Source organism: Paenibacillus sp. FSL R7-0312 (assembly GCF_038004445.1).
Classification (GTDB): Bacteria; Bacillota; Bacilli; order Paenibacillales; family Paenibacillaceae; genus Paenibacillus_AQ.
In genome coordinates, this window is the sequence record NZ_JBBORE010000001.1 from 4,551,339 (window position 1) to 4,609,009 (window position 57,671).

The window sequence follows — 57,671 nt, forward strand, 5'->3', positions numbered from 1 at the left end:
CGTGATATTCAGCGGATCGAGCATACACGGCGGCATCTCTATCAGGTGAACATGGGGGCGACGGCGGTAGGCACCGGACTGAATGCGGAGCCGCGTTATATTGCGCGGGTGGTAGAACTTCTGGCCGAGATCAGCGGATTGCCGCTGGTGAGTGCTGAGCATCTGGTCGATGCTACGCAGAATACAGATGCCTACTGCGAGGTCTCGGCAGCGCTGAAGGTCTGCATGATGAACATGTCCAAAATCGCCAATGATCTGCGGCTGATGGCCTCCGGTCCGCGCTCCGGCTTGGGTGAAATTACGCTTCCGGCCCGCCAGCCCGGATCTTCCATCATGCCCGGCAAGGTGAATCCGGTGATGGCCGAGGTGATCAATCAGGTCGCTTTTCAGGTCATCGGAAATGATCATACGATCTGTCTCGCCTCCCAGGCGGGCCAACTCGAGCTTAACGTTATGGAGCCGGTGCTGGTATTCAATCTGATCCAGTCGATCAGCATTATGAACAATTCCTTCAAGGTGTTCACGGACTACTGCCTGGCGGGCATTGTGGCCAATAAGGAGAAGCTGCAGCGTGAAGTCGAGCAGAGCGTAGGCATCATTACTGCGGTGAACCCGCATCTGGGCTATGAAGTGGTGTCGCGTATTGCCAGAGAAGCGATTCTGACCGGCGAATCCGTGCGCGCTCTATGCCTGAAATACAATGTGCTCAGTGAGGAAGAGCTTAATCTGATCCTCGATCCCTATGAAATGACCCATCCCGGGATCGCGGGGGCGGCGCTTTTGAATAAGGAATAAAGGGCAGAATCCGGGGGATAGCGAAAATTGGCTGCAGAGACCGGTATTATTTTGTAAACCCGGGGTAAAGGTCGTGTTATAATATACGGGAGCATTTACACCCGGAAGTATCATAAATTTGTAATGGCTTACTGGAGGCATAGTGTGGCGAAGGCAAAAGTAGCAAAACGTCCAACCCGCGACGAATTCGTGCTGGAAGAGCTGGGCAATCAGCTGGTCGAGGCGAAACAGGAGGATTCCGAGATTCTGCTGACGGTCTGGGGGAAGGAAGAACAGGTTCGCGGAGTGATTGTGGAGATGGATTCGCGTACCGGCAAGGTACACCTGCGATATAACGAAGAAATTATCAAGGTTCCGTTCATGGATATTATGCAGGTGAATTACCCGCGGGATTAGCCGCTGGAGGCAGGTCTTGTAAGGTAGAGTATAGCAGGGCAGAAGAAAGCTCCGGCGCGCCGGAGAGTGGTTGGAGGTAGCAGGGACATGCAAGTGAACAAAACCAATGCCATGCGTATGCTTGATGCAAAAAAGGCCGGATACACCCTTCATACTTATGATAATGAGGATGGCCAGATTCACGGGAGTGCTGTTGCTGAGAAGATTGGCCTCCCGCCTGAGACAGTGTTTAAGACACTGGTCTCACACAGCGGGCCGCAGCCCTATGTATTTGTTATTCCAGTGGCTGAAGAGCTTGATCTTAAGAAAGCGGCCAAAGCCGCCGGAGCGAAGAAGATCGAGATGCTCCCGCTGAAGGAACTGCTGAAGTGGACAGGTTATGTGCGCGGGGGATGTTCGCCCGTTGGCATGAAGAAGCTGTATCCTACGTTCATACACAGCAGCGCGGAGGGGTTGCAGACCATCGCCGTCAGTGCAGGGCGCATCGGCATGCAGATGGAGCTTGAGCCTAAGCTGCTGGCAGATGTGGTATCTGCTGTATTTACGGATCTCATTAAAGAATAGCTGTAGAGCAAGAAGCCGGAATTCCTAGAGGTCTAGGGATTCCGGCTTCTTTGGCGGTTTTGGCTAACTCCATTCTGTGTAGTGACCGGCTATAAACCGGATCTCGCGCTCATAGTGTGCCAGATGCCCCTCATCAACCATTTTCATAAAAGCAGGATTGCCATCGGCAGCTCCCTGCTTCAAGGTATCGCACATTGCTGTCAGGCGCTCGACCACCCACTTGTTCAGCTCCTTAGGGGCGGGGACGGGAATCCCATAAGCCTCAAAAAATAACTGTATCCGCTGGCACCGGTCTGACGCATGTAAATGGGTTTGGTAAGCTGCGGTGGACCCTGATGTGTAGTCAGGTGCGAAGCTGGCCAGCGGAACTGATGTGTAGATGGAATATGCAATGTCCCACATCCGCGGACCGGGTCCGGCCATGTCGAAATCAATCAATGCCGCAGGAGCATCATTCTGAAAAACCACATTGTACAGGGCAGCGTCATTATGGCAGATCACTTCATGTGCACTGTTATCGGCATAGCTGAGCTGCCAGCTTCCCTCTGATTGCGGATTGAATCCTTCAGTCGCATCGTGGTAATGACGTAACAGGCGTGCTACGCCTGCAAGTGTCTCACGAGACCACATATACGGCTTAAGTTCAGGGTAAGCATTGCCTGGAACTTCTCCGGGAATATAGATGAGTATTTCACGCCCGGGCTCATCCAATCCGAGAAAACGTGGCGCTCCCCCGAAGTTCTGCTTCTCCAGATGCTGCAGCAGTGCATGAACATTAGGACTCCAATCCCCTGTGGGACGGCGGACGGTATCCGCCTTACGGACAATGTGATTCACATTTCCGCCGGTCAGTATTTCTTCATGCTGAGTCACCAGGCTAGTCCTCTCTTTCACTTTGGATGTATGTAATATAGTGCAGGATACTACCCGGTAGCCCATCCGAAAAGTAAGGACCAACGAGGTGAATGGATGCGTTCGTTCAGGAGTATGCGGACTGAGATTCCGCTAAGTGAAGCAGAATGGCTCTTTTCAGAGCAAATGGGCAGCATTAACGGAATCTCAGGCCGCGGGAGTTCGGTTTGCTCCGCCCAGGACGAATCTCAGTCCGCGTGAGACCAGACTTGCTCCGTTACGGCCGAGCAGTGGTCAGCAAGGGCTTAATGTTACTCTAATACGAGCGGAAATTCATTCCGCAGGCATACAGTTTTCTCAATCTTGCCCATCTTGCCCGGTTTGCGGATTGAGCAGCTAAGGCAACAGCTTCGCTGCCACAAGCCCCAGATACTCCTTCAGCGCCAGTCCGGTGGTGGAGACGGACCCGGCGGAGGGAGTGAATTTGCTCACATAGAGTGACATGGGGCGGCTGGACAGGTAATCCACCGGGAAAGGCTGCGGCGTTAGTCCCGCGTGCTCAAATTGCACCATGCTGCGCGGCATATGGAAGGCTGAGGTGACCAGCACCGGATGGCTGAATCCGTGCTCCTGCATAAGTGCAGCGGTGTTGACCGCATTCTGCTCGGTATTAAGCGAGCGGTTCTCCGGCAGGATGTCTTCTGCCGGGATGCCGAGTCCGATCAGCTGCCGCCGGGCGATATCGGCTTCATTGCCGCTGTCTGCAAACACCTGGCCGCCGGAGAAAATAACCGGCAGTCCGGTCTGCCGGTACAGCCGGGCGGCAGCCAGCAGCCGGTTCGCCGCCGGACCGGACATATTGCCCTGTCCGTCCAAATCCGGCGTGCCGGAGGTAGCGCCTCCGCCGAGGATGACAATAACATCGCCTTCTACTGCAGAAGGCTGTGTATATTGCCGTTCCAGACTGCCGATCAGCAGGTCACTGACTACAGAGGTCATCGACAGATAGAGCAGCAGGCTCACCGCGAGCAGTACGACCGCCGGCCGGCGGCTGCTTTTCCACAGCCAGACCACCATCCCCAGCAGCAGGATCACAAAAATTCCCGGAGGCAGAACAAAGCTGTATACGAATTTAATGAGGTAGATCAAGCAGGTCACCAACTTTTTGAAGGATTATATAAGAGTCTTATGTTCACCTGCCCTGGCATAGCAGATCAATTCTGGTTGTATTGTACCATGAGTCCGGCTGCTGTTCCCAGCTTCGCCCATGTTCAGGTGCGGTACAGATGCTTCATGTAGGAGGAGGGGGATTCACCGAGCACTTTTTTGAACACGCGGCTGAAATAGTAAGGGTTGGGGTAGCCAAGCGCTTCACTGATCTCAGATACATTGAACGAACTTGTCCGCATCAGCTCGATAGCCTTGTTCATCCGGAGCTTGGTATGGGTCTCAATAATCGTCTGTCCGGTGGCCTGCCTGAACGCGGATGACAGGTAGCTGTAATTCATATTCAGCTGTGAAGCAAGCTGTTCCCCGGCGAATTCCTCCCCGCAGTGTTTGATCAGATAAGCTGTAACTCTCCGCACAGCATTCCCGCTTTTGCCGCTGACAGATGTACTGCTCTCCTGCTGCCCGGCCGCATGTATATCCATGAACAGCTCATATACACTGAGGCAGCTCCGTGTCATCCAGTGCGTTTGCGATTCGGTCCGCTGAACCTGCTCGAGAATTAGCCGCAGACGGCTCTCCAGTCCAAGCTGAACCGGTGCTCTGCCATATTTGGGTAACGGGAACCGGTACTTGTAATAATCGGGATAATAATACTCCAGCTCAGGCAGCGGAATATAATCCTTGTAGCTGCTCTTGTCCCGGTGCTCTGCAGCGGATGTGAAATGAACCCAGTACCAGGATGTTCCCGCTGCGGATCGGGGTTCGCCCCAGTGATGAAGTCCTCCCCTCAGGAAAAGAAATTCTCCCGCTTGTACTACGTATTCCGTACCTTCTTCTATCACCTGCATGCTGCCTTGGGTCACATAAATAAATACCTCATAATCCAGCAGGCGGTCCGGATGGGTGTACAGGCCTGAAGCCTGATTCCAGCCGATATCCCGGACAAGCGGAAACCCGTCTGCCGTCAAAAAGATCTGCTCTTCCAAGGTTTCACCTCCTGTCCTCTCTAATCTATCCGCATTATAAAATCACAAAAAAGGATATGCAATCTGTGGTTTGATGCATTTTCTCTTAATGGACAGTGACTATAATTATTGTTATAGCCAAAATAAAGAGAGGTTGTTGAATCATGCACAGCGCAATGTCAGCTTTACGGATTGGACAGATTAAGCTTTTCCCCGGACCGGTGCAAGCCCGGTTTGAGTTGAACAAAAAGTATATTATGAGTCTGACCCCGATGAATCTGCTGCGCAGTTTCTATCTGGAGGCGGGACTCTGGAGCTATAGCGGTAACGGCGGGACAACAGCGGCCTCCACAACAAGCATGGATGGACCGGAGCAATGGCACTGGGGCTGGGAGTCACCGACCTGTGAGCTGCGTGGGCATATTATGGGTCACTGGCTGTCTGCGGCTGCGCGTATTTATGCACAGACGGAAGATATGCTGGTGAAGGCCAAGGCAGATCATATTGTGGGTGAACTGGCCAAATGCCAGGAAGCGAACGGCGGGGAGTGGCTGGCTGCTTTTCCGCAGACTTATATGCACCGCATTGCGAACGGCAAGTATGTCTGGGCTCTGCATTATACAGTTAATAAGCTCCTGATGGGTTTACACGAGATGTATGCCATAGCCGGCAATCTGCAGGCACTGGAGATCATGAAGGGGATCGCAGCCTGGTTCTTCCGCTGGACCGGCCGGTTCAGCAGGGAGCAGCTGGATGAACTGCTTGATCTGGAGACAGGAGGGATGCTCGAAGCCTGGGCGGATCTGTACGGAATTACCGGATCGGAGGAGCATTTGGAGCTGATCCGCCGCTATGACCGACGCCGCTTCTTCGATGCCCTGCTGGACGGTCAGGATGTACTGACCAATAAACACGCCAACACACAGATTCCCGAGATACTGGGAGCGGCAAAAGTATACGAGGTCACAGGGGATGAACGTTACCGCAGCATTGTGGAGGCGTTCTGGAAATGTGCCGTTACTGGGCGCGGTTATCTGTGCAGCGGTGCGGGCGATGATGGAGAGCTGTGGATGCCCGCTGGAGAGATGTCGGCCCGGCTGGGCGCTGGTCAGGAGCACTGCGTCAACTACAATATGATGCGGCTCTCGCATACCCTGCTGCGCTGGACCGGAGATGCGGCTTACGGGGATTACTGGGAACGGCGCTTCTATAACGGTGTGCTGGCCCATCAGCATGGAGAGAACGGCCGGATTTCATATTTCCTGGGGCTCGGTGCGGGCAGCACCAAAACATGGGGCTCGGAAACAGGACATTTCTGGTGCTGCCATGGCACCTTGATGCAGGCCAACGCCTCCTATGAACCGATGATTTACATGCAGGAGGAGGGCGGCTTAGCAGTATGCCAATGGATTCCTTCCACAGTAAGCTTCAAGCAGGGCGGAGCCGAAATAGGTATCCGGCTGGAGCAGGATGGCCAGCATGGCGTCTACCCTATGAATAATTGGTCGGTAGCCGGCATGACGAATATTACCAGAGTAGATATTCCGCCTATCCCGGTGCACCGTCCGGATGCGCTGGTATATAAGCTTACCGTTGCGGCTAATGAGGACAGCCGGTTCAGCCTGCGGCTGAGAATGCCCTGGTGGCTGCGGGAGGGAGCTGTCATCAGGGTGAATGGAATACTGCAGCCGGGAATATGCAACCCGTCTGCCTTTTATGAAATAGAACGGATGTGGAGCAGCGGCGACACCGTGGATGTGGAACTCCCCAAGGGGGTAACTGCGGAGCCATTGCCGGGTGATCAGGATATCTTCGCATTCGTGGACGGTCCGGTGGTACTGGCCGGTCTGGTTGGAGAAGAGCGGAGGCTGATTGGTGATGCGGCAGATCCGGGCAGCATGCTCACCCCTGACCGCGAACGTAACCATGGCTGGTGGATGTTCGGCAGTTACCGGACGATCCGCCAGGAGCGGGGATTTCGTCTGATTCCTTTGTTTGAGGTTAAGGACGAGGAGTATACGGTATATTTTCCGGTGGAGCAGGCTGGGGGCCAGCAGACTGGAGTATAAACCCGATCCAGCCGTTACCAAATCCCTGATGATCAACAATGGGCGGGGAGATAACAATGGTTCCTCCGCAGTTCGTAACCGGTTCTATAGGCTGCTGCAGGAAATGGTTGTTAAGGACGGGGATGTACTAGAATATATGAAACGGGCCAATACTGAATACGACAGGCAGGTACAGGAATACTGGCGGTGACATTACACTATTGCCTACACAAGAAAACGGAGGTCTGCCGACCTTCGTTTTCTTGTGAATAATCCTCGAAGCAATTTTCTATCCGTCTGGATAATCCGGGATAAAATGAAGTCGGAGCTGAAGGCTGAAACTGATTTACCGGTTTCCTGATTGAAAAAGTATATCTTCATAATGTGCCTCCCAGCGTATTGGCGGATAACGCTTTGCCGTCTGTCTTCCCCGGTTCCTCCGTAAGCTGACGGTAGCCCATGGGAGGCAGGCCGGTCCAGCGCTTGAACTGCTTGCTGAAATGGGAGACATCACGGTAGCCGAGCCTGTAGGCGATACTCTCCACTGACAGGCTGTTATCCAGCAGCAGTAGCTTGGCATGGCGGATGATCAGATCAGAGAGATACTGCCTCGGCGGCAATCCGTAGATTTGCCGGAAGGCGCGGTTGCAGTGATTCGGGCTGTAGCCAAGTCTTGCAGCGATGTCTTCAATGCTTCCGGCCCGGCTGCCGGTTGCCGCAGCGGTGAATACGGATTCCTGCAGAAGCCCTTCAATGGCGTTCGCCAGGGCAACGGTTTTCTCCGTAACACCGGGCAGTGTGCTCCGGACAGGGGAGGGCAATGCAGCCAGCACCCAGCTGCTGAGTGCGGTGAACAGCTGCAGCGAAGCATTGAGCGTCACCAGCCGGCCCCGCTGGGCATCGCTGGCATCAGGGAGGATCGTCGAGCTGATAATTGCATCGAGTGAAGAACGGATCGCCTGCAGCTCCGGAGTGTCACCGCTTAGGCTGACGGTGTCCATCGTCATCAGGGAACGGCGCAGGACCAGATCATCAATGTCGAAATGCAGGCAATAATAGGTCATTTCATCCTCTGACACTGTACCCAGGCTGGAATGCAGGACACTTGGGCGGATGAACAGAATGTCGCCGCTGTGCTGGATGTAAGACTGTCCGCCTACATTCATTTGCTGCGAACCCTGCAGGACGATATTGATCTCGAACATCGGATGGGTGTGTGCCGGATATTGCCACTCCTTGTTCACCTTGCGCCAGTGGGCAGCGAATATATGAAAGGCAGCCTGTATATCCGGGGACATCCGGCCGTCCATGGAATGCTGTGTACCGGGATCTAATACGTTCATACTCAACCTCTTTTTCACTAAAAGTTGGCTCTATTATAGCATAAGCCGCCGCGTCCGATTGATTTGTCCAAATAATTGGCGGCTTTGCGCCTGTTGCATAAGCGGGGGCAACGCTAACATAGAGTTATAAGCCCGGTACTGCCGGGCCACAGCCTGGAGGGAGTGCATTACGTTATGCCGAAGAATCAATTCTTTAATGCCCATCATTCACCGATTGGATCTTTTTCAAGCTTTACCCTCGGATTTAAGGGAGCGTCCGGCGGCTTTGACCTGGAAGTGGGCAAACCGCCTAGACAGAATGTATATATTGGTCTGGAGCGCAAGGATGGTAGCGGCTTCGATACCTTGCCGTTCCATGAGCAGGGCAGCGACGATGAAAGTAAACGTTATGACATCGAGAACCCCGACCCGAACCCGGATAAGCCGCAGATTCTTTATCACTACGCAGACGAAGAGATCACCCGCGATTTCCGCCTGGCATCGGATAGCTGGCAGGCAGGTGACCTAACCTTCCGCATTCTGTCACCGGTCCGGCCGGTTCCGGACCCCGAAACGGCTACTGACGAAGAGCTTAAGGAAGTGCTGCTGCCCGCAGTGCTGGTAGAGCTGGAAGTCGATAACACTTCGGGCAATGCTATCCGCCGTGCCTTCTTCGGCTTCCAGGGGAATGATCCCTATAACGCCTTGAGAAGATTCGATGGCGGCCAGGCAGAGCTGACCGGTGTCGGACAAGGCCGGTTTCTGGCCATTGCTGCTGAACAGGGCAGCGTGAAAGCTGCCATGCACTTTACCCTGGAGGATATTCTCACAGCGGAGCTGGAGGAGAACTGGACCTTCGGACTCGGCCAGGTTGGAGCTCTGGTTATGGATGTGCCCGCAGGAGAGCGCAAGGTCTACCGGTTCGCAGTCTGCTTCCACCGGTCCGGCTATGTAACCTCGGGGATGGACGCCAGTTATTACTATAACCGCTATTACAGTAATGTAGAGGCGGTAGCGGAATATGCGTTGTCCCATTTCGATCAGCTGAAGCAGCAGGCAGAGCAGGCTAACACCATGCTGGAAGGAACCGGGCTCAGCGAAGACCAGACATTCATGCTGGCTCATGCCATCCGCAGTTATTATGGCTCAACCGAGCTGCTGGAGTACAAAGCCCAGCCGTTCTGGATTGTGAACGAAGGCGAATACCGGATGATGAACACATTCGATCTTACGGTGGACCAGCTATTCTATGAGCTGAAGATGAATCCGTGGACCGTTCGCAATGAGCTGGATATGTTCGTGGACCGGTACAGCTATGTGGATACTGTCCGTTTCCCGGGAGACATGACGGAATATCCGGGCGGGCTCAGCTTCACCCATGATATGGGGGTAGCCAATGCCGTCTCACGTCCGGGGTATTCCTCATATGAGCTGTACGGCATCGACGGCTGCTTCTCGCATATGACCCATGAGCAGCTGGTGAACTGGATTCTTACTGCGGCGGTATATCTGGAGCATACTGGTGACCTTAGCTGGATGGAACGCAACCTTACAGTACTGGAGAGCTGCCTGCAGAGTATGCTGAACCGGGATCATCCGGACCCGGCGAAACGAAACGGTGTGATGGCCCTCGACAGCTCGCGGACAATGGGCGGTGCGGAGATTACTACGTACGACAGTCTTGATGTGTCACTGGGCCAGGCGCGCAACAATATTTACCTGGCGGGTAAATGCTGGGCAGCGTATTTGGCGATGGAGAAGATCTTCCGCGATAACGGCAATACGGAGCTGTCACAGACTGCCGGCAGACAGGCAGAGCTCTGCGCAGCAACCATTGTGGGCAGTGTTACCGAGGGTGGCTATATCCCGGCTGTAATCGGTGAAGGCAATGACTCCAAGATTATTCCGGCGATTGAAGGCCTCGTCTTCCCTTACTTCACAGGCTGTAAGGAAGCATTGGAGCGCGAGGGGCGGTTCGGCGAATACATCGCGGCGCTAGACACGCATCTGCAGGCCGTGCTTGTTGAAGGGGTGTGCTTGTTCGAGGACGGCGGCTGGAAAATCTCCTCCACCAGCAACAACAGCTGGCTGAGCAAGATTTATCTGTGCCAATTCATCGCCAGACAAATTCTTGGTCTGGAGTGGGAGGACAAAGGCCATGCAGCCGATTCGGCACATGTAACCTGGCTTACGCATCCGCAGCTCTCGATCTGGAGCTGGAGCGACCAGATTATCTCCGGCGAGATCACCGGCAGCAAATATTATCCGCGCGGAGTGACGGCGGTCTTGTGGTTGGAGGAGCAGCGGGGGTAAGCATTTGCAAGCTGAAAGGGTTATCCGAACACGCGGAGCCGCAGTAGCATTTCGTATGTGTAGTTGTCAGAGCTTCGCCCAGCCGCGAACGGTTAGCGATAATCACCTATTAAGGTGAAAGTGTTGTACAGATTACAACTTTGAACCTTAAATACTGGGGTGTTCGGGAGGATTGTTGTAGCAAATACAGGAATATTCCCGCTAAGCTGTCTGGAAGAAGATGAATGATGTATTTTATACAACATTATTGGATTTGAGGCAATAAAGTGAAGGGAATGTTGTATTCCGTGCAGGATTTTGAACCGGAATCGAATCGCGATTCTGCAACACTTGAATAATCTTTTGAACCATAAGTTTAAACAACAAACAGCGGGTCCCCAGTATGTGGGGGCCCGCTGTTTGAGTTATCCAATAGCCAGATTAGAAAATACGGTGCTTCAACACTTCAGCTTGGCGACGGCTTCGACTTAGTAATAATCGCCCTAGATCAGCGATACATCGATGAAGGAGTCGCCGCTGCCTGTACCATGCAGCAGAATAGCTTCATGCTCCGGCTGGTCCCAGGTGGCATAGTTAGTTGGGACTGCTCGCCTGTTCCAAGGCAGCTGAGCAGCTGCAGAAGCGGCATCGTGATATCCTTAGGACCTTACTCTAAGGATTATCCGGCACAGGTTATAATTCTCGTAGATCCACTCCATGGTCTAGAAGCAGTCCTCGAGATCAAATCCGCAATATGAGGGCTTCATGGTTCTAATCCTTTTACCCCGGGATTGGATTGAGGGAGCTGTCAGCTGTGCAGTAATTCACTTTGAAAAGGTAACAATTATAATATAATCCTGAGTAATTAACTCGGACTGGAATATCGGCGAGAGGCGAAAGGCGGGATGCAGAGTGGGGAACAATCAGCTACAACGGAAATACAGTGTATTTCTGGGCGTCATATTGTCGGGGTATAATGTGGCTGATAAGCTCTATGGCGCGGTTTTTATCATTTTGATGAGCTTGCGCGGCGTGGATGCCTTTCAGATCAGTATCGTGTTTGCCGTTTCTTCACTGTCCATGGCTATCTTTGATTACCCCAGCGGGAATCTGTCCGATATCTATGGAAGAAAGCGCATGACGGCGGCCGGATTCATGGTGTGGGGAGCGGGGCTCGGGATTTTTGCCGCTGCTAACGGTCTTGCCTTATTCATCGCCGCCTCCATCGTGATGTCTCTGGGAGTTGCGATGATTTCGGGTTCTCCGCAGGCGTGGTACATTGATCAGCTGGAAGAGCTGGGAATGCCGGATTATAAAAAAATCGCCCTGCCCCGCATCAGCGGGTTTGTATCGGCGTTTGCCATCGTCGGTGCATTGATGGGTACGGTGAGCAGCCGCGTACATTATGTTCTTCCGGTGGCTATTGCCGGCGTGCTGGCGGTAGGACTCGGCGTATATACCTGGCTCAGCTTCAGCGACAACTACGGAAGCAGAACGCAGAGCAGCATCCGCCGGGAGATCTATGCCAGTTCGGCCGATTTCGCCCGCAGCACAGAGATGCGGTTTATTCTTCTGCGCAGCATCCTGACACATACCGCCTTGCTGGTCTTTCTGTTGTCCTGGCAGGTATATGGGGTGAATGAGCTGGAATTTCCGGTCAGTTCCCTCGGGGTGCTGCTGATTCTGTTCATGGGAGTAATTAGTGTATCGAGCTTCCTGGTCTCCTATCTGGCCAAAAAAGAGGTTGCTGCCGTCCGGATCATCGTCTGCGGAACTGTAATCTCTGCACTCGGACTGCTGCTGGTCGGATTGTTTCCGCATAAGGCTGTATTTATTGCCGGTCTGGTGCTGTTTGAATTCGGGCTCGGGATGGATATGTCTTCTACAGGTGTCTGGGTACAGGATTTCATTCCCGGGGCCAAGCGGGCGACCTTCACCTCCGGGCTGTCAGCGCTCAAATCACTCGCCGGTTTCCTGATTACGCTGATCCTGGGGATCATGGCCAAGAATCTCGGGTATGCCTTCATCTGGTGCTTTGCGGGCGCCTCGCTGCTGGGATCCAATATCGTGCTGCTCTATTTCAACACTAAGTATGTACGGGCAGGCAGCAGCGAAGCAGACGGAGAGAAGACCCTGGTGTCCTGATTCTGAAAGGCTTAATTTATACTATAAAAGCTAACAACAGCAGGTCTTCTTCCCGGAGGCCTGCTGTTTAGCGTGTTCAGGGCAGCGGCATTACAGCCACTTCATCGCCCATGCCTCGACGGGCAGGAGCGCCGTGCCCAGCTCCTGCCCCTTGGCAGTGAGCGAATATTCCGTCCTTACCGGACGGTCAGGAATGACCTCGCGGCTGATCAGGCCGCATTCTTCAAGCTCCTTCAGGCGCTCGTTGAGCATACGTTTGCTTAGATCAGGGATGACCGTGTGCAGCTCACTGAACCGTTTGGTCCCCTCCATTAACACATGGATGATCAGATTCACCCACTTCTTGCCGATAATATGATGAACATGCTCGACTTTGGCGAGCAAAGGCTTAAGCTCCTGTGTCATGCGGATTCCCCCTTGTGTAGTTATTATAAATACCCACCTTACTATAACATAGTAGAAAGTGCGTGAAAATAAGTACTTTTCGTAAATGTCGAAATGAGGTTGACGAATGGATTCTGCAGTCGTATGATGAGTGTTATAAAGTTTGTGAGTAATAATAAGTAACCACATAAACATTTGATAATTACGGGAGGAATGAAAGTGGAATCATCATCATTCGTACTATTTGGCGCAACCGGGGATTTGGCCAAACGAAAAATATACCCCGCCCTATATAACCTGTTCAAAGATGGCAAGCTTTCTGGTCCTCTCTCAGTCATAGGTCTCGGCAGAAGAGAGTTGTCGAATGAAACCTTCCAGCATCAGGTGCTGGATTCATTGCGCACCTTTTCGCGGCGTCCGGTTGAGGATTCAGCAGAGCTGCAGAATTTCCTGCTGGCTTTTGAATATAGCGTGCTGGATGTCGGACGCCCCGAAGATTATGTGAAGCTGCTGGGCCATGTGCAGCGCCGTGAGGAAGAGCTGGGCCTTCCGCAGAACCGGATGTTCTACTTATCCGTCGGTCCTGAATTCTTCGGTGAGATTGCCAGTAACATTAACGCCAGCGGACTTGGTGACACGAAGGGATGGAAGCGGCTGATTATCGAGAAACCGTTCGGACGGGATCTGCAGTCGGCACGGGTGCTTAATGACAGCCTGAACACTGCTTTTAAGGAGGAAGAGATCTTCCGGATTGACCACTTCCTCGGCAAACCGATGGTGCAGAACCTTGAGGTGCTGAAATACTCCAATCCGGTACTGCGGGCATTGTGGCAGAACCGGTATATCGAGAGCGTACAGATTACGGCTAGTGAAACGGTCGGTGTGGAAGAACGGGCTGGGTATTATGACAAGGCTGGCGCGCTGCGCGACATGTTCCAGAACCACATGCTGCAGCTGCTTATGATGATGGCTATGCAATTGCCCAAAGGCAGCACCCCGGAAGATGTCCGCAGCAAGAAGCGCCATGTGATCCGTTCGGTACGGCCATTGCTCCGTGAGGAAGTGACGCAGCATGTGGTACGCGGCCAGTATGCAGCGGGTGAGCTGCGCGGGCAGCAGGTTCCCGCTTATACGGCTGAACCCGGCATAGAAGCCTCTTCACAGAATGAGACCTACATCGCCGCCCGGCTGTGGATTGATGACCCGCTTTGGAAGGACGTGCCATTCTATATCCGCACCGGCAAACGCATGAAGGAGAAATCGACGCGGATTGTTATAGAATTCAAAGAGCCGTTTAATGATTTGCATAATAAGAACAGAAGCAAGCTTGCCCTGGACCCTAACCTGCTGGTGATTGATATTGGTCCGAACGAAGGGATCTCCCTTACCCTAAATACCAAAAATCCGCGCCAGCACGGACAGCTCGAGCCGGTCAGCATTAAGCATGAGTCGGGCAACCCCGATCTGCCGGAAGCCTATGAGAACCTGATTTATGATGCTTTACTCGGAGATGCCACCTTCTTTGCCCATTGGGATGAAGTTGAGTTGTCCTGGCAGTGGGTTCAGCCTATAATCGAAGCAACAGCAGAAGGGACGCTTCCGCTTCATCTGTATCCAGCCGGTTCCTTTGGACCCCGGGCTGCCGATGAACTGCTTGGAGAGCATCACTGGTGGCTTGATGAACCGGAGGCTGTGGAGCATTCCGGGGTCCGCCAGACACAGGAGCTGGACCCGGAAGCTATCCGGCCTGGTGCGTGAGTAGCGGCATAATCATCTAATCTATAACATTCGGAGGGATTTGCAATGAAAGTTGGTTTAATTGGATTAGGCAAAATGGGCTTCAATCTCGGCCAGAATCTATTGGAGCACGAACATGAAGTCGTGGCTTATGATGTGAACGCCGGTGCGGTGCAGGTGCTGGAAGCGAAAGGAGCCGCCGGTGCGGGAAGTCTGGCAGAACTTACAGGCAAGCTGGAATCCCCGCGTATCCTCTGGATCATGGTCCCGCACACCTTTGTGGATTCGGTCATCACAGAACTGACGCCGCTGTTGTCGGAGGGGGATATCATCATCGAAGCCGGGAATTCTCATTATAAGGAGTCAATCCGCCGTCACGATGAGCTTAGCGCCCACGGGATTTATTTCCTGGATGCCGGAACCTCCGGCGGGATGGAAGGCGCACGCAATGGCGCTTGTTATATGATCGGCGGAGATGAGGAAGCGTGGGCGGTCGTCGAGCCGATTTTCCGGGATACTGCGGTCGAGAACGGGTACCTGTATGCCGGCAAATCCGGCAGCGGACACTTCCTGAAGATGGTCCACAACGGGATTGAGTACGGCATGATGGCTGCCATCGGTGAGGGCTTTGAGGTGCTGGAGAAAAGCGGCTATGACTTCGACTTCGAGCAGGTGGCCCGCGTCTGGAATAACGGATCGGTCGTCCGCTCCTGGCTGATGGAGCTGATCGAACGCGCCTTCTCCAAGGATGCCAAGCTGGATGAGATCAAGGGAATCATGCATTCCTCCGGGGAAGGCAGATGGACGCTGGAGACCGCGTTTGATCTGCAGGCGGCTACGCCGGTTATCGCCATGGCGCTGCTGATGCGCTACCGGTCGCTGGAGACCGATACCTTCACCGGCAAAGTAGTTGCTGCGCTGCGTAATGAATTCGGCGGCCATGCTGTGGAGACGAAGTAAAGGAAGCAGCAGGGGCGGCAGTTGCCGGACTCTGGTCCTATAAGATAATAGAAGTGTGAAAAGAGCAGCAGATCCTTTGGGGATTTGCTGTTTTTTGGTGCCGGGTAGTGTCTTTGAGTCTGAGGAGTGGGCAGATAGCGGCTCAACCTTGCTGCTCCCGAATTAGACAACCCGCACGGAGCATATAGGTACAGAAAGAGAAGCAGACGGGGGATGAACCAGTGTCTCGTAATCAGGAATTTACAGTCTATCTGATCACTAAGGGCGATATCATCCGGTTTATTGCAGTTGAAATTGTTTTAGGCAGTATGACATATTCACTGGCACTGAAAATTTTTCACAATGCTATTCTGGCGGGTGCGGGGGGATGGGCCTGTACTGAAGGGCTGAAGAGGCTGGGGAAACTCGGGTTGTTACTTGGGAAATAACAGAATTCACGAGTTCAGCCGGATGGAAATTGAATAACCCGCTGGTTAATGGTTAATAACGGGGATTCCCCCAGGCTATCAATCTGAGGTACTATATAGGAATAGTTATATAGAGAGAGATAGAGGAATGGTGATTCGCGTATGGTTAACCTACTGGAAGTATTGATCAAAGAAATTGTTCCGGCAGAAGGCTGCACTGAGCCGATTGCGGTTGCCTATGCAGTCTCTTTGGCGGCTGAACAGGTTGAGGGAGAGATTACTTCGATTCAGCTGTTCCTCAGCGGGAATATTGTGAAGAATGCGATGGGTGTAGGGATTCCGGGCACCGGGCAGACCGGTCTGCCGATAGCAGCAGCCTTGGGCGCAGTGATCCGCCGTTCTCATCGCAAGCTGGAGATTCTATCCGGACTTACTCCCGAAGAGCTGGCGAAGGCTAATGCGATGATCGGGCAGAAGCTGCTGAATGTGGAACTGAAGGATACCCCTGAGAAATTGTATATTGAAGCCAGGGTGAGCAGCTTGAATCATACAGCGACTGCAATTGTATCTAAAGAGCATACGAATGTAGTATTCCTGTCCAAAGACGGCGTTAAGCTGGAGCCGGGGAAGGACAAGGCGGATTGCGAGGAGTCAGACATGCTGGACCCGGAGGTATATTCGGTTTCATTGGAAGAAATATATGAATTCATCCAGACTGCGGATTTCACTGAGCTGCGGTTTCTGCTGGAAGGAGCGCGGATGAATAAAGCGATTTCGGATGAGGGGCTGCGCGGGGAGTATGGCCTGCAGGTGGGCAGGAAGATGAGCCAGCAATCGGCGGTGAATTTGTTCGGGGGGGATGTGGCGAACCGGATTATTGCCGCCACGGCAGCGGCATCCGATGCGCGGATGGACGGCAGCGCCATGCCTGTCATGACCACTGCGGGAAGCGGAAATCAGGGCATTGCCTGCACGATGCCGGTAATTGCCCTTGCTGATCTCCTTGGCAAAGATGAGGAGACACTGGCAAGAGCGATGGCGCTCAGCAATCTGATTACCATTCACGTCAAGCATTATATCGGCCGTCTGTCCCCGCTGTGCGGATCGGGAATTGCCGGGGGAGTAGGGGCAGGGAGCGGTATTGTCTACCTGATGGGCGGCACGCTGGAGCAGATCAAGCGCTCCATCCAGAACACTATTGCTTCTACTTCCGGAATGATCTGCGATGGTGCGAAACCGACCTGCGCGCTCAAAATCTCAACCGCCACGAATGCTGCAATCCAATCCGCAACACTGGCGATGAACGACATTTCAGCCAGTCTGAATGACGGGGTAATCTTTGAGAAGGTTGAAGATACAATTAAGAATATGGAGACACTGGTTCAGGAAGGGCTTGCGGCAACCGACCAGGCCATCCTGAACATCATGCTCTCCAAAGGAGCGGTATCGTAATACGTCCGTATATATTAGACTTAGCGGGTATAATCCGTTTGTTCCATTGAGACAGGCTGAGGATTGGCCAGTACCCACTGCACTGCCAGTTCGCTTAATCTTGCCGGTTCATCGTAGCCGGAGCCTTTGCGCAGTCTATTGGTTAATGAAGCTGCCTCCTGGAGAAGGGCGGGAGATAACGGTGTACCTGTGCCCAGGTGCCGGATAAGGGCATCCAGCATTTTACGGTAATTGTCATCCCAGTTGCCTCCGCCGTTATCCAGGATTTCATGAGAGACCCGTCCGGAAATACGGATAACCTCTCCCTGTACAGTTTGCGCGTGCCCTGAAGCAGGGACAAGGTAATCCCAGAGCTCCTGATGCTGGGCGGACCATGCCGCTGTGGCAGCCTTGATGGGGGAGGTTCCATCGTGCTTCACCTGTTTCGCAACAGGCTCGACATCGAATAGCCGGTACAGCTCCAGCATTGCGGATGCTTTTTGATCCAGCTCATCATTACTGTGGCTGGCTCTGACAAATTCCAGATCCTTGCCGATCCGCCGCACGGAATCTTTCATCTCCGGCGTGATTGCTGCTCCGGCATCCAGCAGGATTTTCGAGATTTCCACCATGTTAGCTATATCGATATTCCGGCATTGGGATAATCCCTTAGCGAGCGGTGTTTGTTTCCGTTTATTCTCCGCATGGATGTTTGCACCATGGGCGACCAGGTCCTGTATGGCCCGGGTACGGTAATAACCTGCCGCTGCGTGCAGCGGTGTCTCATTCTGATAATCCAGGGCATCGGGGTCCGCGCCTAATTCCAGGAGTAACGGGATATTTCCGGACCAGGTTGCAGCCTGGGAGTGCAGCGGAGTGTGCTCATATTTGTCCCGGGCGTTGATGTCGGCACCCTGCTCTACAAGCCAGCGGACCAGCTCATCCGGGATCTGCCGGAAGCTGAGCGCGGTTCCTTTGCTGTAACCCCCGCGGGCATCCCATTCGCACTCCTCAAAGATGGCCTTGAGCGCTGCGATATCACTCGTTTTGACCCGCTCGCCAAAATCGGCGGGTAAGGCTTGCTTCTTTTTCCCCATAGCATTTTTCCGCTCCTTTATGAATAGCAGATAATTTCTGCAAGTTTATCATATAGGGGAAGTGAATTCCAATAGAGTCAGGAATAGACTGCAATGGAATGGAGAGTATGCAAAAAGGCAAAGCTTCTGATCCCGAATCCGGGAAGAGAGGGTTTGCCTTTTGCTTTTATACACTTATATAGGGGACTGGCCTGTTGATTCCTGCGTCAGGTCTACTTAATATAACACTTCCACATTCTTCCCGGACAGCAGCTTAAGCCATGCATCCGAAGGTTTGCGGTCCGTAATCAGCACATCGATCCGGCTCAGCTCGACCAGCTTGGCGAAGGCGGTTTTGTCAAACTTGGTATGGTCGGCCAGCAGCACTACCTTTTCCGCCTGGCGCAGCATGTATTTCTTCGTTTCGCATTCCGGTTCATTGGAATCGGTAACTCCGTGCTCCATATCAATGCCTTTACAGCTGATCACAGCGATGTCCACATTATAGCGCTGGGTGGTATCGTGGGCTACAGGGCCGACCAGCGACAGGGAGCGGTGGCGCAGCGAACCCCCGGTGGAAATAATGTTCAGGCTGGAACTCGCGAATTCATGCAGAATGTTGATCGAATTCGTGATGATTGTCAGATTGCTTTTATTGCCCAGCAGCTTAAGGAATTCAAACGAGGTAGAACTGGGATCTACCATAAGCGTATCCCCGTCGTTAATCAGATTGAGAGCTTTAATCGCGATATTGCGTTTGATATCCGTATTGAGCGCCCCCCGGGTCAGGAACGGCAGATCTTCATTGGTATGTCTGTTTAGCATCGCTCCGCCGTAGGTGCGGCTGACAATTCCGTCCTTCTCCAGCTTCTCCAGATCTCTGCGTATCGTTTCCTCTGTGACCTCGAACATCCGGCTCAAATCGGACACAAGCACACGTTTATCCTGATGAACAAGATCTATTATTTTTTTGCGTCTTTCGGCAGCAAGCATACGTATCACCTTTCCGGTAGCTTATAGCTTCAAGTGGAAACGGCTTGGCCGTCCTTTTTAGGGACGGTAACGTTTCAGCAAGAAATACTATAAGGATAAGTTATCGTGTGAAACAGATAGATTCTTATATTTAAATATAGACCGTTATTTCTGTGTTGTACAATGAATATAAGAAAAACAACATGTATTATATTATGTTCTTTGCAAAACAGACATTAAACAAATGAAAACAACATAATTAATATTTAATTTGTTGACAACACAGATTATTGGCGATACGATGAGGATGCTAATAATCTCTTTGAAAGCGTATGCCGGTTCCCAACGGAAGCGCCGCAGCCGGTCTGCTGCTTAACCTCAGTGACCAGCCTGAGGCGCCGCAGCCAGAATGTACTTCCTACTATCAGTGGAGATACTTAGCTTACTGTAATCGTTCTATACTAATTTGCCTGGGAGGCTGGTCAAGCAATGAGTACTCATGTCTATTATGTTCCGTCCATCAACATTATGGGTAAGGGCTGTCTGAAGGAAATCGCTCCCTATATTCAAGAACTGAATTTGAAGAAAGCGCTCGTGGTTACGGATAAGTTCCTGACGAAGAGCGGGATCGCCGGCAAACTGCTGGCTGTCCTGGATGAAGCAGGGATTAACTATGTCGTATATGATGAAGTGAAGCCGAACCCAACCTGCAAAAATGTCCATGACGGCGTTGATTTCCTGAATGATCATCAATGCGACTATCTGATCTCTATCGGCGGAGGATCGCCGCAGGATACTGCTAAAGCGATCGGGATTGTAGCAACCAACGGCGGATATATTGCTGATTATGAAGGCGTTCACAAGTCCAAGAACAAATCCCTGCCTATCGTAGCCGTGAACACTACTGCAGGAACCTCAAGTGAAGTTACAATTAACTATGTAATTACAGATGAAGAACGCAAGATCAAGATGGTAATGGTCGACAAGAACAGTATCGCCACCATTTCGGTGAATGATCCTGAACTGATGATCGACAAGCCTGCTGCACTTACCGCGGCTACAGGTATGGATGCACTGACGCATGCAATTGAAGCACTGGTTACACCAGGCGCTTACCCTGTAACTGACGCTACTGCACTGGCGGCTGTTGAACTGATATTTGGAAACCTGGCCCGTACCGTAACAAACGGACATGATATCGAAGCACGTGAGCAGATGGTGTATGCGATCTTCCTGGGAGGCCTGGCCTTCAACAATGCCGGACTTGGTTATGTGCATGCCATGGCACATCAGCTCGGTGGCGTGTATGACCTTCCGCATGGCGTCTGTAATGCGATGCTGCTGCCACATGTGGAAGAAGAGAATGCCAAATATGTGCCTGAGAAATTCAGAGCGATTGCCAAAGCGATCGGATTGCAGGTCGAAGGCAAGAACGACAAGGAATGCGCGGATTTCGTCATCGAATCGATCAAAGCCCTGTCCAAGGAAGTTGGTATTCCGGCCAAACTGTCCGAGCTGGGTGTAGATGAAGTGGATTTGGATCTGCTGGCTGAGAATGCGATGAAGGATGCCTGCGCACCGGGCAACCCTTTCATTCCTACCAAAGAAGAAGTTATTGCCTTGTTCCGCAAAATTCTGTAATTTACCTTCTATAGATAAGGAGATTCCCTATGAACAATCATATCGCCGTCGATATCGGCGCCTCCAGCGGGCGGCTTGTACTCGGAACCCTCGTGGACGGGAGTCTCAAGCTGGAGGAGCTTCACCGTTTCAGCAATGGATTCACTGAGCAGGAGGGCTCCTGCTTCTGGGACATTGATTATTTGTTTAATGAAATTATCAGCGGTCTTCATCAAGCAAAAAGCGCAGGAATTAACGAATGTACACTGGGTATTGATACATGGGCAGTAGATTATGTGCTGCTGGATGCGGAAGGCAAGCGGATGCAGGAAGTCTATGCTTACCGTGACCGCCGCACTGATGGGGTTATGGAGAAAGTCAGCAAGCTGCTCTCGCCTGAGAAGGTTTACGCCAAGACAGGGATTCAGCAGCTTAGCTTCAATACGCTGTATCAGCTGTATGCGCATGACCGGGAAGAGCTGGAAGCAGCAGATCAGATTCTGATGGTTCCGGATTATCTCTACTATAGACTCAGCGGCCGCAAGATCAACGAGGTGACCAATGCCTCCACGATGCAGCTGCTGAACCTTGCTACCCGTGATTTCGATCCGGAATTGCTGTCCTTACTGCATCTCCGCAGAGAGCAGTTCGCACTGCTTACGGAGCCGGGAGAAGATCTCGGCTTCATCACGGCGGAGCTGATGCACCAGCATGATCTGCCGCAGTGCCGCCTAATCTGTGCCGCCACACATGACACGGCTTCTGCCGTGCTCGGTGTGCCTGCGCAGCAAGGGAGATCCTCAGCTTACATCAGCAGCGGCACCTGGTCTCTGCTCGGGTTGGAGCTGGATCACCCGATTAATGACAGCAAAGCTCTGGCAGCCAATTATACGAACGAGTGGGGAGCTTACGGCACTTACCGTTTCCTTAAGAACATTATGGGCCTTTGGCTGATCCAGGAAGTACGGAGACTGGATGGGGCAAGATACAGCTTCGCCGAGCTGGCCTCAATGGCCGGAGGCAGCGAAGGCTTCCGCAGCGTGATTCCATGCAATCATCCGCGTTTCCTGAATCCGGACCATATGATAGAAGAGATTCGCCAGGCCTGCGCGGAGAGCGGCCAGCCTGTTCCAGAGACGCCGGGTGAACTAGCCCGTTGTATATTTGACAGTCTGGCTCTATCCTATCGGAGCTATCTGGCCGAGCTTGAAGACCTCACGGGCCAAGGGATTGAAGTTCTGCAGATCGTCGGCGGCGGCGCCAATAATGAACTGCTGTGTCAGCTGACCGCCGATATGATCGGCAGAGAGGTACTGGCAGGTCCGACGGAATCAACGGCACTGGGCAATCTGGCCGTGCAGATGATCAAGGCGGGCCGAATGGCCGACATCCATGAAGCCCGGGACGTCATCGGCACTTCCTTTGCAATCAAGTCGTATCTGCCGCGGCCGGTTCCCCGGCTGAATCAGCTACTGGCCCGCTGGAATAAGCTCCATTCTGCGGCAAGTACGATTGAGAATATATAGAACTATTAGGAGGCAACAGCATGGATCAGAGCATCACCAGTGGCTATAACGAAGCGAAGAAATTATACGCAGCCCATGGAATTAACGTAGATGAGGTGCTGGAGAAGCTTGCGAAGATCAAAATTTCCGTTCATTGCTGGCAAGGCGATGATGTTCAAGGGTTCCTGTTCAAAGACAAAGAGCTCAGCGGCGGGATTGCTGTGACTGGCAGCTATCCCGGACGTGCCGGCACACCGGCTGAGCTGCGCAAGGATTTGGAGAAAGCCCTGTCGCTGATTCCGGGTAAACATAAAGTCAATCTGCATGCAATCTATGCTGATACTGACGAACAGGTCGATCTGGATGAGCTGGAACCGCGCCACTTCGCAAGCTGGGTAGAGTGGGCGAAAGAGCAGGGGCTGGGACTGGATTTCAATCCAACCTGTTTCTCGCATCCGAAGGCTGCTGACGGCTTCACCCTGAGTCATGCCAATGACGAAATCCGCAATTTCTGGATTAAACACTGCAAGGCTTCCCGCCGCATCGCCGAGCATTTCGGCCGCGAGCTGGGACAGCCTTGTGTAACGAATTTCTGGGTACCGGACGGCTACAAGGATACTCCGATTGACCGCCTGGCACCGCGTGTGCGTCTTAAGGAATCCCTGGATGAAATTTTCAGTGAGGAAATTGATCCGCAGTACAATATTGATGCACTTGAGAGCAAGCTGTTCGGTATCGGTTCTGAGAGCTATGTTGTCGGATCACATGAATTCTACATGGGTTATGGCCTAACCCGCGGCAAGGCGATCTGCCTCGATGCCGGACATTTCCATCCGACCGAAGTCATCTCCAATAAACTCAGCTCGATCCTGATGTTCTCAGAACAGCTGCTGCTGCATGTCAGCAGACCGGTCCGCTGGGACAGCGATCATGTTGTCACCATGGACGATGAGCTGCTGGAAATTGCCCGTGAACTGGTTCGCGGAGATTTGCTGCCGCGCACGAACATCGGCCTTGATTTCTTCGACGGCAGCATCAATCATCTCGCGGCTTGGGTTATTGGAACTCGCAACACCATTAAGGCGCTGCTTCGCGCTATGCTGGAGCCGGTTGAGGAGCTTCGCGCCATTGAACTGGCAGGAGACTATACTTCACGCCTCGCGCTGGTAGAAGAATTCAAGTCCTATCCGTTCGGCGCAGTTTGGGATTACTACTGCGCATCACAGGGCACTCCGGTCCGTGAGCAATGGCTGGCTGAAGTGAAGAGCTACGAGCAGGAAGTACTGGCTGCAAGATAAATGGGATTTTGTCCTGTTGAATCATAGACACAGCGGCATTTGATATAGCGTAATTGAATGTATCTACGCACTTATACGAGCATATAGAGGAGAGATAACATATGAGTACTTCAGTAGTAGAATCTAAAGGTTATATCGCCGATGTTGAAGCGCCGTTTATCCAGGAAATGTCGGAGATCACCCACCACATGTGGTCGCTGGGCTGGGATGAGCTGAATGGAGGCAACGTCAGCTATCTGCTGGATGAAGAAGAAGTAGCCAAGTATATTAACATCCGCGAGCCGCTGCGTACAATCGCCCTTACCTTCCCTGTGACCGAGCTGGCCGGCAAAACCTTCATCGTAACCGGCTCCGGTAAATACTTCCGCAACGTCATCAAAGACCCGGAAGCGAACCTTGGCGTGCTGCGTGTCAGCGGCAGCGGTGAAAGTGTAGAAGTGCTCTGGGGCTTGCGTAACGGAGCGGTACCGACCAGTGAGCTTGCTTCCCACTTCATGAGCCATATTGAACGGCTGAAGGTAGATCCTTCGCACCGCATCGTGCTGCATACCCATGCAACGAATGTGATTGCCATGACCTTTACCCATGATCTGGATGAACTGAAGTTCACCAAGACCCTGTGGGAAATGTGCACAGAATGTCTGGTTGTCTTCCCGGATGGCGTCAGCGTCATTCCTTGGATGGTTCCGGGCAGCAGTGATATCGGACGGGCTACAGCGGATAAAATGAAAGACTATCGTGTAGTGATTTGGCCACAGCATGGTATCTTTGTTACGGGTGCTACCATGGATGCTACCTTCGGTCTGGTAGAAACCATTGAAAAAGCGGCAATTGTCTACAATCTGATCGGCGGACGTGAAATCAAACAGAAAATCACGGATCAACAGCTGGCCGATCTGGCCGCAGCATTCCGGGTAACTCCGAAGGCCGGCGTTCTGGACCTGTAGGTTAATTAGGATCATCCCGGCACTCATTTGCATTTGCCGCTGAGAACAGTCATAATATGCTTACTTAAAGTAATTATATTATGAAATGGAGGCCGATCATGAATACCAATAAATTGTTTGAACCCTTTGAGGGAGGGGGCCTGTCCCTGACCAACCGTGTGGTAATGGCACCGATGACACGGGTTCAGTCTCCAGGAGGCGTGGCTAGTCCGGAGGTAGCGGCTTATTACCGCCGCCGGGCGGAAGGCGGCGTCGGTCTGATCATTACTGAAGGAACAGCTATCGATCATCCGGCGGCGGTCAGCCATCCGGATATTCCGAATATCCACGGCGAAGCCTCTCTGGAGGGATGGGCGCAGGTAGTCAAGGAAGTGCATGCTGCCGGAGGCAAAATTATTCCGCAGCTGTGGCATGTCGGCATGGCCCGTAGCATCGGTGAATTGCCGAATGCTTCAGCGCTTCCTATCGGTCCTTCAGGGCTTAATCTGGCCGGAGAGCAAGTTACCGAGCCGATGACCAAGAATGAAATTCAGGGGATTGTCAGCGCCTTTGCCAAGGCGGCCAAAGATGCCAAGGCCATTGGCTTCGACGGCATTGAATTACACGGGGCCCACGGTTATCTGATCGACCAGTTCTTCTGGGAGAAGACCAACCACCGTACCGATGAATATGGCGGTGATCTTGAGGCACGGACAACCTTCGCGGTTGAAGTGATCGATGCCTGCCGCCGTGCGGTAGGACCGGACTTCCCGATTGTGCTCCGCTTCTCGCAGTGGAAGGGTGGCCATTATGACGCCAGACTTGTGGAGACGCCTGAAGACCTGGCGCGCTTCCTGACACCACTCAGCAATGCGGGTGTGGATATCTTCCACTGCTCCACCCGGCGTTTCTGGCAGCCGGAGTTCGAAGGGTCAGATCTTAATCTGGCAGGCTGGACGAAGAAGATTACCGGCAAACCGACAATCACAGTAGGCTCTGTGGGACTCGACAGTGCCTTTCCCAGCCCGGTAACCGAGAAGAATCAGGAGGATAATATTGACCTTCTGCTGGAGCGGCTGGACAAGGCAGAGTTCGATCTTGTTGCGGTAGGCAGAGCCCTGATCAGCGATCCGGCGTGGGCTGCTAAAGTGCAGGCTGGCAGAATTGGTGAGATCATTCATTTCACCTCTGACGCAACCAAGACATTATACTAAGAATACTAATTCATATAGTTTGAGCCAGAGCACCCGGTGAATTGGGAATTGCGGCAAGCCTCGTGTTTATCCGCTAATGTCCATCCACATCGGGTGTTTTTTGCGCAGATCAGCCCCATTACAGCATAATACTGTCCAATTTCCTGAAATAATGCCATTGTCCGAGCATCCTTACCTTTCTCTAATTATTGCTATAAGGAGGACCTTTGTAAATTCAGAAGAAGGAGAGTGAGAGATGGCGATTCTATCGACGGGACCTATCGAGAACAATGTGGTAAACAGCACAGGCACCCGCCCGACTCAATCGGTAACAGTCAAAAATAGACGGCCGAAATACAACCGAGGAATTCGATGTTCTTATCTTGGACTACAGCCTTATTGGAGTACGGTCCCTGTATGTGTAAGAAAAATTAAGTGTCGGACCGTGCTGAGCCCGGTTATGGCAAGCAGAGTTTAATGAATAAGTCCCGAACCATAAGCTTGGGCCGGGTTTATTGCTGTGGATAGAATGGAATGATGCAGTGATATTCTTCAAAGAAATATAAAGAATATTTAGTATTATAAGGAAGCAAGTGGAATTGATACATAAGGAGACTAATACAATGCAAGTTGAGCAGAGAGATCTGGAACTGATCCAGGAAGCCATTAAGGTAATAGACCGCAACTTCGATGAAGTGAACGAGCGTCACACGGTAGGTGCAGCAGTACGCTGCGCGAATGGCAAAGTTTATGCAGGAGTTAATTTGTACTCGATTCATGGCTCATGTGCGGAGTTTATTGCTATCGGCGCGGCGATTACAGCAGGAGAACGGGAATTCGAGACTATCGTTGCTACCAGAGCGTAAAGCGAAGGAGGAATTCTGCTTCCTCCATGCGGCAATTGCCGGGAGATGCTGGTACGTTATGCTCCGAATATTCAGGTTCTGGTGCAAACAGGAAATGGAGTGGAGAAGTACAGCATCCAAGAGCTGATACCGTATCATTAAACGTAAAATTCACGAAAAGCTCTGCCTTGTCGGGGCTTTTTTTGTCATTCAGGAAATTTTTTCGCAGAGCTCCGGTAACTGTTTATATATTCCTGCCCAAAATACAACATTTTCCTCATCCTACCGGCCCAAATCCGGAATTGTTGTACTAAAGGCTGAATCGGATCAATGGATTAGATGGTTAGATTATCCTTATCTGTGATATAATTTTGAATTGATTGCGGGTGTATCTGAATTCATGAATTACTTATAAAGGAAGTGTAAATCTGATGACGAAGGAGAACCGGAACTCAGCGGACTTCAACTCCACCAAGGGCAAGGATTACTCCAAGTATTTTGATTTTACCGATGCTAAAGTGATAAGTGAGCAAGAGGGCAAGACCACCTATCGCATAAAAGGAAGAAACGTTCAGATAAACAGCCAGCCCGACTACAGGGAAGGCAAGCGCCGCGGCAAGGAAGAGATCGAGGTGCTCTACCATTTCGAGATTCCGCCGGAGATGGAGGATTTCGGCCAAGGCAAAACCTATCATATCACCACCTACGGCTGCCAATTGGTACAAAAAGCATTATAATTCATTTCCCAATGTCTTTTTATTTTATACACATATGCAATACGTTTGGATAAAAAAGCATTATTTATATTGATATAAGAATCAACATCCCTTATTGTTTTTTATAGGGATTTTTTTGTTTTTAGGGGGCGTATGCGTGAATAAGAAAATAAAGCGTTGTGTTATTTACCTTCGTGTATCTGATTATCAAAAGCAAGTTATAAATAAAGATGGTCAATCATTAGATTTACAATTAATTGAGTGCAAGCGATTTATGGAGGATAAAGGATATGAAATTGTTAAGGTCTTCCGAGAAGAAGGTCTTTCAGGTAAAACACAATTTCGTGACCAGTTCCAAGAAATGTTGCAATTCATAAATCAACGTAAAAATGATCCGAATGAAAAAATAACTGCTTGTACATTTTTTGCGCTTACTCGTCTTGGTCGTTCTGCTCGTTTGATACTTAATACCGTAGAATCGCTGAAAAGTATAGGTTGCCAAATATTCAGCGTTTCAGATGGAGCTAAGGATGGCGATGGAACTTCAAAGCTACTATTAACAATTCTAAGTGGTATGGCAGAGTATGAAGCATATCAGCTTGCAGAAAGAACGTTTCCTATGCAATTACATAAGGTTAAAACACAAGGTTCTTATCAGGGGAGTAGATACGTTTCATATGGTTACACATATAATAAAGGGGATAAAAAATTAACCGTAGTAGCTGAGGAAGCACGACAGGTAAAAATGATTTATGATTTTTTCTGCAATGGAATTGAGAACGATTATAACGTAGGACAATATAAGATAGCGAAGTATATGAACAGAATAGGTGAGAAGTGGATTAGGGACGGTTCTGAATGGACTTCTAAGCGTATAGCTGACATTCTAAGAAATGAACACTATATTGGAACTTATGTATTTAATCGTAAGGGAACAAAGTATAAAACAATAGATACCGAAGATTTTACAGAAACGAAATATGAAATGAGTAAAAAGAGTAAGAACTTCCGTCCAGTTAGAGAAACATTTGAAAAAGAAGAAAGCGAAATAGTACGATATGAAAATGCTCACGAAGCAATAATCTCTCATACAGTATGGATGATAGCTAAAAATAAAATTGAAAAAAATAAAAGACAACATCCATTGGATACTTCACGTACAACTAAGCATTTATTAAGTAAGCTCCTTTTCTGTCCAGATTGTAATGGTAAAATGACAGCAACAAAGATGTATAAAAAAGATAGGACATATGAAACGTATTATAAGTGTCAGTACGCTTCTGGTGGTGGAAATTGTAATTTTAACCTAATAAAAGAGGCTTATATACTACCAAGAATACTAGATGTCTTTTTTACTTATTATGAATTTTACATTAGGAGAGTTCTCCCTGATCTCCTTATGGATAGTCTAATGGCTAGTGAGAACATTATAGATAACGATAGTGACAAGATAGCCTCTATGGAGCTTCGTAAGGAACGATTGTATGAAGAACAGAGGAAATTAAGAAAAGAATATAATAATGAATTGATTGACGAAGAGTTTTATAAGATGGAAATGAAAACAATCACACAACAAATAAGTATCTTAAATAAAGAAATAGGAAATATAAATCACAGTAGCCAGGACAAGATAGTTAATAAAAATGAGATTGAACAGTTTGTTGATAAATTTTCTTCATTTAAAGATGTAAGATTATATTTCGATAATTTAGATAGACAAGGGCAAATTGAACTTTTGAGTAAATTAATATACAGAGTTGAATATGAGAAATATGAAGGACGTAAAGGTGAAAATTCATTTGCTATTACAAGTATTAAACTAAATAAAGAAATGATTCATAGTTATCAATCTTTCACAGAGAAATTGAATAAACTAGGGAAAACTAATCAACAATTATTTAAAAAGTTCAGTAAAATCCGTTATGAAGTGGCAGAACGATTGGGGCTTGGATCAAACGGATTACAACCTTTAATGAGAAAGATAATTGAAATAGAGGAAAGAGAAAACACGGTGTTGGTTGATTTAAATACAGGTGAAGAATTTGGTAATCTCACTAGTATGAATGACCAATTTAGGGAAGGTATTAAAAAACATAAAGCAATGCTTCTTCAAATGGATAAGAGTGAGCTTAGAGAATATCTTAGAAGCAATAAATTAGAATTCAATGTTGATACCTATTATGAAGAGTTAAGAAAATAAAAAAAAGCAGAGCGGGTATTATACCGACTCTGTTTTTTTGAATTTTATCTTACAATTTAAAATAGAATCAAGTTGATTGAAACTAAAAGTTTCACAATCAGACATTGCTTTAATTTCTTGAACTACACCATCAACTTTAACCTTCGTTATAACTTTGATTATAGATAAAAAGTAAAATATTGTAATATGCATCTCATTTTCATTTGTAATGAGGGCTTGGGATTTTCGTTGGCAAATACTTATATCTGCATATAAGATAGCGGTTATTGGAAGCAGGGAAGCTATAAGCCACACTGATCCATTAAAGAAGAAACAATAAATTGAAACTGGAATAAAACAAAGCAACGAAGCTAGGACTAATGAATAAATACGGTAAGTGAATTGAATATTTCCCTTATATAGAATTTCACTCAACAGCATCATATCCTTCAATTACAATAATATAGACACCTATTTTCTCAAATAACCTTTTGATAACTTCATACTCTCTTGTATGCATACTTATTGAGTGGTAACTGGGTATTAACAGCACTTGGAACATATCACTTGACTCAGCGGCTGAACGTAGCTGCTCGTTATCGTCTTTCTGGTCGGTTGTTTCTCTAAAGAAATAAGTAGTGTCAATCTCTATATTATGTTTTGCGGCGAAGCTATTTACGATATTCATCTTTTCTTCAAGTTGATATTTGTCTGCCGCTCGGCAATAAGCCCCCACATTTTTACCTTCTAAAAAACTCTCCAAATAATCAGCCATTTTCAACAACTCCCGAAAGTAGTTTTTTATCTAAGTAAATTATAAGATATAAGTATTGTAAAAGTAAATAGAATTAAGATGTAAAAATAAATAAATTTTATAAAATATAATGTATGGTATTTATTGAATTTAATGAATTACATTATATCTAATATAATAAATAAAGTATTATTTTAAATTTTATCGTGAGATACTTGACTGACGGCAGGAAGTTAAGTGAAGTTAAAAACAAAGAGGAATTAATGAGAAAGTCATTAAAATAATAGCAATAATAAATCAATAATATAAAATAATATATTTGATTTGTAAAAAAACGATAAATTTCAAAGAAAAAATTATTGGAGTGATAATCGGAGGTATTCATAAAATAATCAACATTTTATTATTATATTGTTTTATTCAGTAATGGAAGATAAAATGATATTATGAAATTATAACAAAGGGGTTATGAAATGAAATTTAAAAATTTAATTATTACTGCATTTTCTTTATCTTTAATTTTGTCTTCGGCAGGAAACGTCTTCGCTAATTCCACGGAATCAATTAATTCAGTAATTAAGCTTCAAATTGGTAGTAAAAAAGTCTATGTCAATAATGTAGAAAAGAACTCTTTACAAGTTGCTCCTTTTATAAAAAATCAAAGTGCATTAGTTCCAATAAGATTTGTTTCTGAAAATCTTAACGCCCAATTGGAATGGAATCCTCAGAAACAAGAAATTACTATTAATAAAGATTCAAAAAAAATGATATTAACGATTAATAAAAATGAAAGCATTGTAAATGGAAAGATCGTTAAAATGGACTCCTCAGCAACTCTTATTAATGGTACGACATTTGTTCCTATTCGATTTATTAGCGAAAATTTAAATGCAAGTGTAACTTGGGATCAAAAGACATCAACTATTGAAATTAAATCAATGAATTCTGAACCTTTCGAAGATAATACACCAACCACACCTGTAACAGAAGTAAATAATGAAAAGGATAGAGATGAAATTATAGCCGTTTTAACAAAAAACACAGTAGCAATGACAAACGATGATGTAGAAACTTTTATGAGTACATATAACACACTTGCTGAAAGTAAAGAAAAATTAGTGCAAGTATTTGCTAGTGACCCCAGTATATTTTCTGTTGAAAATGTAGAATTGACTAGTAATGACGGAATAAATGCTATTGTGAAATTTACTAGAATTCAAGAAAGAACAGGTATATACAACGGACAATTAGGTACTATTAAATTACGAATGACCGCCGATGTTAAGTTAATTAAAGTAAATGAACAGTGGAAAATCAATTCATTCACTAATTCAGTAGTTAAACCTTTTTAAGAATAATAAAAGACTGTGTTAAATGGTATTCAAATCCCCTTATATAATAAGGGGATTTTTTTGTTATTAATAAATTTGAATGTAACAAAATAGACGTGCCTATTAGCATGTCTATTTGTATACAATTATATTAGTTAGTAAACTAATCATTTTAGGGGTAGTGATTACTTAGATTAAAAATCGAAAGGGGGCTATCTTAATGACTACGATTATAACTTTTAACTTTGGTGTAGGCTGTGGTTGTTACTAAAATGACTGTTCCAAATCCTAACATTATATAAGAAAGTGTTTCTATTGGAAGATTGTAAATAGTCATTAAGATAGCCCCCTTTCGAAAAAATTAGGAGTGTGTTTTATAATACTTCTATTACGATGTAAGTATATAACTTAAGTTAAAATAAGTCAAATATAGTTTATTATATCCAGTTAAAGACAAAGAAGTTTAGCACGATAACTTTAAATCTTTCAGGTCTAAAAAAGAATTTGTTTTATTGAGAAAAAAGACTTTTGTTTTTTGATCATTTATATAGTATATGTGTAAATCTCTTTTACACTTAAAGATTATTTTAAAATGTAAAACAGCTTTACATTTGAAGATTGTTTTTTGAAATTATTTTTATTTTTTACTAAGAAAATACGGGTTTCAGACTTTTAATTATTTATATAGTATATGTGTAAATCTCCTTTACATTTAAAGGTTATTTTAAAATGTAAAGAAGTTTTACTTTTGAATAAAATATTAAACAAAGTAAAACTATTTTACGATGTTATGTAAATTTGACAAAATTAAAAATAATGCTAAAATCCATTATCGAAAAATAAAATTGAGTTTAGGGAGAGAATTAAAATGAGAAATCCAAGTGAAATGGCAATTGAAGTTATTAAAAAAGGTATTGTAGAATTTTTTGAAGCTGGTTACAAATACATTTATGTCTCAGGAGTATGCGCCATTATAGGAATGATTTTGATTGGTTTTGGTTACGGTGGTATTGGAACATTCATAGTCTTTGGGTTATCAATCTTAACCTTATTCGCGGCAATGATCGTTGGTCTAATCAAAAGTGTATCAGAAGCAATTATATTTTCTAAGAAGTTTGAAGATGATGACGACAAAAGGAATAAATCAGCACAGAAATACAAGCATACACAAGAAGTGAAAGCAAAAGCATAGTTAATCTGAAATAAAACCACTCTAATGGGTGGTTTTTTTATTTTTTTAAAGACAATAGTATAATATTTGACGAAAATTAAAAAACAATATAAAATTCTTTTACATTGTTGTAAAAATACAAAAATATAAAATACTAAGGAGTGGTTATAATGGAAGTTGCGAGTAATGATTATTTCATAGAAGGAGTAGAAAATAGAATTAATTTCGCAAAAAGACAATACATTGAAATGTGTATAGAAATTAGTTGTTTGAAGTTCGTTAATGATAATGCTGAAGATAATAAAATTAAACTTATTAAATTAGATTTAATGGCAAAGAATAAATACAAAGAAATCAAATTTTTAGAATCAAAGTTAAAAGAAGTTGAGGTGGCTGAAAATGTCTAATGAAATACGATTTAGTACCCTTCAATATATGAAGACTTTTCTAATGTTCGGTTGGATTCAAGAGTTAGCTAAGGAAAATAAAAATCCAGACGCTTCATTTGTATGGATGGTATTTATTAATTGGGTAGGCGACAATGTTGAGCAAATATCAATTGAGCATATCACCAGTGGTGAATTTTACTATGATTATCCAATTGGAAACATTGAGCGCATAAGAGAAGATTTTCAAATGTCTAAGCCTACTTTTGGTAAAGCATTAAATACTTTAATTGAAGCAGGTTTAGTTAGAAAGAGTAAAGGAGCAAATAACGCTGGAATATCCCGTTTATACTTCCCTATAAGTATTCCAGAACCTAGCGTACTAAGAATACCAAAGCATTTTTCATTAAAACATAGCGGAAATATTGATTATCAGATAAAGAAACGTACTCAGTTCCAACGAGACATTATAGCTTATAAGAAAGACAAGGATTATAAAAATGAAGATATTACAAAATACAAATTACTTCTCAATGATTATTTGCAAGATAAGCGAATTAAGCTTCAAGAACAATATATTATTTTGTTAGCTAAAAATGAAGTTGAAGTACATAAAGACTTTATTCGAAACGAAGCCTGTGAAAGGATAACTAAAATGATTCAACAATATGTATATCCATTTATGGTCGAGATAGCGATAAGTAATTTATATGAAAGAAAAGAGAAGATAGACTATGTGTTCAGAGAACTAAAAAAAGAACTTACACGATTGAAAAATGAAAACCAAAAAACAAAGGCTTATGCCGAGGAGGATAACTATATGAGTGATAATTTCGCGAATGATTTATTTAAGACAATTCAGGAAAGTGAAGATAATGAAATCAAAATCATTGAAGAAGAAATTAATAATTTTGACCACATTAATGGTTCTCACGAAAATTATAGATTATTGAAAAAAATGCTTAAAGAAGCAAAAAATAAACAGTTCAATAACATTTATGTAGATACAGAAGAACTCATTATTGATATTGAGAAAGAGTTGGAAGAAAAGTCAAGAACAGTTGAAGATTACGAGTATTTATATACAGATACAGATTAAAAATTACACAGGAGTGTGTTGTTAAAATGAATTACAATAATCAAATGATTGAAGGTTGCGTTGAAAAGGCGAAAGTATATAATAATAATTTCTATAGAATTCGAGTAAAAGACAGCAAAAATAAGAAATATACAATGGTAGGTAATGCGATTACGATAATTGAAGAGTTTCGATATTATAGATTTTCTTATTATACAAAGATTGACCCAAAGTATGGGGAATCAAAAGTATTTACAGATATAATGGAAATTGAAAAAAATGAGGAAATTGACGTAGTAAAGTTGATTTCCTCTAACATAGACGGTATTGGTAAGGCAACAGCAGAAGCGGTCTATAAAGCGTTAGGAACTAATGCAATGAACTTATTAATGGAGAATCCAGATATCATTAATACCATTGATTTAAAGGAAAAGAAGAAAGAACTGATAAAAGAGTATTTCACAAGTACCGAGCGAACAAATAGGATAATGTTACAACTTCAAGAGTTTGGACTAAGTTATAAAGAAAGTGCTGATTTCTTGGAGCAAAGTAATAAACGAGTATTTGACCCTATTGAAAAGATAAACCAAAATCCTTATGAATTGATTACATTTATTAATACAATTGGTTTTGAACAAGCGGATAGCATTGCAAAGAACATTGGTTTTAGACCAGACCATCCATTAAGATTAGAGAACTGCATATACTACCATTTAAAAAAGAGTGAGGAAAGTGGTAATTCTTATATGAATTACATTTCCCTTGTGGATAAAGTTCAGAGAACTATGCAGCTCTCACTCTCAAAAATTGAAAATATGATTGCTGACCTTGAACTAAGTAAATCTGACGATTTAGGTTATATAAAACATAATGAAGACATTTATCTTGAAAGAACATATCAAGTAGAAAAGTATCTACCTGAACTCCTACATAGAATAATGAATCAAAAGACAAAAGTAATTGAAGTGGATACATACATAGAAGCCTTTAATAAGGATAGTAAGATTCCATTAAGTGAGAAGCAAGCTGAAGCTGTTAAGACTGCACTAGACAGCAATATATCGCTTCTAACAGGTCGTCCTGGTGCTGGTAAGACACAAAGCCTTAAAGGGTTGATTTACTGCCTTGAAGCATTAAGGCTTGAATATAAACTTTGCGCTCCTACTGGTATGGCAAGCAAAAAAATGAAACAAGCCACTGGTAGAAAAGCTTCAACTATACATAAGTTACTTGAATGGGACGAAAGAACTAAAAAATTCACAAGAAACAAAGATAATAAAATTGAAGCCGAATTCTTTGTTATAGACGAAAGTAGTATGGTTAATATGTTTGTATTTGCGAATTTCCTCAATGCTATAGGCGAAAATTCAAAGATACTGTTTGTGGGTGATACGGATCAGCTCGAACCTGTGGGCATTGGTAAGGTCTTTAAAGATATGATTGATTCTAAAGCCTTCTATCATACTCATTTGGATAAAATATACCGCCAGGGAAAAGGTTCAACAATCACTGAAAATGCTAACCGATTATTAGATAGGCAACCATTGATTCTTAGACAAACAGAAGGGTTTATTGAAGACTTCTTTTATTTTGAAAGAAATAATACTGATAGTGTGAAATCTTGCATTCGAGGACTTATCAAAGAAGATTTAAATAACTACCGAAAATCAAAAGGGATTTCTGAATTTGATACATTGAAAGATATTCAAGTTCTAATGCCTAAAAGAGAAGATACACCTTTATCAGTGAAAGAATTCAACAAAGAGCTACAAGCCATATTGAATCCAAAGAATAATGATATACAGGATTACAGGGGCTTTAGATTAGGCGATAAAGTTATTCACTTAAAGAACATTGAAGCAAAAGACGTTATTAATGGCGATGTAGGCTTTATAACTAAAATCGAAAACAAATCTATATTCGTGCGTTTTGACGATAAAGATAACGATATAGAGTTTAAAGGCGAAGAAATAAATGCATTAGATTTGGCATACAGTTGTACCGTACATAAGAGCCAAGGTTCAGAATATCCGGTAGTTATTATACCTATAGTTGCCGAAGATACCTCAATGCTCTATCTGAATTTAGTTTATACAGCAATTACGAGAGGTAAGGCTATGGTTATAGTAGTAGGAGATATAAATGTCTTAAATCAAAGCCTATACGCTCGTAAGGAGCAAAGAAAAACTAAGCTGTGCCGTTTCATACAAGATAAGTTTAATATAAAAGTAGAAGAACAAATGACGTTAGAAATGGAATTATCAAGTTTATCATTTGAATGGAATTAGAGTGCTGAAAAGCACTTTTTTTTAATGTGAATAGTAATATTAGAAAATACAAATATAAACTTATGTTGGTTATTATCTTTTATTGAAAAATATAAAATTATAATAAGGTATTGACGAATTATATAAAATAAACTAGACTAATAAAGTAAACAAAATACATAAATCAAAGGGTGTTTAAAATGTCGATAAAATATGATTGGATTAAAGAAGATAATGAGTATAAAATGGTTAATTTCATAATAAGTGAAGTTAAAAAAGAAATTGGATTCCAATTTGAATACAAAGGTAAATTATTCTTTATTATTGGATTTACACTTAGTTGTACTAATGATTCGATTAATTTAGAGCAAAATGAACCAACCGTTTATGATTGGGATACAGAAGAGTTAAATGAAGAATTAAGCGAAATTGCTGACCATATTTTTGAGGATTTAGTTTGCTCTCATTATTACCGCGGAAAACACGCCTTGTTCCTTTTGAACTCAGCAGAAGAGTTTGGCTTATACAATAGGGACGAAGAAAAATTAGTGAATATTACTTATGAGGTGATATAAAATGTTAAACAAAGAAAAATATGAAAAAGCAGTTGTTTATTTAGAAGAAGAAAAAGAACTTTGTGAAAGGTATCTGCGAATTATAGACGGGGAAGAAATGCAAGAGGAAGCGGAAGAAGAAGAAGAAGAAGAAGAAGAAGAAGAAGAAGAAGAAGAAGAAGAAGAAGAAGAAGAAGAAGTTTCAGTTGAGGATAATTATTTCGATTATTTGACAGCATATGATCCAAGCGATGCAAGAAAATATTATGAAGGTCGTTTAGAGGGAATAGCTTCGGCATTATTCTATTTGGAGAGAATAAAAGAAAATTGACTAAGAGCAGAAATGCTCTTTTTTTATTTTATATAACAAATTTATATTTTTGTATTTTTCAAATAAGATTAATTTATTTGATTTATTTATACTTAAATTTAAATAATGTTTTTATGATTTTTAACTGATATAATTATTTGATAAAATATGACGAGGTGTATTTATGAACTTGAAAAAGCTCTTTGCAGCATCGGTCGCTTTATCTCTAATAATTTCAGTTCCACAAAAAATCTATGCGAATTCAGATCTTAATGAAAATAATATTATCAAACTTCAAATTGGTAGTAGTGTAGGTGAAATAAATAACTCAACAAAATTTAAGTTGGATTATGCTCCATATATTAAAAACAACAGTACTATGGTTCCTTTACGCTTCATTTCAGAAAATTTGAATGCAAATGTTAAATGGAATCAGGAAAAACAGGAAGTTACTATTGATAAAAATGGAAAGACAATCGTTTTAGTCATTAATAGTAAAAATATTATTGTAAATGATAAACCCAGTATTTTAGAAAATCCTCCAACTGTGTCAAAAAATATGACCTTTGTACCATTAAGATTTATTAGTGAAAATTTAAATGCAGAGGTTATTTGGAATCAAACTGATAAATCAATAATTATCAAATCACAGGGAGCCACAATTGAGGATAATGCTTCAAATTATACAGAAGAAGATCAAATCAAAGAAATTCTAGCATTGAATACAAAATATTTTAATGACAGAGATGCGGTGAAATTTCTCACTACATTTTCAGCTCCTAAAGAAACTGTTGCGCAGTTAAAGACATATTTTGAAACGCAAAGTGTTATTTACATTGTTGATGATGTGAAAGATATTAAGATTACTAATAAAAAAGCAACCGCATTATTTACACGCATAACAGAAATTTCATATGTTAGTAATGATGTAACTTATACTACTATGAAACAAAAAGTTTATTTTGATGCTACATTAGATAAAGTTAATGGTGAATGGAAAATAAACCAATTAAAATATATCAAAATGGAAGATTTGCTTGCAGAGAATCCTTCATAAAATAAAACATACATAAAAACAAAAAGGAGGGCAGAAATGTTCTCTTTTTTTATTAGCCTGAATGCTTATTTCTTAGTATTAGAAAAGGCTACACTAAGCGAACTGGCAGGATTGTTAAATTCACTTCACGAACTCTTTATAGTCTTATTGTATTAATAAAAATTATTGGAGTGATTTGAATGATGGAACAGGATCTTATAATCAGGCACAAGATTTTTTTTGAGAATTTTTTTCAAACGGAAGAAGAACTTGAGCTGTTTATAACAGCTAAACTTAATTGTTCTAATGTGTTACCACGAAGAATGATAAATACTGTACAAAGATTAGTAACTCTATCAGACGAGATTGAAATTATTAGACCTGGCAGAAGAGATCTTAGTATTTTCTTTATTATCACTTGTATTGAAGCGTTATTCACATTTCTTCCAACTAAAATTCAGAAGCAAGAAATGGTAATTCAAATGTACGAGAAACATTTAAATGAAACGGATAGAAAGACAATTGAACAAAGTATTAATGTTTCTCTAGTTGATGACACTATGTTTTATAAACCAGAAATCAGCATTTCTGAATTTGCACTGTTACTAAGCTCTATTAGAAATAATGTTGCTCATGAGGGTAACTATTGGTCATTTCATTTTAATGAAGAAGGCTATGAAGGGCGTACATTAAACATCGTTAAGTCAAAGCTAATTAAAGATGAAGGATATAAAAATATTTCATATGAAGTCAGTCTTACATATAATCAGTTTAGGGATATTACAGTACGAACATTAATTTTATTTATAGAAGATTATTTCCAAACGATTCAACACGAGTAAGGCATTCGACAATGTATCAAATCATTATTCCTGAGCTAATGAAAATAACAATACGTTAAATAAAAAATCTAAAGGGGTATATTGGGAAAATGAAATTTGGTGAAGTATTCGATATAAACGATGTTATTTCCAGGTGGATTATTCAATTCTACTCAATAAGTAATGATATTCTTTTTACCAATTCTAAAATTGAAGAACACTCCAATAGAGAAGATCACTCCGCATTGTCATTATATTTTTTTAGATTAGCTTCTTCTCATTTAAAAGAAGCAGTGGATTTTCTTGAAGATTCAATGCAGCATGAGGAAATAATTAATTTTATTTCTATGTTTAACGATGAAGACAAACAGGACTTTAACGATTTATTAAAGGTTTTTGATACCGAGAAGGAAAAGAAAACATACACAAACTTAAATAACTTTCGGAACAACTCATTTCACTATCCCAAATTAGATAATAAGGACTTAAAACAAGTCATAAAAAAGGTGAAAGATAATGAATTAGAATTGTTTAAAATTATTGATGGATCTGAGAGAGCTTTATTTTCAGATTTAATATCAACACATTTGGTGTTTAAATACCTTGGAGAAGGAAAGAATCTAAAAAATTCACTTAATACTTTATCTAAGGCAGCGTCAATTCTATTAAGACTTAGAAAAACAGTATTTAAATACTTTATAGAGATTAAGAAACCTGATTTTGAGATAATTTATGAAGAGATTTGATAGTTACCGTTAGATAAAAATCAGCAGGAGGAGATTGAAATATTAAGTATTACATTAGATACCAATTCACTAATTGATGTTGAAGAAAAACGAGATGGATATCAGAATATACTCAAACTTAAAGAATTGAAAGAGCAGAATATTATTAATGTTAGATTGGTCGCAGTATCAGCGTCCGAAAAGTACATAGATGGAAAGAAAATAGATAATTATGATATATTCGAAAGATTTATTGAATCAATAGGATTTAGCGATTTTGAACATCTTTACCCATTCTTAATTTGGAATGTAACGTTTTGGGGGAAGAGCATTTGGGCATCTAAAAATATGATCGAACTGGAAGAAAACATACATAATATCCTTTTTCCTAATATTCAATATGAATACACAAATTATTGTGCAGCCAATAATATTACTCAAAGTAATGAACTTGATAAGAAATGGCTTAATTCAAGATGTGATTCCATTGTAATGTGGTCACATATGTATTACTCTGGGGATATTTTTATAACACGAGATAATAACTTTCATAAGAAGGAGAAAAAGAAAAGATTATTGGAATTAGGAGCGAAAAATATTTTCACACCAGCAGAGGCTTGTGATTATTTGGCGAATAAATAGAATTAAGAATCTATGATAATTTTGATAAAAAATTTAAAATATAACTATGATTACTAAGAGCAGAAATGCTCTTTTTATTTTTGTTAAAATTTTAAAAAAATTAACTTCTGTATTAAAATTATAATAAGAAAACATTTTAATAATAGGAGTGATTAAAATGGCAGAGTATCAAAATAATGAAATTATAAAAGTGTATCGTGATAAAAAGATAATTTTTAGTTTAGCTGACTTAATGACCAATAAGTTAAATCCGAAGCAATACAAAATCAATTTAAGGCTTATTCCTCTGAATGTAGATAATAAAGCCAATAAAGAAGGAAACCTTGACCATTATCTTGATGTTCTTGTAATGAAGCGTGTGTGTTTCCACATACTGAACGGTTCGTTAGATAGGCTCTTTAATAAGACAGAAGACATTAGAGGTAAGAAAATCCCTTGTTATAAGGATATGAAGGGAACTATCACGAACGGTCACGTACTATCACGTATCTTCACTTTGGCTTATGACGATAAAGGGAATCTGAATTTTAAGTTAAGCAAACACAGTGGTAAGCAAACCGATCAGGGGGCGATTACACCGACTTCAGGACCCATTAGACAAGCGTATATCGCACTTACACCTGAAGAAGCTGAGCTGGTCGCAATCGGCGTTCAAGATTATATGAATCAAAAAGAAATAATCCAATTTAAACAATACCATATGAAAACAATAACCCATACTGCCAACAACCAAAGAGAGATTAACCAAATAACGCAAGGAACATACGAGGGAGCCTAACGGCTTCCTGGTTTGTTTTTATGAGACTTATAGCGTTAGACGGTGCAACACGCACTGGTTACTCAATATGGAACATAACAAGCGAGAGGGTGGTTTTAGAACAGTATGGTGCTATTCAGCTTAAACACTGTAAAAAGGATTATTTAACTATTCAGGAGTTGGGTCAATATTTGGATTTAATTATAGAGCAAGATGATTTTGTTGTTATTGAGGACATTTATGGACGCTTTTATAAAGCAATGAAATTTCTAATTAAACTTCAATTTTTCTTACAGTCTTACCTTCAACAAAAGGGCATACAGTTCGCTGATCCGATTCCTGTGAGTGAATGGAAAGGTTCAGTCGGAAAAGCAGCTACAAAGAACAAAGAGGTTGCACCAGCAACCGGAATTAAAGGCTTATTTGAAGTTAAAGAGGTTGATAAGGAAACAAGTATTAGCATAGTTAAAGGGCTTTTAAACAGTTTTGACGACATAGACGACAATATGAGCGACAGTATTCTAATCGCTATTTATTACATAAGATTCGTGTTGAATATTGAAATAGAAATAGATTTTAGTAAAGCTAAGAAAATAAATTATGGAGTGGGTAAGAAATAATGAATGAAACTCGTCAGACAAATACTATTTACTCCATAAATTGTTACATAACATCATTATCAGCGAAAATTTGTTCAATATATTCTTTATTTAGTTGCAAAAGATCACTAATGTCCCATAATAAAATTGGACCCTCATTGGCAGCATCGTAAGAACCTTGTGTATATCCAGTCAAAGCAATAAGGATACCGAGAGAAGCTCTTTGACTATAAACCGTTCCGATTAACTCTCTAACTATTGCGGGTCCAACTGGTTTTTTATACTGCTTACATTGAACAATGATTTTGTGATTGTTATGATGCATTATTATATCCACGCCTTTATCCCCGGTGGCTTTGGTAACTCTCGCAACAAATCCCTCTCTAGAAAAAATATTAGAAACCTCTTTTTCAAACTCCTGCCACGATAAATTTTGCCAAAAATCCATTTTATTCTTTGAGAAACTCCTTATTGCCTGACAATATTTGCTACACTTTTTCACTCTACTAGAGAATGTTACATAGCACGACCGGAAAAAGGCTGATATGGGTATTGCTAATATAGCACCAGGACCACATATACTTATTAAAAGCCCTGACCATACCTCATCTGAACTGATATCAAGTAAATACCAACCGTAAGCAAATAATAATAACCCTGTAATGCCTCCTAGAAATGACGATATCCCCATAAAAATACCTATTCTTTTAAAATAATTAGCTGATATTCCGTAATCTTCAAATGTTGGTGGAACTGATATTTCTTCATTAGCAAGCTTGGATTTTTCGTGCATAAGTTTAAATACTTCTAATGAGGCGTATTGAGCGATATTTCCAGCTAATTCTGAGTCGAGATAGTATTTTGCAATATCGTCCTTTTTACCGCCAGCTTGAATTTTTGCAATATTAAATTTGTCTATAGATTTCTTAATTTTCATTTTAGACACTCCGATGATTTTTTTGTTCTTCATTATCATCTAATATATTCTTCGGATTTAAGACTTTCTTCTCTTGGTATTTAATATTTTGCTATTAGCTTAAGAAAGTATTATATATAATGTTTCATTTTTGTTGAAATTACTATTATTCAGAATGCTGTAGTAAATAAAAGCAATATAACCCCCCTACAGCATAATAGGAGGGCGGCTGTATAGAAACCTATAATGTAAAGTTCTTTGAATTATTTTTTAAGTAGATTTGTCGTACCTTTATTACTAAGTCTATAAACTTTCCATTCCCCATTAACTTTGACAAAAGAGGTATCAAAAACAATTTTCATATGGACCTCTAAGTATTTTTCTGGTTCAACTTTGTTAAAATCAAATGCATATCTTTTAGCAATCCTGGTAACAAGGGCGGTTGCTTCGGAACCTTTGACCGATATATCACTTACGTTATCAATTGAATATTCCATATCATAGGTATCAAAATTAGATTGTAGTTGCTCCTTTGTTTCAGTAGGTTTATAGGTAATACGTAATACGCCAGCAGCATCCTTATTATTTAAATAATCAATATGTGTTTGGATTACTTCTCTTATTTGTTCTTCATCTGTTTTAGCATTTGGTGTTACAGGTTTAGTATTCGTTCCAGCATTAGAAGTAGTTACAGTATTAGAAGTAGCGGCAGCATCAGAAGTAGTGCCAGCACCTGATTGTGTCTGTATGGTAATTGATTGGCTTTTTTGTTCCCAAGTAAGAGATACGTTTAAATTTTCACTAACAAAACGCAAAGGGACAAAAGTAGCACCACCAACAATTAGAGCTGGTGATTCTAAGGACTGAATAGAATCATTAATTTTTACTTGCTTATCATTGACTTTTAAAGTGATTATTTTGTCGTCTTTTGTAATAGTAACTACTTTATTCTTCTGATCCCATTGAACACCAGCATTTAATTGCTCCGATATAAAGCGTAAAGGTATATAAGTAGAATTATCCTTGATAAAAGGTGACTGCAACAACTGAGCGCTTTGTGTTTCATTAATCACGACTGTTTTACTGCCAATTTGCAATTTTAATTTTAAGGAATCACTAGCTGCTGAAACAGAATAAGTCGTGAGGGTAGAAAACACCAATGGAATTAACATTGCTTTGATAAGTTTTTTTCTCATAATACACCTCTATGTACTTTATTTAGGCTTATTGTAGCACGATTTAAGTGGGATTTCTGTATTTTTGATAATCGAGTTATAATTTAGAGTATATAAAATTAACCATATAGGAGTGGTGTAAAATGTTTGAATTACAATTTATGAATAACAAAGAAGAAGTATTAACTAATGAAGTCATAGAGTATATTAATCAAAATGGAAAAGATATAAAAGCGATTGGGATAAATACATCATTTTTTTCTGATAAAGCAGCAGCAAACGAAAGTGTAGAGAAGATTCAAAAAGAATCGGAACTATATGACATTATAATTTTAGCAAGTGACCGGGAAAATACATCAAGGCAAGATACATACGGTAAGCCAGTGATTATTCACCTTGAAGTTGGAAAGCGTTTAGTTGAGAAACAATTTAATTTCATTATTGAACCTTTATAAAGCAAAGGTTGGAAAGAAAGTCAATATATTATGGGGAAGACTGAGTAACATTTAAATTTGATTTGATACATTATATTAGTAATTTGAATAGTGTTTTGAGATTGTGATTACTTGTGAATTTGTTAGTTTAAATGGTATTACATTATGTAGATAAAAATTTGGATTGCAAATGCGCTTTACAATTATAATTTTTTTGTAATGTAAAACCTGTTTTATTTTAAAGTATTCGGTAAATGTAAATTTGATTTACCCATATATTATATAAAAAACAAAAAAAAGTTTTTTTTAAAACTGTTTTTGTATTGTGGTTTAAAACAATTTTTTATCTAGCTAAAGAATGGTTTTTTAAATACACTATTAAGTAATTTAAAAAAATGAAAAGATAGCTTATTAATAAAAAGACTGTTTAAAAGACTATAATGCACCAGAAGCGTTTTAAGCGTTCAAAATGATTATGGAGATAAGAGTCGCTGAACTTTGAATAATACACCAGAATGGCAACCAGAAGGTTTGGTAACGAGCTGAACCTTACTATTAACACTTGGAAATCAACATCAAAACAGAAGTATATGAATTTTCTGCGGTTTACGGTATCATCGAGCTACCAAAAAACTGGAGGGGATTTATTTGTTTGATTTCAATGAGATAGAAAAGAGAATACTATCAGAAATTTTCGAAATGAAAATCAATGATAAATTAGTTATGACGCAAAAAGGGATTATGAGGAATAGAAAATTAATCGTTAAGCAGGACGAGTTAGACACTCTTGATACTAATGAAATGAATTATTTAAATGGAATGATGGAACGAATTAATGCAGGAAAGTTAGTAATAGCTTAATGAAAAGCAAAGAGAGGGCTTGCGCCCTCTCTTTTTGTTGCTCTGATTTACTTCTTAACTTCTTCTTTCTTGATTTCTTCTTTTTTATCGGATTCTTCTTTCTTTCCGTCCAGTTCCTCAATATACAATTTTTCTTGAATTGGTGGCTGGGCAATAATTAGACCGTCTTTATCAATCTCTACTTGGATAGAGCCTACACCATTCTCTAAATCAAATCCAATGCTTCTGAAGAATGGAGTAGCCGTTACATAAAGGGTTTTTGTCTTCTCAATGAAATTAACCTTAATTGCTCTAGGATCTTCTTCCTCTTTTTCATTCTTGTTTGTATCCAACACCTTTATTGCAATTTTTCCACTCTTTTTGTCGAAGCCGATCTGAACGTATTTATTTGCGGTAATTTCTTTTTTCTCCGTTAATTTTTTATTAAACGTTATGCGACCCGATTTAGCAATATTAATACTAGGTTCTTTATTAATACTGCGAGTAGTAGCTTTACTAAAATCGAAAAAATCAAAATCCATTATAATCACTCTCCGTTTTCTGAATTTTTAACTTTAATGCTAATATAAAGTATTGCAAAATAAAAATCAAGCTAAAATTATAAAAATATAAATGGAGTGATTTAAATGAATAATATTAATGAATCGGATATTATGCTATTTATTATTAAATACAGGGAGGCGATAGTAGAATACAAGAAAAAACAAGAAGAAAACTCAGGTGAGAAGTTCTATATAATTGGATTGGATAGGGGCGCAAAAGAATTGAAAAATACATTTTTGGAATTATGGAATTCATTTGCGGATTTTTATTGTTACAGAAAGGATTTAGCAGATTCACTTTTTAAGAAAGTATTAAATAAATCATTTGAAGAAATAGACGAAGTATTTACTAAGATAATAATTGATATTAGACTAGGCGAAAAAATTGAATCAGGATTTTATGACGATTAACCTCCATTGGAGGTTTTTTTCAGTAACAAATAAAAGGTGGTGAGGTGATATGTTACGTATATACGATAAAGATTATACTCTCGAAGAACTAGAAAAGATAATCGGGAGTGATTTAAAGCAAATAACATAAGACAAATAAACAAAATACTAAGTCAAGAGTCAAGATTATTCGAGTTTGGTGATTCTGTGTCAGCATTAGGATTTAGTGAAGAAAAGATAATTGAATTTATAGTTAATTTAACGGTTATGAACGAAAAACAAGTAATGAAAAACATCGCCTTTGGTAGAGGACTTATTTTTTTTGTCCATTTTTCTTCAACAATTGAACAATGTGCTTACCATAATCAGATAAAGCATATTCAATTTTTCTTCCGTTAGTGCTTTCATTAATAATCATAGAGGCTTCCAATTTTATCATTGCCACACGAATTGAATGTATTTGAATTTTGCATTCTACTTCTCCTCTTTTGTATTTCATTTCCTGATTTCGAATATTTTCTTTCCAGTAAATCGCATCAGGTGTATCAAAAAATAGCTTGTAAAAGATTAATTTAGTCATTTTATCTAAATTATTGAATAATTCATTAATTGGTATTGCGTCCTTTATAATTACCACTCCTAAATGATAAATTTATATACAATTAATTATACATTAATAATTAAAATGGATAAATTTTGATAAAATACACATCCCTTTTATAATTCTGTATCATTTGAATTTAGAGTTATTTAAGGAGTGAATAAAATGGAGAATGTAAAAGTTAAAAAAGAAATAGTTAATCAAGAGTTAAAACAAAAGAAGAAGCATTATATAGACTGGAAATGTATTGTTCGGGGTCAAATTTATCTTGCTGAAATGTATGATGGGATTGTTCAGGAAGTGCTTGTGATAAGCAATAACACAGGGAATTTTTACTCAGGGGTAATCACTGTCGTTGAGGTTTTGAACGGTAAAGTAGATGTGACACAAATGAATACAATAAGTAAAAAGAGATTATTAGCTTATGTTCGGACAATTGGGGAAGAATCAATGAAGTTGATTAATCACCAAATTAGAGTGTGTATTATAGGAATTGATAATATGGCGGCAAAGCCAGTAGCAATTTAACCCTCTAAGGAGGGTTTTTTATTTATGTCAGTGAAAAAAGGGAAATAAATGTGTTATGTAGAAAGAAACAAAGCTACAACAAGGAAATTGCGAGAGGGAATTCGGTTTATGCAGTCAGAACATCGAGCACCTATTCTTAATTTTCATAACTATAAATTGAAGAAAATGAAAACGCAGTTTAATGAAGAACAGATAGAAGAATTCACAATAGTTATTAATGAAGCAATGGAGAAAAAATTTAAATGTAAAAGTTATCGAATCTGGTGAATTTGAAAACATAGAATATATTGGGATAATAGGGTATATTGATAATCAGCTTAATCAAGTGAAGTTATTATGTTCTTATATAATTGTTTGGATTCCTATCGAGGATATCTTACAAATTACCATTGAATAAGGAGGGTGTTAAATTGAAATTAAAAGTTCTCTTTACAAACGAATTGCCTTTTATGATTCAGCTTCCAAATGGTATTTATCCAGTAATGGTTAAAATTTATGATGAAACTGATAAGGTATTCAATTTAAAATTGAGTGATGAAGTTTTTAAACTTCATATCAACCCATTCGCTAATTCCAAGACTGCTACTTATTTAGAAGGTGAAAAGGAATATCTCGAAAATTATATAGTAAGAAATCGAATATCCAGCTATGCTTTCACACCCTGTAAGAGCTATATAAGCTGTGTATTTGAAGAGGATTTTGAAGTAACTGAGGAAATGATAAATGAAATAAATAAAGAGGAATTAATAGAGCGATTCAAAACGATTATTATATCAGGCAGACTTGAACATATTGAGCAGGATGAATTACAAAAAAGTGCGAACGATATGTTCGATGGTGCAGATGAAGAAGCATTAAAAGAAATGAAAAAAGAATTAATTATCCATAATAAATTATCAAGTATGTTTTTTTTAGTCTATCCATACCACGAAGCATTAAATAAGTTTATTAAGCAATACAGCTATTCTAGAAACGATGTTTTTGTTGAAACAATTACGATGCATACTTTATCAGGAACGTATGTACAGAGCTTTAGGGATGGTAACTTAGTAGAGCAAACAAAAGCAGCTGGGAAAATGTCTTCAATTGCTCCATACGACAAATGGATGAATGATATTGAAGAAAACGATTTGATTACTTTAAAAGAAAGGCTAATAAACTATTTTGAAATACCTCCAACACGCGATTTGTTAATAATGGCACGGAATTTAAATGAACGTGGTGAGTATAGGTCAGCAATAATTAATGCTTCGGCAGCATTAGAAGTTGCTGTTGAACAAAAAATAACCGAAAAAATGCTTAATGACGGTAAAACTCAATCTGAAATAGATAGATACCTTAAAATTACAAAAACTGATTTCCCAAGAAGATGTGATGAACATCTTAAAGAGAAAACAGGTAAATCTTTAGTGGCGGATGAAAGCTCCCTATGGACATTAATTAAGGAGCATAGAAGCAAATACAGACATAAAATCGCTCATTCAAGTTTAATGCCTGGTGAAAAGGATTCTGATAAAGCAGTTAATGATTTCGAAGAAGCTGTTAATTGGGTTAATTCTTTATAATGAATCATATATTTTTCGATTTTCCATTGTTTAGAAGGGTTGTTTCATAAATAGGGGGGAGAATATTGGAACTCAAAAAGATACAAAAAATTATACATTTTTACTTGAATGCACGCAAAGAAACTGTTGATATGGTATTTGGATATCTTGATAGAAATGGGATAAAAACAATTGATGACTTAAAAAAAATAATAAGAAAGTTTTTTGCATCTAAGTATATTTCAGAAAAAGAATATGAAGAACTAGCTTATTCTCAGTTAATTCTTCTAATTAATAAGAGATATTATGAAGATACAGAACACATTGATGAACTAGACATTGTATTTAGACAAATAAAGCTTTTGAATAAATTGGCATTCAATAAAAAGTTGTATGTCTTCAATAGTGAAATTAATTATGAAAATCCAAGAATATGGGGAAAAAGAAGTACCAGTAGTTGTGGTGACATCTTGGACTATTGTAAAGAAGATGGGATGAAGTATCATTCATCCAAGTTTAGATTGAAATATAAAGTTGTTGAATATGATGAACAAGTAGGATCGGATGACGAACAAGGATTTTGTTTAATAACAGGGTATGCTTCTGAGTTAATTGAACTAATTAGAGAATATCTTATACCTTTTCCAGATGGAGTAAGTGATGAGTTGTATAAGGTTAATATTAGTTCTTTGGTTGAAGGTGTCAAAAACCTTAGAATTAATGTTCGATAGTAACACTAACTTTCCGTGTTTTATAATACAAACTTACAGCTGCTTTGTATGGAGGGATATTAATGGAGGCAAAGTGTATTGGTGTTACTTATATAAAGGGAGACAAATCTTATATTCAAGGTTTGTCAGGGAACCAGTTCGGTCGTAAAAGCCGAAAGGGAGGAAAGTTAATTCATAATACAGGTTTTGGTGGCGGTTTTGAAATAGAAGGTGCAAAACTTGACCTTTGGCTTGAAATAGATGGTAAGGAACGGAGTTATGATTTGGCATATATGGCAAAGGATATTATGGGTTGGGACAGGCTGAATGAAAAGAGAAGTGACTTTCTGGATGAAAATCTTCCTGATTCTTTTCCGATAAATGATGGTGCCCTAGATATTAACGCTATTGAAGAATGGCTAAAAAGTTTAGCTAAGAAATAAGTAAGGATGTGTCAGCTAAAATGAAAAAAGAACAAATAGATTACTCCAAGTATTTTGATTTTTCTGATGCAAAAGTTATAAGTGAGCAAGAGGGGAAAACAACATATCGTATTAAAGGTAGGAATGTCCAGATAAACAGCCAGCCCGATTATAAAGAAGGTAAGCGGCGTGGCAAAGAAGGTATTGAGGTTCATTATAATTTTGAAATTCCAGAGGATATGAAGACCTTTGGTAAGGGCAAATGTTATGCTATTTTTACCTACGGCTGCCAAATGAATGAACATGATACCGAAACGATGAAAGGTATGCTGGAGCAACTGGGTTACCAGCCGGCTGATGACCGCAGAGATGCTGATCTTATTCTATTAAATACATGTGCAATCCGCGAGAATGCGGAAGATAAGGTGTTCGGAGAGCTGGGTCATCTCAAATCGCTCAAGCTGGAGAAGCCGGGGCTGCTGCTCGGGATCTGCGGCTGCATGTCCCAGGAAGAAGGCGTAGTTAACCGGATCATGAACCGTTATGGCTTCGTGGATATGATTTTTGGTACGCATAATATCCACCGGCTGCCGGAGCTGATTAAGGAAGCGGTGTTCAGCAGGGAGCTTGTGATCGAGGTCTGGTCCAAGGAAGGCGACATTATTGAGAATCTGCCGAAGAAGAGAGAAGGTTTGCGCGCCTGGGTGAATATTATGTACGGCTGTGACAAGTTCTGCACATACTGCATTGTGCCGTTCACCCGGGGTAAGGAGCGCAGCCGGCGTCCTGAAGATGTCATTGCCGAAGTGCGGGAGCTGGCCCGTCAGGGCTTCAAGGAAGTTACGCTGCTGGGGCAGAATGTAAACGCCTACGGGAAGGATTTTACCGACATTGACTATACATTCGGGGACCTGATGGACGACATGCGGGGGATCGATATTCCGCGTATCCGCTTCATGACGTCGCATCCCCGTGATTTTGACGATAAATTGATTCAAGTGCTTGGCAAGGGCGGAAATCTGGTGGAGCATATCCATCTGCCGGTCCAGTCGGGAAGTACAGCCGTCCTGAAGCAGATGAGCCGCAAGTATACCCGTGAAGCATATTTGGAGCTGGTCCGCAAGATCAAAGCAGGCGTGCCAGACGCGGTGCTGACTACCGATATTATTGTCGGTTTCCCGGGTGAAACCGAAGAGCAGTTCGAGGAGACACTGTCGCTGGTGCGCGAAGTAGGGTATGATATGGCATATACCTTCATTTATTCTCCGCGCGAAGGTACTCCGGCTGCTGCTATGGAAGATAACGTTCCGGCGGAAGTCAAAAGCGCGCGCCTGCAGCGTCTGAACGATCTGATCAAAGAACAGAGCCGGCAGGGCAATGAACGGATGCTCGGCAAGCTGGTCGAGGTACTGGTGGAAGGCGACAGCAAGAACAACATCAACGTACTCGCTGGACGTACCCGTGACAGCAAGCTGGTGCATTTCGAAGGCCCGCCGTCACTGATCGGCACAATGGTGCAGGTGAGAATTACCAGTACGAAGACATGGTACATCAAAGGGGACTATCTGGCGGAAGCTGCAGCAGTCCTCTAATTATAGAGAAATGGGGCGAGAAGATTGAGCCAGGAAGAAGCGCGTTTGAATGAATACGGCATGCAGACCCACAACACCCGTGATTTAATCGTAAGAGAGGATATTATGGGCAAAGCGAAGGAGCTGGCTACACTCATCTCCACCAGTGAAGAGGTCCGGCATTTCCAGCAGGCCGAGCAGAAAATTCTGAATCACGATCGTGTACAGGGTTTGATTGCTACCATTAAGAAGAAGCAGAAGGAGATTGTGGCCTTTGAGAGCTTCAAGAATCAGGCGATGGTCGCCAAGATTGAACAGGAAATTGAAGTGCTGCAGGATGAAATAGACAGTATTCCGGTCGTGAACGAGTTCCAGCAGAGCCAGAGCGACATTAACTATCTGCTGCAGCTGGTTATCTCCGTTATCAGGGATACCGTCTCGGACAAAATCAATGTGGAAGCAGGCACAGAAGCGCCTCCATCCACTTGCGGTGACTAATTGAATACCCCCGGGGCGGATGAGAATCCGTCCCTTTTTCATATATAGCGCGAACTGCGGTTGATTTTAAGAGGACAGGTTTGGTACATTAAAAGATACGAACAGCAAATATAGCTGCGGCAAAGGATGATCTAAAGTGAGCGAGAACGTGGAACAAACCTATAACTCCAAAAAATACCGCACTCCGGACGGCGTTCCGGCGGATATTGTCATGTTTACGCTGACCAAACGCGAACGGAAGACGGTCACGAAGACACTCCCGCTGCGGGAGTTGAAAGTTATGCTGATCCGGCGCAAGAAATGGCCCTATGCAGGTATGTGGGCTTTGCCGGGCGGCTTTTGCCAGGAAGATGAATCGATCTATGATGCGGCTACGCGTGAGCTGAAGGAAGAGACCGGCGTAGACGGCGGCCATTTGGAATATCTCGGTGTCTACAGCAAGCCGGGGCGCGATCCGCGGGGCTGGATCATCAGCCATGCGTTTTTTGCACTGGTCGAGGAGTGGATGCTGGAGCAGCGTCAGGCCTCTGATGATGCAGGGGAGGTTGGCCTGTTCACCCTGCAGGAAGCGCTGGAGAAGCTGGAGCTGGCTTTTGACCACCATGATATTATTACCGACGCTTATCTGCGGATTCAGCAGCAAATGCTGCAGACTACGATTGCACGGCAGTTTCTGCCGCGCCATTTCACGCTAAGTGAGCTGTATCAGGTGATCCAGACGGTCGTGCCTGAATTCAAGGAACCGAATTTTATCCGTAAAATTACGTCAACACGCAGCCGGCAGGGTATATTAAAGGAAGTAAGTGATGAAGCGGGCAATCCGCTCAGCTCCAATCAATACTCCCAGCGTCCGGCACAGCTCTATATGTTCACGGACCATGAACCTTTATTATCGATTTATACCTAATCTGCTGGGAAGCTTATGCTCACAACCCTTTGAGGAGGCTATCAACTAATGAGAGCACTAATCGTAATTGATTTCACCAATGATTTCATTGACGGAAGTCTGCCGGTAGGGCAGCCCGGTATCGAGATTGCGCCACGGGTCAGCCAGCTCACGGAACAGTTCGTGCAGAGCGGGGATTATGTTGTGATGGCTGTAGACTTGCATGAAGCAGATGATCCATATCATCCGGAGAGTAAATTATTTCCGCCGCATAATCTGCGGGGCAGTCAAGGACGTGAGCTCTACGGCAACCTGAAGGCCGTATACGAAGCGAACCGTGAAGCCATCTACTGGATGGACAAAACCCGGTACAGCGCTTTTAGCGGCACGGATCTCGAGCTGAAGCTGCGTGAACGCGGCATTACCGAGCTGCACCTGATCGGAGTATGTACGGATATCTGTGTGCTGCATACGGCAGTGGATGCGTATAATCTGGGATTCAGCATTATTGTACACGAGGATGCGGTAGCCAGCTTCAACCCGGACGGGCATACTTGGGCACTGGGACATTTCCGGGGCAGTCTCGGAGCGAAGGTAGTCGCTATCACATAGATAAATAATATAATTGAACGAAGATAATATCAAAAGCTGTAAGGAACGAAGGGGAAATTTGGATTATATAACACAACAGCAGCTGCAGATCCCGCTACAGCAGTGCAACTATTAGGAGATGAGGACTTGAGGAGAGAACTTGCTCTACATACAGACAAATACCAGATTAATATGATGTACGCCCATTGGGTTAACGGCACGCACAAACGCCGGGCTGTATTTGAAGCTTATTTCCGCAAGCTGCCGTTCGGCAACGGGTTCGCGGTATTTGCAGGCCTGGAGCGGATTGCCCAGTATATTGCTGAACTGCGGTTCACAGAGGATGATATCCGCTACTTGTCGGAGCAGGAGGAGAATTATGCACCGGCGTTTCTGGAGGAGCTGCTGCAGTTCCATTTCCAGGGCAGCATACATTCGATGAAGGAAGGCGCGCTTGTCTTCCCGGATGAGCCGCTGATCCGCGTGGAAGGCACGATTATGGAGGCTCAGCTGGTGGAGACAGCCATCCTGAACTTCATGAACTACCAGACCCTGATTGCGACCAAAGCTTCCCGGATCAAGCAAGTGGCTCCGAATGATACGCTACTTGAGTTCGGAACGCGGCGTGCGCAGGAAGCAGATGCGGCCGTATGGGGTGCCCGGGCAGCGTATGTGGGCGGCTTCCATGCGACCTCCAACATGCTGGCCGGCAAAATGTTCGGCATTCCTACGAAGGGCACCCATGCCCATTCCTGGGTGCAGAGCTTCCCGAGCGAACAGGAAGCCTTCGACGCTTACGCGAGAGTAATGCCGGACGGCGTTACCCTGCTGGTCGATACCTTCGATACCCTGCGCAGCGGTGTGCCGAATGCGATTAACACCGCCAAGAAGCTGGAGGCGCAGGGCAAACGGATGAACGGCATCCGGCTCGACAGCGGTGACTTAGCCTATTTATCCCGCAAAGCCCGGCAAATGCTCGATGAAGCCGGCCTGCAGTATGTGAAGATCGTTGCCTCCAATGACCTGGATGAGAACACGATCATGAACTTGAAGTCGCAAGGGGCGGCTATTGATACGTGGGGGGTCGGAACCCAGCTGATTACAGCTTCCGATCAGCCTTCTCTAGGCGGAGTATACAAGCTGGTCGAGATTGAATCTCCAAGCGGAGAGATGATTCCAACGATCAAGATTTCCTCTAATCCCGAGAAGGTATCGACTCCCGGCAAAAAGTCCGTTTACCGCATTATCGGGCAGAACGGTAAAGCCCTGGCAGATTACATCAGCTTCTCCGGGGAAGAGGCGCCGCGTAACGGTGTCCGGCTCAAGCTGTTCAATCCGCTGCATCCTTATATGAGAAAACATGTGGAGCACTATGAAGCGCTGCCAATGCTGGAGCCGATTGTAGTGAACGGCTTCCAGGTCTATCAGCTGCCGGATCTGAACGAGATCCGCCGCTACCATCAGGAGCAGCTTGATCTGTTCTGGCCGGAGTACCTGCGTAAGCTGAACCCTGAAGTATTCCGCGTGAATCTCAGCGAGCAGCTGTGGAACCGCAAGCAGCAGCTGATCGCGGAGCATATGATGACGGATGTGGAATAGCCTGATTGTTATATAGAAATATACTCAATTAACTTAGCCCTCTCGGCCGGTGGATAATCCACGACCGGGAGGGCTTTTTTGCCGGGGTGTGGGCAGAAGACAGGCAGGCTCATCCCCCTGCCCGCTGCGTATATCTTCATAGACACGTAATACGCAGGACCATATGCTCATTGACACGAAGTCTCTGGAATAATATATTAAATATGTTCTTAAATACAATTTTTACAGAAATGGTTATTTTTTTGGAGCTAAAGTTAAAGCGCTTTAACTTTAGCCCGGCAGACAGTTGGGCGGATACTCCATGTGAGGGGGTGAGCTTTTCCTAAGGCAGTTCGTTTGTGATTGCAATGGATTCGAAGCCATATCGACCAAATCATGAGGAGTGAATGCGTTATGAATAAGCAAGGGAAACGCAAGCTGCACTGGAAAAGTCTGATGCTTCTTTGTCTGGCGCTCTTTATCCTGCCTGCCGGGTCCGCTTTCGCCGCAGTGAACAAACCGTTCCCGCAGCATACGACCTATACGGCCGGAACCATCAAACCGAATAATGTTACGCAGACGGTTATGGATAATGCGGTTAAGACCAAATGGGATGCCTGGAAGGGTGCATATCTCAAACCGGCCGGGACAGGCAAATATTATGTTAAATATAATTCAGACGGGGAGACCGTCTCTGAAGCGCATGGCTACGGCATGCTGTTCACTGTCCTGATGGCCGGTTACGACACCAATGCGCAGAACTACTATAATGGACTCTACAATTATTACACAGCACATCCAAGCTCCATCAATCCTTATCTGATGTCCTGGAAACAGAACAGCAGCTTCCAGAATATCGAAGGCGAGGATTCCGCAACGGATGGTGATATGGATATTGCGTACTCGCTGCTGCTGGCTCACAGACAATGGGGAAGCAGCGGGACGATCAACTATTTGCAGGCAGCTACTAACATCATTAATGCAATCATGGATAATGAGATCAATCAGACCCAGTGGACCATCCGCCTGGGGGACTGGGCGAACAGCGGTTCATACAATACAGCAACCCGTCCTTCCGATTTCATGTTCAGCCATTTGAAGGCCTTCCAGTCCGCTACCGGCGATGCCCGCTGGCAGAATGTAACGGATAAGACTTATACGATTATTAACAACCTCTATACCGGTTATAGCTCTACCACCGGTCTGCTGCCAGATTTCGTAGTCTACTCCAGTAACACCTATAAACCGGCCGCAGCGAATTTCCTGGAGGATGCCAACGACGGCAATTATAACTACAATTCATGCCGTACCCCGTGGCGGATTACCACCGATTATTTGCTCACAGGCGATAACCGTGCCTTGTCCCAGCTGAATCAGCTGAACAGCTGGATCAAGACTAAGGTAAGCAGTACTCCGGGCAACATCAAGGACGGCTACAAGCTGAACGGAACCACTTTCGGCAGCTACAACAGCGGCGCGTTCTATGCTCCGTTCGGCGTAAGTGCGATGACTTCATCAGGCAACCAGAGCTGGCTGAATTCACTCTGGAGCCATACGTCAGGCAGCGCGGCAGAGGATTATTATGAAGACAGCATTAAGCTGTTCTCAATGATCGTAATGTCCGGTAACTGGTGGACTTACTAAGCGTTTTTATTCTTGATATGATCCAAAGACGAAATCCGGGTGATCTCTGATCACGGGTTTCGTCTTTTTTGGTAATGGGCGCCTGTGACATTTATCATGAAATCTGTGATAAATTTAACATCTTAATTTTTAATTTTATTGCTAAATTAAGGGTGACATTGGTTCCACTTCATCCTTGGGAAAACGCGGAATTACACACAATTTTCACAATTTGTCGTTTTTATGGCAGATTACCTTCTATTGAAGTAACGCCGCGCTGTCGCGTATAAAGAAATCCATTGAAATCCATAAAGAATTGTGATTCCCAAAGCGTGGAAAATGCAAGATATGTCACTTCGCGGCTTACAATTTCAAGTTACAATCGTTGAAAAAGTCAAAAGGATGTTATTCTTCTTGACACTAAGAAAGGGGTTATGTCGGTGGTACAATTGCCAAAAGTAAATGAGCTCGGTTTCTTTGAGATTCGTCTCGAATCTATTGGAGGCCTGGGTGCGAACCTTGCCGGTAAGATGCTCGCAGAAGCGGGTGTAGTCGGCGCAGGACTCAATGGC

The 57,671-nt window shown here is 43.2% G+C and carries 58 protein-coding genes (2 of these 58 cut by a window edge); 45 read left to right on the forward strand and 13 right to left on the reverse strand.

All coding sequences use genetic code 11. The features are described 5' to 3' along the window. The 3 genes from aspA to ybaK form a co-directional block, all read left to right on the forward strand. Window positions 1-795 carry the 3' portion of an aspartate ammonia-lyase gene (gene aspA, locus MKX70_RS19940; RefSeq protein WP_340840548.1) on the forward strand. It extends 630 nt beyond the left edge of the window, so the window shows 795 of its 1,425 coding nt (coding positions 631-1,425); the start codon falls outside the window, past its left edge; the stop codon is at window positions 793-795. Window positions 796-939: 144 nt separating this feature from the next. Beyond that, window positions 940-1,191: a YolD-like family protein gene (locus tag MKX70_RS19945; RefSeq protein WP_039294685.1), complete on the forward strand. Its 252-nt coding sequence runs from the start codon at window positions 940-942 to the stop codon at window positions 1,189-1,191. An 87-nt stretch (window positions 1,192-1,278) separates the two neighbouring features. After that, window positions 1,279-1,755: a Cys-tRNA(Pro) deacylase gene (gene ybaK, locus MKX70_RS19950; RefSeq protein ID WP_042237032.1), complete on the forward strand. Its 477-nt coding sequence runs from the start codon at window positions 1,279-1,281 to the stop codon at window positions 1,753-1,755. A 63-nt stretch (window positions 1,756-1,818) separates the two neighbouring features. On the opposite strand, the gene MKX70_RS19955 is transcribed toward ybaK, so the two are convergent. The 3 genes from MKX70_RS19955 to MKX70_RS19965 form a co-directional block, all read right to left on the reverse strand. Then, entirely contained in the window at window positions 1,819-2,628 is an 810-nt protein-coding gene (locus tag MKX70_RS19955; RefSeq protein WP_340840549.1) for an aminoglycoside phosphotransferase family protein, read from the reverse strand. A 375-nt stretch (window positions 2,629-3,003) separates the two neighbouring features. After that, window positions 3,004-3,756 carry a YdcF family protein gene (locus tag MKX70_RS19960; protein WP_340840550.1) on the reverse strand — a complete coding sequence of 251 codons (753 nt, stop codon included), beginning with the start codon at window positions 3,754-3,756 and terminating at the stop codon, window positions 3,004-3,006. Window positions 3,757-3,878: 122 nt separating this feature from the next. Then, window positions 3,879-4,763 (reverse strand): AraC family transcriptional regulator, encoded by an 885-nt coding sequence (locus tag MKX70_RS19965; RefSeq protein ID WP_340840551.1) that lies wholly within the window; start codon window positions 4,761-4,763, stop codon window positions 3,879-3,881. 143 nt (window positions 4,764-4,906) lie between these two features. On the opposite strand from MKX70_RS19965, the gene MKX70_RS19970 reads away from it, so the two are divergent. Beyond that, window positions 4,907-6,811 (forward strand): beta-L-arabinofuranosidase domain-containing protein, encoded by a 1,905-nt coding sequence (locus tag MKX70_RS19970; RefSeq protein WP_340840552.1) that lies wholly within the window; start codon window positions 4,907-4,909, stop codon window positions 6,809-6,811. 356 nt (window positions 6,812-7,167) lie between these two features. Here the strand turns inward: MKX70_RS19970 and MKX70_RS19975 are convergent, their stop codons facing one another. Next, complete coding sequence (locus tag MKX70_RS19975; protein WP_052416489.1) at window positions 7,168-8,133, reverse strand: AraC family transcriptional regulator; 966 nt, start codon at window positions 8,131-8,133, stop codon at window positions 7,168-7,170. 174 nt (window positions 8,134-8,307) lie between these two features. Between MKX70_RS19975 and MKX70_RS19980 the strand changes: the two genes are divergently transcribed. Both MKX70_RS19980 and MKX70_RS19985 read left to right on the forward strand, forming a co-directional pair. Further along, window positions 8,308-10,425: a glycoside hydrolase family 52 protein gene (locus MKX70_RS19980; protein WP_042237026.1), complete on the forward strand. Its 2,118-nt coding sequence runs from the start codon at window positions 8,308-8,310 to the stop codon at window positions 10,423-10,425. A gap of 891 nt (window positions 10,426-11,316) precedes the next feature. Next, window positions 11,317-12,549 carry an MFS transporter gene (locus MKX70_RS19985; protein WP_042237025.1) on the forward strand — a complete coding sequence of 411 codons (1,233 nt, stop codon included), beginning with the start codon at window positions 11,317-11,319 and terminating at the stop codon, window positions 12,547-12,549. Between the two features lie 90 nt (window positions 12,550-12,639). Here MKX70_RS19985 and MKX70_RS19990 read toward each other — a convergent pair whose 3' ends face one another. After that, window positions 12,640-12,954 (reverse strand): winged helix-turn-helix transcriptional regulator, encoded by a 315-nt coding sequence (locus MKX70_RS19990; protein ID WP_042137990.1) that lies wholly within the window; start codon window positions 12,952-12,954, stop codon window positions 12,640-12,642. A gap of 198 nt (window positions 12,955-13,152) precedes the next feature. Here MKX70_RS19990 and zwf point away from each other — a divergent pair, with 198 nt between their 5' ends. The 4 genes from zwf (at window position 13,153) to MKX70_RS20010 (ending at window position 17,489) form a co-directional block, all read left to right on the forward strand. Beyond that, window positions 13,153-14,691: a glucose-6-phosphate dehydrogenase gene (gene zwf / locus MKX70_RS19995; protein WP_042237023.1), complete on the forward strand. Its 1,539-nt coding sequence runs from the start codon at window positions 13,153-13,155 to the stop codon at window positions 14,689-14,691. A gap of 45 nt (window positions 14,692-14,736) precedes the next feature. Further along, window positions 14,737-15,630 (forward strand): phosphogluconate dehydrogenase (NAD(+)-dependent, decarboxylating), encoded by an 894-nt coding sequence (gene gnd / locus MKX70_RS20000; protein WP_042237021.1) that lies wholly within the window; start codon window positions 14,737-14,739, stop codon window positions 15,628-15,630. A gap of 221 nt (window positions 15,631-15,851) precedes the next feature. Then, window positions 15,852-16,058: a hypothetical protein gene (locus MKX70_RS20005; RefSeq protein WP_042237020.1), complete on the forward strand. Its 207-nt coding sequence runs from the start codon at window positions 15,852-15,854 to the stop codon at window positions 16,056-16,058. A 141-nt stretch (window positions 16,059-16,199) separates the two neighbouring features. Next, window positions 16,200-17,489, forward strand: a complete 1,290-nt coding sequence (locus MKX70_RS20010; RefSeq protein WP_340785548.1) for an L-cysteine desulfidase family protein — start codon at window positions 16,200-16,202, stop codon at window positions 17,487-17,489. A 20-nt stretch (window positions 17,490-17,509) separates the two neighbouring features. Here the strand turns inward: MKX70_RS20010 and MKX70_RS20015 are convergent, their stop codons facing one another. Together MKX70_RS20015 and MKX70_RS20020 are read right to left on the reverse strand one after the other, a co-directional pair. Then, window positions 17,510-18,565 carry an ankyrin repeat domain-containing protein gene (locus MKX70_RS20015; RefSeq protein ID WP_340840553.1) on the reverse strand — a complete coding sequence of 352 codons (1,056 nt, stop codon included), beginning with the start codon at window positions 18,563-18,565 and terminating at the stop codon, window positions 17,510-17,512. 216 nt (window positions 18,566-18,781) lie between these two features. Next, a complete protein-coding gene (locus tag MKX70_RS20020) occupies window positions 18,782-19,537 on the reverse strand; it encodes a DeoR/GlpR family DNA-binding transcription regulator (RefSeq protein ID WP_042237014.1) in 756 nt (251 codons plus the stop codon). A gap of 468 nt (window positions 19,538-20,005) precedes the next feature. Between MKX70_RS20020 and MKX70_RS20025 the strand changes: the two genes are divergently transcribed. From MKX70_RS20025 to MKX70_RS20060, 8 genes are all read left to right on the forward strand, one after another. Further along, window positions 20,006-21,157 (forward strand): iron-containing alcohol dehydrogenase, encoded by a 1,152-nt coding sequence (locus MKX70_RS20025; protein ID WP_042237012.1) that lies wholly within the window; start codon window positions 20,006-20,008, stop codon window positions 21,155-21,157. A 29-nt stretch (window positions 21,158-21,186) separates the two neighbouring features. Continuing rightward, the gene (rhaB, locus tag MKX70_RS20030; RefSeq protein WP_340840554.1) at window positions 21,187-22,662 is read left to right on the forward strand and encodes a rhamnulokinase; all 1,476 of its coding nucleotides are present in this window, start codon (window positions 21,187-21,189) and stop codon (window positions 22,660-22,662) included. A gap of 20 nt (window positions 22,663-22,682) precedes the next feature. Further along, a complete protein-coding gene (rhaA, locus tag MKX70_RS20035) occupies window positions 22,683-23,939 on the forward strand; it encodes an L-rhamnose isomerase (RefSeq protein WP_340840556.1) in 1,257 nt (418 codons plus the stop codon). Window positions 23,940-24,040: 101 nt separating this feature from the next. Further along, on the forward strand, window positions 24,041-24,886 hold the full coding sequence (gene rhaD / locus MKX70_RS20040; RefSeq protein WP_042237007.1) for a rhamnulose-1-phosphate aldolase: 846 nt from the start codon (window positions 24,041-24,043) through the stop codon (window positions 24,884-24,886). Window positions 24,887-24,984: 98 nt separating this feature from the next. Beyond that, a complete protein-coding gene (locus tag MKX70_RS20045; RefSeq protein WP_042237006.1) occupies window positions 24,985-26,079 on the forward strand; it encodes an NADH:flavin oxidoreductase in 1,095 nt (364 codons plus the stop codon). A 602-nt stretch (window positions 26,080-26,681) separates the two neighbouring features. Beyond that, window positions 26,682-26,924, forward strand: coding sequence for a hypothetical protein (locus tag MKX70_RS20050; RefSeq protein WP_340840557.1), 243 nt, complete (start codon window positions 26,682-26,684; stop codon window positions 26,922-26,924). Window positions 26,925-27,334: 410 nt separating this feature from the next. Then, window positions 27,335-27,640: a hypothetical protein gene (locus MKX70_RS20055; protein ID WP_340840558.1), complete on the forward strand. Its 306-nt coding sequence runs from the start codon at window positions 27,335-27,337 to the stop codon at window positions 27,638-27,640. A gap of 136 nt (window positions 27,641-27,776) precedes the next feature. Further along, window positions 27,777-29,819 carry a recombinase family protein gene (locus MKX70_RS20060; protein ID WP_340840559.1) on the forward strand — a complete coding sequence of 681 codons (2,043 nt, stop codon included), beginning with the start codon at window positions 27,777-27,779 and terminating at the stop codon, window positions 29,817-29,819. A gap of 18 nt (window positions 29,820-29,837) precedes the next feature. On the opposite strand, the gene MKX70_RS20065 is transcribed toward MKX70_RS20060, so the two are convergent. Together MKX70_RS20065 and MKX70_RS20070 are read right to left on the reverse strand one after the other, a co-directional pair. Further along, window positions 29,838-30,233, reverse strand: coding sequence for a hypothetical protein (locus MKX70_RS20065; protein WP_340840560.1), 396 nt, complete (start codon window positions 30,231-30,233; stop codon window positions 29,838-29,840). Then, window positions 30,226-30,573: a hypothetical protein gene (locus MKX70_RS20070; RefSeq protein ID WP_340840561.1), complete on the reverse strand. Its 348-nt coding sequence runs from the start codon at window positions 30,571-30,573 to the stop codon at window positions 30,226-30,228. The genes MKX70_RS20065 and MKX70_RS20070 overlap by 8 nt, the downstream gene beginning before the upstream one ends. 452 nt (window positions 30,574-31,025) lie before the next feature. On the opposite strand from MKX70_RS20070, the gene MKX70_RS20075 reads away from it, so the two are divergent. The 13 genes from MKX70_RS20075 (at window position 31,026) to MKX70_RS20135 (ending at window position 42,250) form a co-directional block, all read left to right on the forward strand. Continuing rightward, a complete protein-coding gene (locus MKX70_RS20075; RefSeq protein WP_340840562.1) occupies window positions 31,026-31,904 on the forward strand; it encodes a copper amine oxidase N-terminal domain-containing protein in 879 nt (292 codons plus the stop codon). A gap of 847 nt (window positions 31,905-32,751) precedes the next feature. Next, a complete protein-coding gene (locus MKX70_RS20080; protein WP_340840563.1) occupies window positions 32,752-33,075 on the forward strand; it encodes a hypothetical protein in 324 nt (107 codons plus the stop codon). A 149-nt stretch (window positions 33,076-33,224) separates the two neighbouring features. Then, window positions 33,225-33,461 carry a hypothetical protein gene (locus MKX70_RS20085; protein WP_340840564.1) on the forward strand — a complete coding sequence of 79 codons (237 nt, stop codon included), beginning with the start codon at window positions 33,225-33,227 and terminating at the stop codon, window positions 33,459-33,461. Beyond that, window positions 33,454-34,539 (forward strand): hypothetical protein, encoded by a 1,086-nt coding sequence (locus MKX70_RS20090; RefSeq protein WP_340840566.1) that lies wholly within the window; start codon window positions 33,454-33,456, stop codon window positions 34,537-34,539. Before MKX70_RS20085 ends, MKX70_RS20090 begins: the two co-directional genes overlap by 8 nt. Before the next feature lie 26 nt (window positions 34,540-34,565). Continuing rightward, the gene (recD2, locus tag MKX70_RS20095; protein WP_340840568.1) at window positions 34,566-36,806 is read left to right on the forward strand and encodes an SF1B family DNA helicase RecD2; all 2,241 of its coding nucleotides are present in this window, start codon (window positions 34,566-34,568) and stop codon (window positions 36,804-36,806) included. A gap of 179 nt (window positions 36,807-36,985) precedes the next feature. Beyond that, a complete protein-coding gene (locus tag MKX70_RS20100; protein ID WP_340840569.1) occupies window positions 36,986-37,360 on the forward strand; it encodes a hypothetical protein in 375 nt (124 codons plus the stop codon). A 1-nt stretch (window position 37,361) separates the two neighbouring features. Then, the gene (locus MKX70_RS20105) at window positions 37,362-37,670 is read left to right on the forward strand and encodes a hypothetical protein (RefSeq protein ID WP_340840570.1); all 309 of its coding nucleotides are present in this window, start codon (window positions 37,362-37,364) and stop codon (window positions 37,668-37,670) included. A gap of 163 nt (window positions 37,671-37,833) precedes the next feature. Next, window positions 37,834-38,706, forward strand: coding sequence for a copper amine oxidase N-terminal domain-containing protein (locus MKX70_RS20110; protein WP_340840571.1), 873 nt, complete (start codon window positions 37,834-37,836; stop codon window positions 38,704-38,706). 179 nt (window positions 38,707-38,885) lie between these two features. Then, window positions 38,886-39,527, forward strand: coding sequence for a hypothetical protein (locus MKX70_RS20115; RefSeq protein ID WP_340840572.1), 642 nt, complete (start codon window positions 38,886-38,888; stop codon window positions 39,525-39,527). Between the two features lie 89 nt (window positions 39,528-39,616). Then, the gene (locus tag MKX70_RS20120; RefSeq protein WP_340840573.1) at window positions 39,617-40,252 is read left to right on the forward strand and encodes a hypothetical protein; all 636 of its coding nucleotides are present in this window, start codon (window positions 39,617-39,619) and stop codon (window positions 40,250-40,252) included. Between the two features lie 126 nt (window positions 40,253-40,378). Further along, a complete protein-coding gene (locus tag MKX70_RS20125; RefSeq protein ID WP_340840574.1) occupies window positions 40,379-40,873 on the forward strand; it encodes a hypothetical protein in 495 nt (164 codons plus the stop codon). 157 nt (window positions 40,874-41,030) lie between these two features. After that, window positions 41,031-41,651 (forward strand): hypothetical protein, encoded by a 621-nt coding sequence (locus tag MKX70_RS20130; RefSeq protein WP_340840577.1) that lies wholly within the window; start codon window positions 41,031-41,033, stop codon window positions 41,649-41,651. 20 nt (window positions 41,652-41,671) lie between these two features. Then, window positions 41,672-42,250, forward strand: coding sequence for a hypothetical protein (locus MKX70_RS20135; protein WP_340840578.1), 579 nt, complete (start codon window positions 41,672-41,674; stop codon window positions 42,248-42,250). A 43-nt stretch (window positions 42,251-42,293) separates the two neighbouring features. Here the strand turns inward: MKX70_RS20135 and MKX70_RS20140 are convergent, their stop codons facing one another. Then, window positions 42,294-43,166 (reverse strand): DUF2034 domain-containing protein, encoded by an 873-nt coding sequence (locus tag MKX70_RS20140; RefSeq protein WP_340840579.1) that lies wholly within the window; start codon window positions 43,164-43,166, stop codon window positions 42,294-42,296. A gap of 242 nt (window positions 43,167-43,408) precedes the next feature. Then, window positions 43,409-44,341: a copper amine oxidase N-terminal domain-containing protein gene (locus tag MKX70_RS20145; protein ID WP_340840580.1), complete on the reverse strand. Its 933-nt coding sequence runs from the start codon at window positions 44,339-44,341 to the stop codon at window positions 43,409-43,411. 122 nt (window positions 44,342-44,463) lie between these two features. On the opposite strand from MKX70_RS20145, the gene MKX70_RS20150 reads away from it, so the two are divergent. Both MKX70_RS20150 and MKX70_RS20155 read left to right on the forward strand, forming a co-directional pair. Beyond that, entirely contained in the window at window positions 44,464-44,775 is a 312-nt protein-coding gene (locus tag MKX70_RS20150; protein ID WP_340840582.1) for a hypothetical protein, read from the forward strand. A gap of 627 nt (window positions 44,776-45,402) precedes the next feature. Then, window positions 45,403-45,615 (forward strand): hypothetical protein, encoded by a 213-nt coding sequence (locus MKX70_RS20155; RefSeq protein ID WP_340840583.1) that lies wholly within the window; start codon window positions 45,403-45,405, stop codon window positions 45,613-45,615. 47 nt (window positions 45,616-45,662) lie between these two features. On the opposite strand, the gene MKX70_RS20160 is transcribed toward MKX70_RS20155, so the two are convergent. Then, window positions 45,663-46,136, reverse strand: coding sequence for a hypothetical protein (locus MKX70_RS20160; protein WP_340840585.1), 474 nt, complete (start codon window positions 46,134-46,136; stop codon window positions 45,663-45,665). Window positions 46,137-46,241: 105 nt separating this feature from the next. Here MKX70_RS20160 and MKX70_RS20165 point away from each other — a divergent pair, with 105 nt between their 5' ends. After that, window positions 46,242-46,568, forward strand: a complete 327-nt coding sequence (locus MKX70_RS20165) for a hypothetical protein (protein WP_340840586.1) — start codon at window positions 46,242-46,244, stop codon at window positions 46,566-46,568. Window positions 46,569-46,860: 292 nt separating this feature from the next. Here MKX70_RS20165 and MKX70_RS20170 read toward each other — a convergent pair whose 3' ends face one another. Beyond that, on the reverse strand, window positions 46,861-47,127 hold the full coding sequence (locus tag MKX70_RS20170) for a hypothetical protein (RefSeq protein WP_340840587.1): 267 nt from the start codon (window positions 47,125-47,127) through the stop codon (window positions 46,861-46,863). A 186-nt stretch (window positions 47,128-47,313) separates the two neighbouring features. Between MKX70_RS20170 and MKX70_RS20175 the strand changes: the two genes are divergently transcribed. From MKX70_RS20175 to MKX70_RS20225, 11 genes are all read left to right on the forward strand, one after another. Next, entirely contained in the window at window positions 47,314-47,676 is a 363-nt protein-coding gene (locus tag MKX70_RS20175) for a hypothetical protein (protein WP_340840588.1), read from the forward strand. A gap of 410 nt (window positions 47,677-48,086) precedes the next feature. Next, window positions 48,087-49,241 (forward strand): hypothetical protein, encoded by a 1,155-nt coding sequence (locus tag MKX70_RS20180; protein WP_340840589.1) that lies wholly within the window; start codon window positions 48,087-48,089, stop codon window positions 49,239-49,241. Between the two features lie 65 nt (window positions 49,242-49,306). Continuing rightward, complete coding sequence (locus MKX70_RS20185; protein ID WP_340840591.1) at window positions 49,307-49,951, forward strand: hypothetical protein; 645 nt, start codon at window positions 49,307-49,309, stop codon at window positions 49,949-49,951. A 62-nt stretch (window positions 49,952-50,013) separates the two neighbouring features. Next, window positions 50,014-50,373, forward strand: coding sequence for a hypothetical protein (locus tag MKX70_RS20190; RefSeq protein ID WP_340840592.1), 360 nt, complete (start codon window positions 50,014-50,016; stop codon window positions 50,371-50,373). A 20-nt stretch (window positions 50,374-50,393) separates the two neighbouring features. Next, complete coding sequence (miaB, locus tag MKX70_RS20195; protein ID WP_340840593.1) at window positions 50,394-51,944, forward strand: tRNA (N6-isopentenyl adenosine(37)-C2)-methylthiotransferase MiaB; 1,551 nt, start codon at window positions 50,394-50,396, stop codon at window positions 51,942-51,944. Between the two features lie 60 nt (window positions 51,945-52,004). Beyond that, window positions 52,005-52,421: a RicAFT regulatory complex protein RicA family protein gene (locus MKX70_RS20200; RefSeq protein ID WP_442950525.1), complete on the forward strand. Its 417-nt coding sequence runs from the start codon at window positions 52,005-52,007 to the stop codon at window positions 52,419-52,421. Window positions 52,422-52,557: 136 nt separating this feature from the next. Then, window positions 52,558-53,328 carry an NUDIX domain-containing protein gene (locus tag MKX70_RS20205; RefSeq protein ID WP_042237003.1) on the forward strand — a complete coding sequence of 257 codons (771 nt, stop codon included), beginning with the start codon at window positions 52,558-52,560 and terminating at the stop codon, window positions 53,326-53,328. Between the two features lie 48 nt (window positions 53,329-53,376). Continuing rightward, window positions 53,377-53,919 (forward strand): cysteine hydrolase family protein, encoded by a 543-nt coding sequence (locus MKX70_RS20210; protein ID WP_340840594.1) that lies wholly within the window; start codon window positions 53,377-53,379, stop codon window positions 53,917-53,919. A gap of 126 nt (window positions 53,920-54,045) precedes the next feature. Then, entirely contained in the window at window positions 54,046-55,497 is a 1,452-nt protein-coding gene (locus MKX70_RS20215) for a nicotinate phosphoribosyltransferase (protein ID WP_340840595.1), read from the forward strand. Window positions 55,498-55,890: 393 nt separating this feature from the next. Continuing rightward, complete coding sequence (locus tag MKX70_RS20220; protein WP_340840596.1) at window positions 55,891-57,120, forward strand: glycosyl hydrolase family 8; 1,230 nt, start codon at window positions 55,891-55,893, stop codon at window positions 57,118-57,120. A gap of 419 nt (window positions 57,121-57,539) precedes the next feature. Continuing rightward, a protein-coding gene (locus MKX70_RS20225; protein WP_042236998.1) for a 2-oxoacid:acceptor oxidoreductase family protein crosses the window boundary here: on the forward strand, window positions 57,540-57,671 show its start. 879 nt of this gene lie beyond the right edge of the window; the window shows 132 of its 1,011 coding nt (coding positions 1-132); the start codon lies at window positions 57,540-57,542; its stop codon lies off the right edge, out of view.

Bases quoted from the DNA above. Each gene is read 5' to 3' on its own strand.
- MKX70_RS20070 (WP_340840561.1), bottom strand. From the start codon at position 30,573: ATGGCTGATTATTTGGAGAGTTTTTTAGAAGGTAAAAATGTGGGGGCT.
- MKX70_RS20075 (WP_340840562.1), top strand. From the start codon at position 31,026: ATGAAATTTAAAAATTTAATTATTACTGCATTTTCTTTATCTTTAATT.
- MKX70_RS20130 (WP_340840577.1), top strand. From the start codon at position 41,031: ATGGCAGAGTATCAAAATAATGAAATTATAAAAGTGTATCGTGATAAA.
- MKX70_RS20045 (WP_042237006.1), top strand. From the start codon at position 24,985: ATGAATACCAATAAATTGTTTGAACCCTTTGAGGGAGGGGGCCTGTCC.
- MKX70_RS20050 (WP_340840557.1), top strand. From the start codon at position 26,682: ATGCAAGTTGAGCAGAGAGATCTGGAACTGATCCAGGAAGCCATTAAG.
- rhaA (WP_340840556.1), top strand. From the start codon at position 22,683: ATGGATCAGAGCATCACCAGTGGCTATAACGAAGCGAAGAAATTATAC.
- MKX70_RS20145 (WP_340840580.1), bottom strand. From the start codon at position 44,341: ATGAGAAAAAAACTTATCAAAGCAATGTTAATTCCATTGGTGTTTTCT.
- MKX70_RS20115 (WP_340840572.1), top strand. From the start codon at position 38,886: ATGATGGAACAGGATCTTATAATCAGGCACAAGATTTTTTTTGAGAAT.
- MKX70_RS20200 (WP_442950525.1), top strand. From the start codon at position 52,005: ATGCAGACCCACAACACCCGTGATTTAATCGTAAGAGAGGATATTATG.
- MKX70_RS20120 (WP_340840573.1), top strand. From the start codon at position 39,617: ATGAAATTTGGTGAAGTATTCGATATAAACGATGTTATTTCCAGGTGG.
- MKX70_RS20190 (WP_340840592.1), top strand. From the start codon at position 50,014: ATGGAGGCAAAGTGTATTGGTGTTACTTATATAAAGGGAGACAAATCT.
- rhaB (WP_340840554.1), top strand. From the start codon at position 21,187: ATGAACAATCATATCGCCGTCGATATCGGCGCCTCCAGCGGGCGGCTT.
- gnd (WP_042237021.1), top strand. From the start codon at position 14,737: ATGAAAGTTGGTTTAATTGGATTAGGCAAAATGGGCTTCAATCTCGGC.
- MKX70_RS19990 (WP_042137990.1), bottom strand. From the start codon at position 12,954: ATGACACAGGAGCTTAAGCCTTTGCTCGCCAAAGTCGAGCATGTTCAT.
- MKX70_RS20100 (WP_340840569.1), top strand. From the start codon at position 36,986: ATGTCGATAAAATATGATTGGATTAAAGAAGATAATGAGTATAAAATG.
- MKX70_RS20010 (WP_340785548.1), top strand. From the start codon at position 16,200: ATGGTTAACCTACTGGAAGTATTGATCAAAGAAATTGTTCCGGCAGAA.
- MKX70_RS20170 (WP_340840587.1), bottom strand. From the start codon at position 47,127: ATGACTAAATTAATCTTTTACAAGCTATTTTTTGATACACCTGATGCG.
- miaB (WP_340840593.1), top strand. From the start codon at position 50,394: ATGAAAAAAGAACAAATAGATTACTCCAAGTATTTTGATTTTTCTGAT.
- MKX70_RS20055 (WP_340840558.1), top strand. From the start codon at position 27,335: ATGACGAAGGAGAACCGGAACTCAGCGGACTTCAACTCCACCAAGGGC.
- MKX70_RS19970 (WP_340840552.1), top strand. From the start codon at position 4,907: ATGCACAGCGCAATGTCAGCTTTACGGATTGGACAGATTAAGCTTTTC.
- MKX70_RS20020 (WP_042237014.1), bottom strand. From the start codon at position 19,537: ATGCTTGCTGCCGAAAGACGCAAAAAAATAATAGATCTTGTTCATCAG.
- MKX70_RS20140 (WP_340840579.1), bottom strand. From the start codon at position 43,166: ATGAAAATTAAGAAATCTATAGACAAATTTAATATTGCAAAAATTCAA.
- MKX70_RS20080 (WP_340840563.1), top strand. From the start codon at position 32,752: ATGAGAAATCCAAGTGAAATGGCAATTGAAGTTATTAAAAAAGGTATT.
- MKX70_RS20025 (WP_042237012.1), top strand. From the start codon at position 20,006: ATGAGTACTCATGTCTATTATGTTCCGTCCATCAACATTATGGGTAAG.
- MKX70_RS20105 (WP_340840570.1), top strand. From the start codon at position 37,362: ATGTTAAACAAAGAAAAATATGAAAAAGCAGTTGTTTATTTAGAAGAA.
- MKX70_RS20110 (WP_340840571.1), top strand. From the start codon at position 37,834: ATGAACTTGAAAAAGCTCTTTGCAGCATCGGTCGCTTTATCTCTAATA.
- MKX70_RS19980 (WP_042237026.1), top strand. From the start codon at position 8,308: ATGCCGAAGAATCAATTCTTTAATGCCCATCATTCACCGATTGGATCT.
- MKX70_RS20015 (WP_340840553.1), bottom strand. From the start codon at position 18,565: ATGGGGAAAAAGAAGCAAGCCTTACCCGCCGATTTTGGCGAGCGGGTC.
- rhaD (WP_042237007.1), top strand. From the start codon at position 24,041: ATGAGTACTTCAGTAGTAGAATCTAAAGGTTATATCGCCGATGTTGAA.
- MKX70_RS20160 (WP_340840585.1), bottom strand. From the start codon at position 46,136: ATGGATTTTGATTTTTTCGATTTTAGTAAAGCTACTACTCGCAGTATT.
- MKX70_RS20210 (WP_340840594.1), top strand. From the start codon at position 53,377: ATGAGAGCACTAATCGTAATTGATTTCACCAATGATTTCATTGACGGA.
- MKX70_RS20175 (WP_340840588.1), top strand. From the start codon at position 47,314: ATGGAGAATGTAAAAGTTAAAAAAGAAATAGTTAATCAAGAGTTAAAA.
- MKX70_RS20220 (WP_340840596.1), top strand. From the start codon at position 55,891: ATGAATAAGCAAGGGAAACGCAAGCTGCACTGGAAAAGTCTGATGCTT.
- recD2 (WP_340840568.1), top strand. From the start codon at position 34,566: ATGAATTACAATAATCAAATGATTGAAGGTTGCGTTGAAAAGGCGAAA.
- MKX70_RS20150 (WP_340840582.1), top strand. From the start codon at position 44,464: ATGTTTGAATTACAATTTATGAATAACAAAGAAGAAGTATTAACTAAT.
- MKX70_RS20085 (WP_340840564.1), top strand. From the start codon at position 33,225: ATGGAAGTTGCGAGTAATGATTATTTCATAGAAGGAGTAGAAAATAGA.
- MKX70_RS20090 (WP_340840566.1), top strand. From the start codon at position 33,454: ATGTCTAATGAAATACGATTTAGTACCCTTCAATATATGAAGACTTTT.
- MKX70_RS19975 (WP_052416489.1), bottom strand. From the start codon at position 8,133: ATGAACGTATTAGATCCCGGTACACAGCATTCCATGGACGGCCGGATG.
- ybaK (WP_042237032.1), top strand. From the start codon at position 1,279: ATGCAAGTGAACAAAACCAATGCCATGCGTATGCTTGATGCAAAAAAG.
- MKX70_RS20135 (WP_340840578.1), top strand. From the start codon at position 41,672: ATGAGACTTATAGCGTTAGACGGTGCAACACGCACTGGTTACTCAATA.
- MKX70_RS20165 (WP_340840586.1), top strand. From the start codon at position 46,242: ATGAATAATATTAATGAATCGGATATTATGCTATTTATTATTAAATAC.